Genomic DNA, 52555 nt, shown 5'->3' on the forward strand with positions numbered 1-52555 from the left:
GCGACCGACGTGTTCTTCCTGTTCGAGCAGGACCGGGCAGCGGCCAAGGCAATGCGCGACCGCTTTTTCCCTCGCGCCGCTTCGGAAGGCGCACTCATCGCCGCCACGCACATGCCCTTCCCAGGGCTCGGCCGTGTCGTCGCCGACCGTGGCCAGATGCGCTGGGAGGTGGCCGACTGGGCCCTACAGGATTGAAGTTAGCTACGGCGGTCTAGAAAGTTAGGAACGGAATGAGCAGCAGATATCTCGGTATCGCCACGACGCCCTCCGTAGCGGCCGCACAGGAGCACTATGGCAGCGCGGAGCAGTGGGCGCGGATCGGCGCGCGCGCTCACGCAGACGAAACTGCGCAGAGCCAGCGCCTCGGTTCGGCATAAACGGCCTCATCGGCGCGCGCGACGGTTTTCTGCCACCCGCGTGACCGCCGAAGGTCTGGCCCCATGCCCAACCGGCCATGCGGCCGGCCGGGCATGCGAGCTTACGTGTTGAGCGATCTCACGAATGGCATGACGCGGATCCGCTTGCCGAGCGCCCTGTAGGCGGCGTTGGCGACTGCGGGGCCGATGGGCGGAACGCCGGGCTCGCCTATGCCGGAGGGCGGATTGGCGGAGGCGACGATGTGAACTTCGACCTTTGGCATCGCATCAATTCTGAGGGGCGTGTAAAGGTCGAAATTGCTCTGATCGACCTTGCCGTCCGTCAGCGTGATCTCCTCGCCAAGTATCGCACCCAGCCCAAAGCCGATTCCGCCCTCCACCTGGGCGCGGACCTGGTCCGGATTGATCGCCAGACCGCAGCCGACCGATTTCGACTGGCTCGGGTTTGACGACGCCGGATATATCGGCCGTATCCTCTACAGTGACCGAGTCGCTCTTTCCCTCCTGAGTGCAATCGTGCATTGTGCGCCACCGCGAAGGAAGACGCTGATGTCTGACGATTGGGAAGGGCTCGACGGCGCCGGTACAGGAGTCCGCGGCTCTGAATGGCCGTTTAGCGCTCAGTATGGTGGTATGGTGGGCCCGGCAGGACTCGAACCTGAGAGAACGAATTCGATCGTCCGGGGTTGAATGATTCGGGTCGTAATCGAGCGCATCAACGACGTTGCTCGCCGGGTCGATCGGACTGATGGGGTCGAGCCTAGTCGGAATCCTTAGGCCGCCACTCCGCCGATCAGTGAACCAGCCGGGATGTTCCATTCTTTGCTGAGCTTTCGAATCTGATCCAGATTGATTTCTCGCTTGCCGTTCAGAAGATCGGCCGCCCGTGCTTTCGAGCCAATAACCGCCACGAGATCGGCGCGCGTGTAATTATTCGCAGCCATCACCGATTTCACCACCTCAACCGGGCTCGCCGTCGGGATCGGATAGTGCTTGCCCTCGTACTGTTCGATTAGAAGAACCAGCGCATCAAAGTGCGCAGCTTCCTCAGAGCCTTCATCGGGCTCGTTCTCGAAATACGGCCGAACTTCCTTCAATGCGGCGTTGTACTCAGCCTCACTCTGAAGCGTCCGAAAAGCTTTCAAATCCAACATCTCGACTTCCTTTCACGTCAGAGGTCTTTGACGTCAATCGCATCGTACTGGGCGTGTGCCCCGACAAACAGTACGAAAATGCGCTTTGACCGAAAAGCGACGAGCCCCACGATGCGATACTTGTTGCCGCCGACGTCGAAGATAACCGTGTTACCGGCCACCAGATCAGCTGAGTTAAGTGTCTTCTTTAGCTCGCTGAAATTACTCCAGCTTGCCTTCGATGCGGTGGTGTACCATTCCGTCATTGCGGCTCGCGCGGTCTCTCTGGGAGCTCCTTTGGGTAGGCTATCCCAAGACCGGACCAGCGCAGATTTAGCGATAACGCTCACTTGAACTCCTATTTGACGGATTCCCAATTTGGAAACAAGCGCAAAGTTCCCAATTCGGGAATTTGTTGCGAGTCATTCTTTGATAAGATTCTTGTACGAAGCGGCTGGGGTTATCCTGACCCGAGCCCATGCAGATGGGGCCTGAAGCTGAGGGAAAGGATCGGCTTCAAGCGGGCGGCGATTGCTGTGGCGAGAAAGCTCGCTGTCATCATGCACACGATGCTGAAGACTGGGCAGCTCTTTGAGAGAGCTATCGGCACAACCGCCTGAACTGATGATAAAAAACGTCGGGAGCGCAGTGATGTAAGTCAAGGAGCTATCAGAATTGCGTCATTGCTTCGGATGCATCGAGACGTCCTTGCCGGGACGTGGGTCGGGTTATTCCGCGTATTTGGCTGCAGAAGGGTTTACGTCTTGAACTGCGTTATCAACATTGGAAGACCCATCCAGCGAAACCCCTACTGCGGCGGCCCAGTTTCCGACCGCGAAGACAACCGTGCTCCTGGCAAACGTACTTCAAAGAAGTATTCCTACGTAACGACCATGCTACGCAGTTGTTCATCGAAAATCGGGCGGCCACGTGCGACAAGCCGAGCAAATGGCCATAGTGAAATAATGCCAAAAAGACTTGATTTGCGGGGAGCGATTAGACAACCAAAGACAGCGGTAGCCTTGATACACAAGGGCTACCATGCGATTCTTCGGACCTAATCCGAGGAGATAAGAATGTCGGAAACGATGCTTGCAGCACTTACCAACATTCGGAGGATACTCGAAGATCGCCGGCGTCATCGAGGCGGATCTCTGACGGATGGGACAGGCGCGCATTGAGATGGTCGTGAAGACCTTCATCGCCTCCACGATGCACAGAGCCTGGCCCACCTCCACCTGGCTGCCTTCCGTGACGATTGGAGTGGATCCCGGACCGCTTGACTGATGCACGATGCCCGAGGTCGAAGCGCGAACAAGCTGCCCTTGCGCCTGATCATTCAACCTTGCCGGCTCGGCCGCCGAAGGCTTTGCCCTCACAGGGGCCGAGATTTCCAGACTGACCGCGGCTTGACGGGCCGGATTGCGAATGACGACAGTCGTGTCTGCATCGCTGACTGTCAGCTCCGAGACACACGATCGCCCGACAAAATCGAGAAGCGTCTTGATCTTTTGCAGATCATTGTTTTCCCCACGAAACGAAGGTCACCGGCGCAGGCGTTGGACCCAATCCCCGGTTTCTGGCGATGAAAGCTTCACGAACATGAACGATCAATTCCGGCGGTCCACCGGGAATGTCGATACCTGCCCGCAGCTTAATCAGCGCGTTGACGAACTCGGCATTCGCCGCCAATCCCAGAACAGGAAACGGCAGCCTGTCCACGGCCGCCGTTTCGTGAGAAAATGGAGAACACTGGAAGGACCGCTCAACGGGTAAGCTGGGTCGGGCCCAGTCACGTTTCTGCCTGTCGAATAGATGGCCGCGGATCATGGAACTTCTCGTCGCCCTTGGCCTTATCGCCCTCAAGATCGCATTGCTGATCGCAATGCTTCTACTCCTGCCTTTGCCGCTGACCTGGCTGGAGCGAAAGATTGCCGGCCACATGCAGCAGCGCATGGGTCCGATGCGCGTGGGGTGGCACGGCCTGCTGCAGCCAGTGGCTGACGGTATCAAGCTCCTGACGAAAGAGGATCATATCCCTGCAGAGGCAGATCGCTTCCTATTCAAGCTGGCGCCAATCCTGGCGCTCGCTCCGCCCTTTGTGGTGTTTGTCGCGATCCCCTTCGGCGAGACCGTCTCAGTGCTCAATGCAGAGATCACCCTCTACGTTTCCAATCTGAATGTGGCATTGCTCTTCGTCTTCGCGGTGATCGGTCTGGAGGTCTATGGCGTCATCTTCGGCGGCTGGGCCGCCAACAGCAAATACGCCGTTCTCGGCAGTCTGAGGACCTGCGCACAGATGATCAGCTACGAAATCCCCATGGGTTTCGCAGTCATCGGCGTCGTGATGCTCGCACAGTCGATGAGCCTCGTGGACATCGTGCGCGCCCAGAGCGATCTCTGGAACATCGTCTATCAACCGATCGGGTTCTTCGTCTTCTTCGTTGCGGGATTGGCCGAAGCGCAGCGCATTCCCTTCGACCTGGCCGAAGCGGAAGGGGATCTCGGCGCCGGGTTCCATACCGAGTACAGCGGTATTCGTTTCGCGCTCTTCATGGTCAGCGAATACGTCATCGTGCTCCTGGTATCGGTCCTCTCCGTCATCCTGTTTTTTGGCGGCTGGAACGGTATTCTCATTCCGCTGCCGCCGCTTCTCTGGTTTGCGCTCAAGGTGGCATTCTTCATTTACGTGTTTATGTGGTTCCGTTTCACTTTGCCCCGCTATCGCTATGACCAACTGATGGCGATCGGATGGAAAGTCTTGCTTCCTCTGGCAATGGCGAACATAATTATCACTGGTATTGCTTTCACTTAGGAGCCAAGGCGGCTTGTCCACGCGCCTTCTAGGTTCGGTGTCGATCTGACGAAGATGCGTGTAGCAATCGAAGGGACTACAGCGACCCTCCCGCGTTGGAATAGACGCACGCCGCTGTAGAACGGCGCGACGATGTCACGCGTAGTCGACAGAGCTGGAACATGGATCGGCTGGGCGCTTTTTGCCGACCTGGCGAGCGCCTTTACGCTGACCTTTGGCTATATGTTCTCCAAGCCGGTGACCATGCAGTATCCGGACAAGGAGAAGTGGCTCCCCTATTCGCGCTATCGCGGCCATCACTTCCTCAAACGCGACGAAGAGGGCGAGATCAAGTGTGTCGCGTGCGAGCTTTGCGCTCGCATCTGCCCCTGCGACTGCATCGAAGTCGTTCCCTACGAGGACGAAATCGGCAACCGACACCCAGCAAAATTCGAGATCGACACGGCCCGGTGCCTGTTCTGCGGCCTGTGTGAAGACGCCTGCCCTGCGGACGCCATCGCACTTGGCCAGCAGTACGAATTCTCGAGTTTTTCGTCACGCGACCTCGTGATCGGACGCGACGATCTGCTCGAAAAACCTGGAAAGGCAATGACCGGCGGTGGTGTCGTCGCCGCACGCCTGAATACGGATGAGGACGTGCTGGTCGAAACGAGCGAACCGCGCGGATACAACTGGTGGCGCAATATCCGGCGAACGTGAGGAGCAGCAAACCGGGGCGCGCAGATAGGAGGCTCAGATGCTTGTCGGTGAAATCGTGAAGGATAAGGGTGCTGGAGTGATCGCAGTCGCTCCCGACCAGACGATGGTGGAGATCCTGCGGCTCTTTCGTGACAACAATATCGGCTTCGTGGTCGTCAGCCACGCGCCCGGAAGGTACATGGGCACGGTCTCGGAACGGGATTGCTGCAATGCGCTTGCGGAATATGGGCCTGAGGCAGCGCTGATGCCGGTCGCCGAGATCATGAACCGCAACGTGGCGATCTGTTCGGCTGTCGATGGGCTGCCCCTGGTGATGTCGATCATGACCCAGAGACGGACACGTCATGTGCTGGTCATTGAGGAGGAGGCCATTGTCGGCGTCGTCAGCATCGGCGACGTGGTCAAGCACCGGCTCGACGAGGCGCAGCGCACGGAGCGGCACCTGCACGAATACATTGCCGGGGCCGGCTACCACTGAGAGTGGCTTTGCGCCCACAGGTCGGGACGCGGGCCTTGCAGGGGCCTCGCGCGCACATCCTCATGCTCCTCGCCAGACCCGGTTCGTGCCCTCGATTGCGTGCGCTGTTTCTGCCTTGTGAACCTTAACCGGACACGGGTATTCACCTCGCCTCATCAAGCTGTTGAGGCGAAGAGACCGATAGTTTTCGGGAACAAAGACGAGCCCCTTGGGAAACGGCCTTTCGACCTTGAGCTGCGCTACCAGTTCACCGCGGGTTGAACGAACGACCACCTGATCGCCGTCCGAAAGGCGAAGCTCGGCCGCATTCTCAGCGCTCATCGCCACATAGGGATCGTTGGCGACCGTGTTCAGGATCTCCGAACGCTCGGTCAGATAGCCATTGTGGAACAGACAGTTGCCGGTGACGAGCATGAGCCCGCCGTGCGGTTGCGAAACGGTCGGCGGTGCATGGAAGGCTTCCGCCGGTGGCGTCGGGCCTTCTTTCGTGAAGGCACCGTCGGCACCAAGTCCGGACCAGGTGAGCGCCTGATAGGCCGGTATCAGCCGGGCGATCTCATCGAAAACCGCGACATGCGTCGAAGGCTGCAATATTTGGCCGCGCTCAGCTGCGACAAAATCGAAGATAGCGAGATTGCCCCGTGCCTCAAAGACTGGTTCCCGGAACTTGGCGACCTTTTGGATGCGACCCTCGTTGTTGGTAAAGCTGCCGGGCTCTTCACCGTAGCCCGCCGCTGGCAAGACGACCTCGGCCAGTGCGGCCGTCTCGTTAAGGAAACTGTCCTGGACGATCAAGAGATCAGCAGCACCAAGGGCCCGCGCCATGAGCTCTCTGTCCGGATAAGAGACCAGGGGGTCAGTTCCGACAAGGTAGAGTGCGCCCATTTGCCCAGCCACGCAGAGGTCCAGCATCCCGTCGAGATCAGCACCCGGCCCATGGGGGATTTCGGCGCCCCAGTTCCGGGCAAGAGCGGCGCGCGCCGTCTCGTCGACAACCGGCTGCAGCCCCGGCAAGCCGCCCGCCAGGGCCCCCATATCAAAGGCGCCCAGCTGGTTGGCGCGGTCGAAGAGGAACTGCAATGCTGGGGTCTTGCCGAGGAGGCGAAGCAGTTGCAAGAGATTGGTGAGTTGCTGCAACGCTCCCCGCGCGTCTGACGATCTCAGGAGGTCGACACTGACAAGCACGGTGACAGTGCTGCCTTCGTTGAGTGCTGCGGCCAGACGATCCGGTCCATCGCCGCCATTGCCAGCCACCGGGCCGCCGACTGCCACGCCGATCTCTGCAACAGCGTCACCTGACAGTTTGTCACCGACGGCCGCAGCAAGTCCGGCAACCACGGCTGCAAGGCTCGCGACCTCTCCGCCAGGCGATACACGAACCACAGCCTTAGCATCGGCGTCGAGGCGGGACGGTCGCGTCGAGAGCATGAGTAATCCAGTCCCGCGCCGCCTGGCGGCATCCCGCAGCAGATACTCGGTGACCGGGTTTTCCTCGGTCACGTTGCCGCCGATAACAAGCACGTGATCGACGCCGATCACGTCCGTCAAAGGTGCACGACTGTAGCCTGCCATCAGCGGGGCAAGCGCGTCGAAGGGGGTGGACCAGCGCGACGAGCAGTCGATGTTGTTGGTCGCAAAGACGGTGCGCATGAGCTTCTGGAACTGATAGAGCACTTCATTGGGCAGGCGCGGCGAGACAAGTCCGCCGGAAGCCTTGCTTTCGACCGCTGCTAGCCGCCGGCGCAGATAGTCTCCTGCTTCGTCCCAGGAAACCGGCACAAGAGTGCCGTCGCGGCGGATCATCGGTCGTTTGATCCGATCATGCCCTTCGATGAAGTCAAGGCCGAAACGGCCGCGTGCGCAGAGCGTTTCGCGGTTGACGCCGTGTTCCTCCTTGGACCGGACACGCATGAATTCGCCCTTGCGCGCGCCGACGGTCAGCTGACATCCCGTGCCGCAATGCGGGCAGATCGTGTCGACCTCGGCGAGATCCCAGGGCCGAGCCTTATAGCGATAGGGAAAGCTCATCAGCGCGCCGACCGGACAGACTTCGATGCAGTTGCCACACTGGTCGCAACTGGCAAGACTGCCCTCAAAGCCGGTGACGGCCGTATCCATGCCTTTCTCGACGGTCCCAAGGGCGACCGCGCCGACGACCTCCCCGCACATGCGCACGCAGCGCTGGCACTGGATACAGCGGTTGACGTTCATGATGACGACCGGGCTCAGGCGAATGTCGCGAGAATGGAAGACGCGCTTGGGATCATGAAAGCGGCTTCTCCCCGGGCCATAGGCCATCACCATGTCCTGGAGCTCACACTCGCCGCCCTTGTCGCAGATCGGGCAGTCGAGCGGGTGGTTGGCAAGCAGCATGTCCAGCATGGACGAACGTGTTTCATCAATCAGTGGCGTATCCGTTCGCACGACCATGCCTTCAGTGACGGCTGTGGCGCAGGACGGCTGTAGCCGCCGCAGCCCCTCGATCTCGATGAGACACATGCGGCAGGAGGCAAGCGGCGGCAGGCGCTTTAAGTAGCAGAAGGTCGGAATTTCGATGCCCAAGCGCTGGGCGGCCTGCAACACCGTCGAGCCGGCCGCAACTTCCAGTGTTTGCCCATTGATCGTAACGCTCACCATGACCTACTCGCCCGCGCTAGGCGCTCCTTAGTGGAACGGACACTTCCGCTCCTCGATATGGGCGACAAACTCCTCGCGGAAATGCGCAAGCGAGGCCCGCAACCCCATCGCAGCACCGTCACCCAAAGCACAAAACGTATTGCCGAAAATGCCTTTGCAGAGCATGTCCAGCTGCTCCATGTCGCCGGGGGCGCCCTCGCCCGCCTCGATCCGGCGCAGCACTTTCACAACCCAGTTCAACCCCTCGCGGCAGGGTGTGCACTTGCCGCAGGACTCGTGGTGAAAGAACTCGATGATGCGGGTGGCGACCTTGACCATGCAGGTCGTGTCATCGACGACGATCACGCCTGCCGAACCCAGCATCGTGCCGGCAGCAGCAAGCGAGTCAAAGTCCATTCCGACGTCTAGCCCCTTCTCCGGGATCACCGGTGCGGAAACACCACCTGGTATTACCGCCTTGATCTTGCGACCGGCCGGCGGCCCGCCGGCATGGTCCTCGACCAGTTCTCGAAGCGGGATCCCCATCGGCAGTTCGTAAAGCCCGGGCATGCGCACCTGCCCGCTGACGCAGTAGAGCTTCGGGCCGGGGCTCTTTTCGGGTCCGATACCACGAAACCAGTCAGGGCCCCGCGCCACGATATGCGGCACGCAGACCAGCGTCTCGACATTGTTGATGACGGTCGGGCTGGCATAGAGCCCCGCAACGGCTGGAAATGGCGGCTTCAGGCGCGGCTGCGCCCTCTTGCCCTCGAGCGAGTCGAGCATCGCGGTCTCTTCGCCACAGATATAGGCACCAGCACCGCAATGGACGTGGACGACGAAATTGAAGTCCGAGCCCAGTATCCGCGTTCCGAGATAGCCTTTGGCTTTGGCCGCGGCGATCGCCTGTTCCAGCCGCCTGATCGCCAGCACATACTCGCCGCGAACATAGACATAGGCGACCTCTGCCCCGATCGCATAGGCGCTGATCGCCATACCTTCGACCAACTGGTGCGGGTCGCGCTCCATGACGATCCGGTCCTTGAAGGTGCCAGGCTCCCCTTCGTCGGCGTTACAGCAGAGATACTTCGGCTTGTCGGCCCGCTTGGGGACGAAACTCCACTTCATGCCGGTCGGAAACCCTGCTCCGCCGCGGCCACGCAGGTTCGACCGCTTGATAAGATCGATGATCTCGTCGGGCGTATGTTCCTTGAGGGCTTTGTGAAGCCCTCGGTAGCCGCCGCCGGCCTCATAGGTCGAAAGAAGATGCCCATCCTGCACGTTCACATTCTTCAAAAGAACCGGTTCGTACATGGTTATTCCCCCGGCGGTTCGACGGCAGCGAGATCGGCGCCGGCCGCGTGGGTAACCATGGCGCGCAGCCGGGCAAGGAGTGTGTCGATCCGCTCGATGTCGAGATTGCCGTGATAGTCGTCGCCGACCTGCATGACCGGAGCCATTTCACAGGCGCCGAGGCATTCGACGGTCGAGAGCGTAAACAGACCATCCGCCGTCGTGCCTCCCTTCTTGATCCCGAGCACGTTCTCCAGATGCGTCAGCAGATCCTCGGATCGCCGCAGCATGCAGGATACGTTGTCGCAGAGTTGCAGATGGAACTTGCCCACCGGCTCGGTATGGAAGAGCGTGTAAAAGGTTGCGAGCTCGTAGACCCAGATCCGTTCGACGCCGAGGATTTCGGCGACTTCCTCCAGCACCGGGCCGGGCAGATGGCCATGTTCGCGCTGCGCGATCAAAAGCGCCGGCATGATCGCCGAGCGCTGGTCGGGATACCGCGCCGCCGCCTGTTCGATCTTCTCGCGCATCGCCATCACGTCCAAATCTCCGCTACTTGTCGACCTCCGCCATCACAGGATCGAGGCTGCCGAGCACGGCGATCATGTCCGCCAGATAGCGGGCGTTCGTGACGCCGAAAACGCCTTGAAGGTTGACGAACGAGGGTGCCCTGACCTTCATGCGGAACGGTTTCGGCGACCCGTCGCTGATGATGTAGAACCCAAGCTCCCCCTTGGGCGCTTCGATTGCCGAATAGACCTCGCCCTTCGGCACGCTGAAGCCATAGGCCGACAGGTCGAAATGCTGGATCAGGGCCTCCATCGAGCAATGCACCCGCTCCTTGTCGACGGGGAAGGCAATCGTCGGCATGTCGACCTGGAACGGCCCCTCGGGCATCTGGTCGATGCATTGTTCGATGATGCGCATGCTTTCACGCATCTCATCGACCCGGCAGCGCCAACGCGCATAACAATCGCCTTCGTCGCGCGTGATGACATTGAAATCGAGCCGGTCGTAGATCTCGTAGGGCTCGTCACGACGGATGTCCCAGTCGACGCCGGAAGCACGCAGGTTCGGACCGCTCAGGCCGAGATCGATGGCGTCTTCGGCGGTGATGACGCCGATCCCTTGGGTGCGTTTGAGGAACACCCGGTTGTCTTCGAGCAGCCGCTCATAGTCGCGGATCCGGTTTGGGAAGATGTCGCAGAACTCCCTGATCTTTGGGAAGAACCCGTCAGGCAGATCCTCGCGAACGCCACCGACCCGGCAGAAGGAGGTGTGCATGCGCGCACCGGTGACCATTTCGAGGAGATCCATGATCATTTCACGCTCGCGCATGACGTAAAGCAGCGCGGTCATGGCGCCGAGATCCATCGGCAGCGCGCCGGTGATCAAAAGATGACCGGAGATGCGCGCGAGTTCCGCCATCATCACGCGGATATATTGTGCCCGGATCGGGGCCTCGATGCCGAGCAGCTTCTCCACCGCGAGCGCGAAAGCCAGGTTGTTCGAGGGCGGGCAGAGGTAGTCGAGCCGATCGGTCAGCGGGAAGATCTGCGTATAGGTAAAGCTTTCTGCCAGTTTTTCCGTGCCGCGATGCAGGTAGCCGATATGGGGGTCCACCCGCTTGACATACTCACCGTCCAGTTCGAGCACGAGCCGGAGGACCCCATGGGTGCTGGGGTGTTGGGGTCCGAGATTGAGAAGCACTTCCTTGCTGTTGAGCGCTTCTCCTTCCGGCCTCGTGAGCTCGGTGACTTCGGTCATCTCAACTTTCCGGTATCGATCGGTCTCCGTGGTTCATGTGGTTTCGGGTCGGTCCAAAAGGAAACCGCCCGCACTTCCTCCCCCTATGGAATGTTCCGTGTGGCGAGGTCGGGCTGGGTCGGCGGCGGACCTTCGGCGCCAAACGGGTTCAGCTTGTCCTTGTACCCCTTAAGCGGAAAGTCCTTGCGCTGGGGAAAGCCCTCGAAGCCCTCCCACATATAGATCCGTCGCAAGTCGGGATGCCCCTGGAACCGGATGCCATACATGTCCCAGGCTTCGCGCTCGTGCCAGTTGGCCGTGCGCCAGACCCCGGTGACCGAGGGAACCTCAGGCGGATCGCCAAGTCGACACTTGATGCGGACACGCCAGCGGTTCGGCAGTGAATAGAGATGGTACACCGCCTCGAAGCGCGGCGTTTCGGGATAATGGTCAACCCCGCAGATGTCGGAGAGAAAGTTGAACCTGAGCTCGGGCTGGTCCTTCAGGAACCGGCAGAACTCGACGATCTTTTTGGGCGGAACCACGAAGACATCAATGCCATGCGCAGTGCCGAGATCCTCGATGGTTTCCCCGAAGCGCTCCAGGATCAAAGCGCGATTGAGAGACGGCTCGACACTCATGATGCCGCCACCCGATCGAGAGGCGTTCCGGCAAGCGCGCGGGACTTCTTGATCTTTTCTTGCAATAGCAGGAAGCCATGCATCAGCGCCTCAGGCCGTGGCGGACAGCCGGGCACGTGCACATCGACCGGCACGAAGGTTTCAGACCCTTGCACCACGGCATAGGTGTTGTAGACGCCGCCCGAAATGGCGCAGGTACCCATGGCGATCACCCAGCGCGGCTCCGGCATCTGGTCGTAAAGCCGGCGCACAACGGGGGCGAACTTCCGGGTCACCGTGCCGGCGATGATCATCACGTCGGACTGCCGCGGCGAAGGGCGAAACACCACGCCGAACCGGTCGAGGTCGTAGCGCGCGCAACCCGCCGAGATCATTTCGATGGCACAGCAGGCGATGCCAAAGGTCTCGGGCCACAGGGCCGACCTTCGGCTCCAATTGATGACGCTCTCGGCCGTGGTGAACAGCACGCTGTCCTGAATCGTGTTTCCTACTCCTCCCATTCCAGCGCTCCCTTCAGCCAGGCGTAGGCAAAACCCACGAGAAGCAGCACGATGAAGACGAACATTTCGAGATAAGCGACAAGACCAATCTCTTTGAGGACGATTGCCCAGGGGAAGAGAAACATCGCCTCGACATCAAAGACGACCAGGAGGATCGCAAGGATGAAGAACTGCACCCTGAAGCGTCCCCCGGCTGCCTCGCCTGCCGGGTCCATGCCGCATTCATAGGGCATGTTCTTTTCAGGATAAGGATTGGACGGCCGCAGTAGCGAGGAAACAAAAAGCGTCGCCCCCACCACCAGAACAATTCCGGCGATCATGAAAAGAACCGGCAGGAAATCCGCTGCAGACATATCGCGCAGCCCGGTCACCCATCGGGGCGTTGCTCAAGCCGCGATCGGCTCCTTCGGGCCGGTAACGCGGCCGCCCAGTAGGCGGCTAAGGGCATTCCTTTCCTAAGCTGCTAGTTTATTCTGTCGGATAGGCCAATGCAAATACGATCGCTCAGCCGCCGAAGGCCGACTGCTGGGCGAGCTTCAGAAACCAGGCCGGAAACAGGCCGATGCCAATCGTGCCGGCGGCGGTGACGGCGAGAGCAGCGCCGACCAGGGGCGTCAGCGCCGGCTCGAACGCCCGCTCCGGTTCGCGCATGAACATCACCATGACGATGCGGATGTAAAAATAGGCGGCGACGGCGCTCAGGAGCACCGCGATCACGGCCAGCAGGACGAAACCACGCTCGACGAGCGCGACCAGAACGTAGAACTTGGCGAAGAAGCCTGCCGTCGGCGGAATGCCCGCCAGCGAAAACAGATAGAGCAACATCAACAGCGCCAGCCCCGGATGCAGCTTGGCGAAGCCGGAATAGTCCTCAATGACTTCGCCCGAGAAATTGCCGTTGCGCATCATGATGACGGCGCCAAAGATGCCTAGGTTCATGAAGGTGTAAATCAGAAGGTAGAGCATTACGCTGGCGATCCCATCCGCACCGCCGGCCACGATGCCCAAAATGGCAAAGCCGGCATGGGCGATGCTGGAATAGGCGAGCAGGCGCTTGACGTTATCCTGCACCAGCGCCACGAAGCTGCCGAGCGCCATCGTCACCACCGCGATAACGGCCAGTATGATCCAGACGTTGGAGCTTGCGACCAACGGGTTGAGGAACACCCTGAGGATCACCGCAAACCCTGCCGCCTTGGGCCCGACGGACATGAAGGCGGTAATCGTCGTCGGGGCACCCTCGTAGACATCCGGCACCCACATGTGGAACGGCACCGCGCCGATTTTGAAGACCAGTCCGGCGACGATGAAGACCACCGCAAGCAGCAAACCCGGATCGAGCGGATCATTGCTGACTGCCGCCGCCATCCGGTCCAGTTGCGTCGTACCGGTAAGGCCATAGACCAGCGAAACACCATAAAGAAAAATCCCGGTCGAGACGGCGCCAAGGATGACGTATTTCAGTGCCGCCTCGTTTGAGCGTTGTTCACGCCGAAGGAAGCCGGTCAGCACGTAGGTGCACAGCACCATCAGTTCGAGGCCAACATAGATCGACAGGAGATCGGTCGCAGACGCCATGATCATCATGCCGGCGAGCGCAAGCAGCAGCAGCACATAGTATTCGCTGCCGCCGATCCCTTCGATATCGGCATAGTTTCGCGAGAGCAGGAACGTGAGCAGGATCGACAGGTAGAACAGCGATTTGAAGAAGATGGAGAAGGGGTCGGCGACGAACATGCCCGCATAAGCCGGCTCTGCCCCTCCTGACAGCGTGAATGTCGCCACCGCAGCGACCAGCACCACACCGATCGACGCCCAGACAAGAAGAGCGTCCTTCGGCAAGAGTTGCCCGCCAAGCAATAGGATGCAGGATCCGATAATCACGATGATTTCGGGCAGGCTTACGAGGATCGACGCAAGGAGCGCTGCGGCGGTCATAGGCCGTTCCCCCTGTCGTGGACCTGCTGCAAAAGATGCGTGACCGAGCTGTCGATGATGGCTAGAAAGGGCTTGGGGTAGAACCCGACCCAAAGCACGAAGACGGCAAGCGGCAGGATCGCCACCAGTTCGCGGCCATTGACGTCACGAACCTTGAACCGTGCGCCGACGGTCGGCGGACCGAGCGCCACTTTCCGGTACATGCCAAGCAGATAGGCCGCGCTCAGCAATGCGCCCGATACGGCGACTGCGCCAAGGGTGAGGTTGGCCGCAAACCCGCCCGACAGCACCAGCAATTCGCCCACGAACGCGTTCGTTCCCGGCAACGCCATCGACGACAGCACGAACAACGCCAGAAATCCGGTGTAAACGGGAGCCACCTTCATCAAGCCGCCATAGTCGGCGATGCTGCGGGTATGGGTGCGCTCGTAGATCAGGCCGACGAACAGAAAGAGCGCGCCGGTCGTCACGCCGTGATTGAACATCTGCAGGATGCTGCCTTGAAGCCCGAGCGGGTTGAGGGCAAAAATCCCAAGCGTCACGAAGCCCATATGGCTGATGCTCGAATAGGCCACCAGCTTCTTCAAATCGTCCTGCGCCAAGGCAAGCAGCCCGCCATAAACGATCGCGAGTGCCGATAGAGCCATCATCAAGGTCGAATAATAGACTGAAGCCTCCGGCAGCATCGGCAGCGAGAACCTCAGGAATCCATAGGCCCCCATCTTCAGGAGTACGCCGGCAAGGATGATGCTGCCGGCCGTCGGAGCCTGCACATGGGCGTCCGGCAGCCAGGTATGGAGCGGGACCATCGGCACCTTGACCGCGAATGCGACGAGGAAGGCAAAAAACAGCCAGGATTGAATGTCGAACGGCAGGTCGAGTGCCATCAAGGCGAGGATGTCGAACGTCCTGCCACCTTCGAAGTAAAGAACGATGACGCCGATCAGGAACAGGAGGCTGCCCGCCAGGGTGTAGAGGAAGAACTTGAACGCCGCATAGACCCGGCCATCGCCGCCCCAGACCCCGATGATCAGGTACATCGGGATCAGCATCGCCTCCCAGCAGACATAGAACAGAAAAAGGTCGAGCGCCGTGAATACACCCAACATCAGGGTCTGCATGGCGAGCAGGCAGACCATGAACTGCTTCACTTTGCGGTCGATGGCGATCCATGATGCGAGCACCGAGACAGAGCCCAAAAGCGCGGTCAGGAACACGAAGAGCGCGCTGATCCCGTCGATGCCGAGCGCAAAGGTTATGCCGAGCGCCGGCACCCACGGGTGCTTCTCGACGAACTGCATCTCTGAGCTCCCGGTATTAAAACCGGAAAGCATCGCAATGGCGAGCGCCACGTCGAGCAAGGTGAAGCCGAGCGCTGCCCACCGAACCGTCTCGTCGCTGCGCAGGAGCATCACAACCGCCGCCCCGGCGGCCGGTACGAAGACGATCAGGCTGAGCAGCGGGAACGCCATCACACCCCCTACTGCCACACGACGGCAAAAACAGTGATCGCCGCGATCACGCCGGCGATCATCGCCAGCGCGTAGTGGGTGACCATGCCGGTCTGCAACCGCCGCAACGCGCCGCCGCCAGCAAGGATGGCGCGGGCAAGCCCGTTCACCGCCGCATCGACGCCATTTAGATCCACCCGCAGTCCGGCGCGCGCCGTGACGTGCAGGAGCGGCAGGACCAGAGCGTCGGACACATTGCTCACTGCCTTTTCGTATCGCGCCAGCGGTTTCTCGGCGAGCCACAGGAAGGCTCGCGCGCCCTTGCGGTAGAACCAGTCCGTATCGATGCTGATGGTATTTTCCGGATCGAGCGCTTTCAGGAAGAGCACGAAGCCCAGTGCGGTAAACATCAGCAGACCGAGGCTTTCGGTGACATGCGCGCCCGTATAGGGCTCGAAGGCGACCGGATAGGGAAGGAGCGCATAGAGCGGTCCCGGGAACACGCCAATCGCGATGCAGAGCACTGCCGCCATACCCATGGCAACCAGCATGTTGCTGGGGGGCTCGCGCGCTTCCAGCTTTCGATCAGGCCCGAAAAACATGTAGTACGGCAGCTTGAGGCCCGTGTGCAGGAACGTGCCTGCCGATGCCATCGTGAGTACCAGAACCACGAGTGCCCTGTGATCCTGACCGGCGGCGGCGATCACCATCGACTTGGTGACGAAACCCGAGAAGAACGGAAAGGCTGAGATCGCGAAGGCGCCAACCATATAGAGCGCGACCGTCAGCGGCATGGTTTTGTAGAGCCCGCCGAGCTCGGTCAGTTTCCGCCGTCCGGTGACCTCAATCACCGCCCCTGCCCCCATGAAGAGAAGCGCCTTGTAAAGGATGTGTGCGAAGGCATGGCTGGTGGCTCCATTTACCGCCATTTCAGTGCCGATCCCGATGCCCGCCACCATGTAACCCACCTGGCTGACGATGTGATAGGCGAGAAGCCGCCGACAATCGTTTTCCAACACCGCGTAGATGACGCCATAGAGTGCCATCGCAGCACCGAGCCAGACGAGAAGCTCGGTCCCCGGGAATGCGCGCGCCAGCACGTAGACGGCCGTCTTGGTGGTGAAGGCGCTCATGAACACCGCCCCTGTGACGGTCGCTTCGGGATAGGCGTCCGTCAGCCAGGCGTTTAGCGGCGGCACCGCAGCATTCAGCAAAAAGCCCGCAAGGATCAGATAGCCGCCAATATCCATTGCTCCCGCGGCACCGCCTCCGGCGATCGGACCGAAGAGCAACGAACCGGCGGCGAAACCGTGGAGCACGATGCCACCAAGCAGAGCGACGCCGCCCGTGACGTGCACCATCAGATAGCGGAAGGCCGCACGGATCGCGCGTTCGCCCCCTTGCGCAAAGACCAGATAGGCCGAGGCAAACGCCATGCCCTCCCAGAAGAGGTAGAGGGTCAGATAGTCACCGGCAAACACCACACCCAGCGCACTGCCGACATAGACGAAGGCCGCCACATGCTGACCTGCCCGCGGCAGATGCAGCGCGTAAACCATGCCGATCAGCGCCATGATGGTGAAGACGGTGGCAAAGACGATGCTGAGCTTGTCGACCTTTGCAAACAGGATTTCCTGCCCGAAGACGCGCGCCGCGCCATAACTGCCTGGCTCCATCGTCAACACCGCGACGATGGCGAGAGCAGGAACGAGCACCAGAAAGACCTTGCGGACCGATCCCTTCAGGAACGGGATCGGCACGGCGCCGAGAATGAGCAGGATGCCGGGATGGACGAAGTCAATCATAGTAGTCCTCGCGCCGCATGAGGCCGACTTGGTGGCCGAGGAACTTGGAAACGAAAATGATGAGCACGCAGGAGCCGAAACCATAAGCCGTCGACCAGCCGGGCAAGCGGTCCCACAGATATTCGGCGTGTTCGCGCGGAACCAGGAAATCGGCGACGACGATCAGAACGAGCACGAGATAGAACAACCTGCGGCGAGACCGCGCATAGCGCTCGTCGCCAAAGAAATCGACGATGTGCCTGATCATCTGACCACTCCTTCCGCCAAGGCGATGAAATAGCCGGGGAAGATGCCCATCAGCACCGACAGGGCAGCGGTCGCCACCAGCGGGATCGTTACCAGCGGAATTTCCCGGACGGGTTCTGCTCCTCCCGGAGCCTCTGTTCCGAAAAAGGCGATATAGCTCACCGGCAGGAAGTAGGCGGCGTTGAGGACCGAGCTTGCCAAGAGGACGACGAGGAAAGCCATCTCGCCTGCTTCGACCGAACCGAGCGCAAGATACCACTTGCTGACGAAGCCCGCAGTTGGCGGCACGCCGATCATGCTCAGCGAAGCGACGAAGAAGGCTCCCATCGTCCAGGGCAGCCGGCGGCCGATGCCGGCCATGTCGCTGATGTTGCGTTTTCCCGAGGCGCAGTAGATCGATCCGGCGCAGAAGAAGAGCGTGATCTTGGAGAAGGCGTGCACGGCGATATGAATGATGCCGCCGATCATCGCGACCGGAGACAAAAGCACAGCACCCAGCACCACGTAAGAGAGCTGGCTCACCGTCGAATAGGCAAGCCGCGCCTTCAGGTCGTCGCGGGTCAGAGCATAGATCGACGCCATAAGGATGGTGAAGGAGACGAGATAGGCCGTTGCGATGCCGAGCCCCAGCCTTGCGACCAGATCCACGCCGAAGACATCGAACACCAACCGCAACACGCAAAACACGCCCATCTTAACCACGGCCACTGCATGCAAGAGCGCGCTCACCGGCGTCGGTGCAACCATTGCGGCGGGCAGCCAGGCGTGCATCGGCATCACGGCGGCCTTGGCGAAGCCGAAAAGGTAGCAGAAATAGACAACCGTCAGCAGCGGCGCCGAAGCGTCCACTTTCGCCAGCAGGCCCCCCGGCACAAAGTCGAGCGATCCGGCAATCTGGTAGGTCAGCGCCAGCGCGGCAAGAAGCACGCTTTTCGATGCGCCCATCAGGTAGACGAGATACTTTCGGCTGCCTGCCCAGGCCTCTTCGTCCTCGTGGTGGTAGACGAGCGGATAGGTCACGAGGCTCAGAACCTCGTAGAAGATCACCAGAGTGAACAGATTGGCCGCAAACGCCCCCCCGACGGCGGCGGCGAGACTGGTGGCAAAGCAGGCGAAGAAGCGGGTCTGCGCGTGCTCGTTCAGGTGCCGCATGTAGCCGATGGAATAGACCGCTGCGACGATCCAGAGCAGCGAGGAAACGGTGGCAAACACCATGCCGAGCGCATCGACCCGGAAGGCGAAGGCGATGCCCGGCAGGATCTCGAACAGGCGGAGGTTAAGAGTACCACCCGAAAGCACCGTGGGTGCCATCGAGATGACGATCGCGAACATGACGACCGCGGCAAGCGGCGAGACGGCGTCCCGGATTTTGTCGTGCTTGTTCAATAGCAGAACTGCAAGTGCCGCCAGTCCTGCGACGGCGACGGCAAGTAGCGGCCGGATTGAAAGCAGCGGTTCCAAGCCGCTATCCTTTCATCGTCGTCATGTCGTCGATCTTGAGGGTGGGCTTGTTCCTCACGAGGGCGACCAGAATGCCGAGGGCGACGGCAACTTCCGCCGCGGTGATGGCGATGACGAAGATCGCGAAGATCTGCCCGCGAAAGTCACCGTAGTACCGTCCAAAGGCGATGAAATTGATGTTGACCGAGTTGAGCATAAGCTCCAGCGACATCAACACGACCAGGATATTGCGCCTCAGCAGCACACCCGCGGCTCCGATCACGAAGAGGATCACGGCGAGCGAAATGTACCACCAGAGCGGAACCATCACCCGGTCTCCTTCCGGGCGAGCACGATGGCACCAACGAGTGCCGCCAGAAGGATGATCGAAGCGACTTCGAACGGCAGGAGATAATCGGCGAAAAGCACCGTGCTCAGCTGCCTCACCTGGTCACCGCCGCGCGACGCGACGGGCTCAACCGCCGAAAAGCGGCCACTCCAGAGCACAAGCGCAAGCATCTCGACCCCAAGCAGGACGAGGAGGGTCAGTGCGGGCAGATTTCGCCCGGGCACAAAACGCTGCAGTACCGCTTCGCGCACGTCGATCATCATGATCACGAACAGGAAGAGGACCATGATGGCGCCGACATAGACGAAGATCTGCACCACTGCCAGCAGTGGTGCTTCAAGCAGGACAAAGATTGCCGAGATTTGCAGGAAACATGCCATCAGCGCCAATGCGCTATGAACAGGGTTCCGTGCCAGGACGACTGTAAGGGCGGTAACGACGGCCCCCGCAGCAAACAGAAGGAAGAACCCCTGGCCCATGACGCAGCCTCTCCCGCGCGAACTATTCCGCGGCGCTTGATGGCCGGAATTCAGAGAGCGCCGCAGTTTCAGTTGCGTTTATAAATTGTGCCCCAAGGAACGGTTTTTCACAAGAATATTGTCTGCAACTTAGTTGAATGAGGCTTGATAGGTCGTCAATGCGATCCTCTTGGCGAGCGGCATGCGGGTGCTTGCCCAAACAACATCAATTGCTAATATGCAATATCGGGTGGCAGCCAATTGAAGCGAATACCCCAGTCCGCCAGCTGCGGGGAATATTCAAGCGATAACAAACGTTCGATTCTGTGACGGCCTTGGGGAGAGGCGAGCACGATGCGAATGTGGTTTTCATGGTTATCCCTGCTTGCACTCACTCTGATCGCGTCCACTGATGCGTTTGCAGCCGAAAGCGGTCGACGCCTGGCGCTCGTCATTGGAAACTCGACATACGAAGCCGCCGGTTCGCTTCCAAACGCCTCTCGCGACGCGCGCGCGTTCGGAGCGTTCCTCTCCGCCCAAGGATTTGATGCTGACATCGTTATCGACGTGAACCGCAGCCAGTTGGCCGAAGCGGTCTCGCGCTTTTCGCGCAGAATAGCGGCAAACGACGTAGCGCTTTTTTACTATGCCGGTCACGGCATGCAGCTTCGCGGCGAAAATTATCTCGTCGCCACCAACGCCAAGCTTGCGAACGAATTCGACGTTCATGCCGAGACCCTCGCACTTGCCGATGTGGTGCGTGCGATCGAGACGAAGGCAAAGATCGCGCTCGTCTTTCTGGACGCCTGCCGCAACAATCCGCTTGCCAACCGGCTCAACGAAGAAATCGAAGGTGCAACCCGAAGCCTTGCGACGCGGGGACTGGCCCCGATTGAGACGGAAAGTGCCGGCACCATGGTCGCCTTTGCAGCGGCACCCGGGCAAGTCGCATCTGACGGACGCGGCGAGAATTCGCCATTCACTCAGGCGCTCGTCAGCCACCTGGCGAGCCCAGGCCTTGAGATTGGGACAGCGTTCAAGCGGGTCATCCGCGACGTGAGAGAGGCAACTGCCGGCAAGCAATCGCCGCAGATCCTGTCTTCGCTCTCGCTCGAATTCTACTTCGGGCCTGCCTTGCAACAATCGGAGCAGGCACCAGTTGCCGCCCCGGTGACAGATCCGAAAACTGTGGCGGCCGAGGCAGATTTTCAGAAGGCGCTGCGGATCAACACTGCGCGTATATGGACGTTCTTTCTCGCAAAACATCGCGATGGCGAAAGCGCCGATGTCGCTCGGCAGATGCTGGCGGTGATGCAGCCTGAGGCGGCTTCTTCCCCGTCGTCGTCAACGCCGCAGGAACGCGAGAACGAACTTGTCCCTGACAAGGCCAAGCGAACCGAGATCCAGCTGGCCCTTGCCGCGAAGGGCTACGACACGGGAAGCGCCGACGGAGTGTTCGGTGCGCAGACCCGAAGGGCCATAACCGGCTACCAGAAATCCGCTGGACTTACGGAAACGGGCTATTTTGGTGAATCGACCGCCAAGGCGCTTGGCATCAATGTGGTCAGTGCTGCCGACGGTCTTTATTCTTCGCCCAAAGCGCGGCGGTATCTACCGAAGGATTTTGTCGGCCTCGAGACCGATCAGCGCGTCTGGAAGGCCATTGACTGCGACCCATGGCAGGAGAAGGTCTACGGCTCGTTCAGGGGCCACATATACCTGGTGATACAGGCGCAATGGGGAACGTGGAACTCGGCGAATATGGCTGCCAAGCGCTGTGGTGGTCACCTCGCCACAATCGGCTCGAAGGAGGAGAACGATTTTGTGACTTCGCTCATCAGCAAGGAAGATCGCTTTTTCTTCACCAACTTTAACGACGGATATTCTCACAAGTTCGGTCCCTGGATCGGTTTGATCCAAGATGAAGGCGGTCGCGAACCCAGGGGCGGCTGGCGTTGGGTCACCGGTGAGGCACTGACATTCACAAAGTGGCTGGAAGGTTCACCGAACGAAGACAATCCAGGCGATGACGTCGGCATGTACTTCGTGGGTATTGAAGGAAAGCACGACATGAAGTCGGTTCGGCTGGAGACGTGGGCGGATATGCCGGCGACGGATTCCACCCACAGTTTCGTCATCGAATTCGATTGATTGCAACGCCTCGCATCGTCGCTCTGTGCGCTACGGCGCCGCGTGTCGCTTCAAGAGAGCGTTCACCTGTTTGGGCAACAGAGAAATTCCTTGGAAAAACGATATGTAGCCTCTTGGCCGCACTTGCTCTTAGCCGGGGCGCTCCAGACGATACATCATGCGATTTTACACGCCTGCGATCTCCGTCAAGCGGTCGCATCCTCCTTCACCTGCAAAGAGGCGGCTTGCGGTCAGACCATGGTCGCGCCCGTTCAAGTTGGCTAGCGAGTTGGAACAATGTTGCCTCATCGCCGAAGCGGCCGACGAAATGCGTGCCGATCGGCAAACCGCCGTCCGTCCAGAAAAGCGGGACCGACATTGCAGGCTGTCCGGTCACGTTGAACACCGGCGTCCAAGGCATGAAGGCGAACGTGTCTGCGGCAAGTCGTTCGGCAATCCCAAGCTTTCGAAGCAACCAACCGGCCTTGGCGCGGCCGATCGCACGGATGATCGTCTTCTCATGACGGGAAGGCTGGAGCGCCCCGATCGGCGGGGGCAAGCGTGAAAGCACTGGCGTCATGAGTGCGTCATGGGTCTCGAAGAAGGAACTGACGCCGCGCGCTGCCAACTTGAGATAGCGCAGGGCCTTTGCAAGATCGCTTGCGGAGAAAGCCTGTCCAAGCAGGCCCATGCCAATCGTGGAAGCGTCGAAGTCCTCGACCCTGATCGGGACACCGGCCGCTTTGGCCGCGTCCTCCATCTCCACGCGCAGTTCCGCGGCAAGCACGGTGAGAAATGATAGTGAGAATGCCTCCGCATCGACTTGGGGTGCTACCTCGACGATCTCGTGACCAAGTTCGGAGAGCAGCTTCGTCGCGTCAGCAAATGCGGCAAGGACCTCCGGTTCGACTTTACCACCGAGCATCGGCGCTGAGGAAACCGCGATACGTAGTTTTCGGGGCGGCCCTCTGACGGCATCGAGGAATGAGCCCGAGGAGGGCGACAGATAGTGCGGCGCACCCACGTCGGCTCCCTGCACATAGTCGAGCAAAGCGGCCGAGTCGCGCACCGACCGGGTCAGTACATGCTCGACGGCAAAACCCGCCCAAGGCTCTCCGATATAGGGGCCAGACGGGGTGCGGCCGCGCGTTGGTTTCATCCCAAACACCCCACAGGCCGATGCCGGGATCCGGATCGAGCCGCCACCGTCACCCCCAGAGGCGAGCGGCACGATGCGAGCTGCGACTGCCGCTCCTGAACCGCCGCTGGAGCCGCCCGGCGTGCGCTCGAGGTCCCATGGGTTCCGAGCCGGGCCGAAGGTTTCGGATTCTGTATAAGGCGTCAGCCCGAACTCAGGGGTGTTGGTCTTGCCGAGGATGATCAACCCTGCCTTCTTCCAGCGCTTCACGATTTCGGAATCGCCGCCGGCGGCAAGCTTCGCCCAATGGCGGTTGCCATGAGATGTGGGCACACCCTCTACCGCGGACAGAAGGTCTTTCATCAGAAATGGAACGCCTGCGAAAGGCGCACTGACATCCACAGTGGATGCTGCGCTCCGGGCCTGTTCGAGCAAGGTGAGAACAACGGCGTTGAGAGCCGGATTTCGAGTTTCGATCCTTGCGATTGCTGTCTCTACCAGCTCAAGAGCTGACACGCCCCCGGCCTTCACCAGTTCCGCCAATCCGAAACCATCCAGATCGTCGTACTCAACCAGCATGGACTTCCCCTCGAGTTCCGCTTGAGATTCTATTCTGAAAAGCCCGGTTCGAGAAAGCCCGGGTTTCTCTCGCCAACCAAGCAGTCTATCGAGCATGCCGAAGCGCCTGGGCGGAGGAAAGATCGGAACCGTCTATCCAGCGACAATAAGGGTGTTGCCAGCGTTTCTATCGCGTATCGGCCGTAAGTTTCCCGATGTGGTGCTTCATGTGACGCGCGGCTCGACCAGCGACATCATTCGCGGACTGGAGAACGGCCAGATAAATCTCGGCTTCATCCGTCCGGTCGAAAACATCGGGTCCTTGCGCTTCTTTTCGATCGCGCACGAGCGCTATCTGCTGGCGGTCGAAAAGACGAGCGCACTTGCGGTTCGAAGCGAGATCGACATCGAGGACCTTCGCTCCGAGAAGATCATCGCCTTTTCCCGTCAGAACCTCTCCTATTCGGAGCGCTATTTCTCCCAGATGTTCGAGACCCATGGCCTTCCTCAGTGCGGAGCAGCACAAAATGTAGTTGCATGCGGGGAATTCCCGCCTCGACAAGTTGCGTGTTTTAACGCATGCTCATGGAAAATTTCAACTGGCATTGGGGACACAGATGCGGTTGATTGTTTTATCAGCGTTATTCGGAGCCACGTTTTCGGTTTCATACGCAACCGATTTTTCGGAAGACTTTGCCGCTGGCAGTCTCGGTAAGAGTTGGTGTGGTTGCCAGATTGACCAAAACCAGCCGGTGACCTTCGGTTCTGACCCCCAAGAGGTTGGCGACAAGCACGCACAGATTACGGTTGATCCGTCGATAGCGGACAATGAATGCGAAAAAAGCGAGCAAATTAAGTGTAATGCTGCAACCAGTGGCGCCAAGACCGCAATAAGCGGGTCAACCTTTCAACACGACGAAGATTTCCCGGATGACCTCGGGCCGTCCTTCATCGAGGGGTTATTGGATTACACCATCCTCAAATCCGGCACCCCGGCCATTCAACGCCAGGAATTGCGTCTCGTAAAAAATCTGGAACATGACAGTGCGGACGCACATGAGTATGTGATTACTTTCCGCATTTCGAAGCCCGATACCACCATCAGGACGCGCTAGATTACGGCTCAGTGGAAACAGGAGCCGCTCCCATCATATGGCGTCGGCTGGAGCCCCAGTCCGTTTCTCGCCCAGCGTTATGACGGCGGCGTGCTCTATGTCACTGTTCAGGATGAAAACTGCAGGTGTCTGATCGCATCCGCCAAGGCTCCCAATCAAACTTTCAAATGGGAGAAAGGAGCACTGTCCAAATGCAAGGTGACCTACCCTAAGAAGAATGAGGGTCATGCGTGTACCAGTGCGCTCGTCGCCCGTTATGGAAAGAACCCGTGGCTGGACGCGCCTTCATCCGGGTGGACGGAGATGCGCTATCTCATCAAAGCAGGAAGAGAGAAGCGCGACTTCATTGAAGTCTATCAGGACGGTCGGTTCATCGTGCGGGTATCCGGGAAGATTGGCTACGTGCCGAAGCCGGGCACGAAGATCAAGACGAAATTCAAGATCGGACACTACCGGGACTACATGCCCAGCACGGACGTACTTGAGGTCGATTCGGTGAGGGTGTCGCCCAGATGAGAGGACTTACTTCGCGCCGCGCATGTTCGCTTGCGCTGTCAGCAGCCTTACTCCTATGCGCTATCCTTGTAAGCGGCACTCGATCTGCAGCAGCCACTGAGAACGACAAAATACATCGTCCAATGTCAGCTTCCTCCTTTGCGCGCGGAGCGGAAATCAAACAGGTCTCATTCGAGTGCGACGTCACGCCATCTAAGCGATGTGATCTAAACACGTTTGTGCAGTACGCACGCGTGTGCGCTTTGCTAGTGGTGCAGAAAGGCAGCCTCCTCCTGGAATACTTCAATCGCGACGATGGCTTCTGCCCCGAAAGGGGGGCGATCAATGAGCCGACCCGACGCTACGGCATCGCTTCGGTAACAAAGGCGATTACCTCAACCTTGATCGGACATGCGATCGCCACTCGCTACGGGGCAAGAACGCGCGACGATTTCAGGCGGATCTTGAAGATGCCTGTAGGTAGGTTTGTGGAACGAATGCACGTTCCTCCCCCAAGCGCGTACGCAAACGTGCCATTGCAAGACGTTTTACGCATGCGCTCCGGAGTCCGTTGGAATGAGTTGGGCTGGCACGGGCTGTTCTCCGATGCGAACCAGTTCAGTCTAGATGTGCGAAACCTCAAGATGAACGTTCGGGACTTCGCGAGGCGCTATCGAGCGCGAAATGAGGACGGCGACGAGAGCTTCAACTACTCGGCTCTGGATGCGGCGGTCGTCGCCCTCGTTGCGGAGCGCATGGTGGCCCCATCCTCCCTCACTGATTTCCTCGCGAAAGGCATCTGGTCCGCCATAGGCGCACAAGGCGACGCGTCGTGGGGCGTTGACGGGGACGGAACTGCGATCGGACCATGCTGCTTCAAAGCCGAAGCCGGCGATCTCGCACGATTTGGCGTGTTCGTTCTGAACAAAGGAAGAGTGGGCCGTAGTCAAATTGTTCCGGAGGCATGGTTCGATATAGCAACCAGAACAAACACAGTCGACGACGACGCGATCGACCTCGAGAACCGCTATCAGAACATCGGGTGCCCTTTGGAGTACCGATACTTCTGGTGGCGACGACGCGGACACTCGGACTTCACTGCGATCGGTCGGGACGGCCAGTTCGTCCACGTCTACCCGGACAGCGGGACCGTTGTCGTCCAAATTAGCGATTGGAGGGCTTGGAGCAATGGATCAGCAAGAGAGTGCCTGACCTTCAGGGCACACGACGCTTTGGTGCGCGCTGCTGTGAAGGCGCAAGAAGTGCCTCACACCGCTTCTACTTCGCCGAACTAGTTATCGTTCAATCACGTGCAACGTTTGGGAAAGGGCATCCGCATGTCTCAAGCGCTCAGGAAATCCAAAAGAGCTCCGACGACGCCGGCAACCGCCACCGCGAAAACCAAGGCCACAAACACGAATGTATCTTCCCCCGCGCCCACCGGAACGGTGGGCTCGTGGGAGGACGATCCTGAAACGGCTGTAGGTCTGACGGTACCAACACCGGATCTTTCCAAGCTTCCCCTTGCGTTCTCGTTCCCAACGGGGGGGCCGCCGCCTGCCGTATACGCACACGGAACGTACGAGTTCCGTTACTGGGCGACCGCGGCCGCGTTGAGGCGAGGCGCCGATTATTGGGCGCAACGGGTACCGCTGACGCAATGGCAAGGGGGACCGAGCCTCAACGTCGTGCTCGACAATGGATTCGAGCTAGACGCCAACTACAATCGTACTGGGTTGAACTTCTTCCACGGTCCGGGTGTGACTGGAACGGTCTTCACCTGCGAAAGCCCCGACGTAAGCTGTCACGAGGTAGGCCACGCTGTGCTTGACGCTTTCATGCCCGAGCTATGGGGCGTCGCCAGCACGGAGATCGCGGCCTTTCATGAGTCCTTCGGCGACATCAGCGCCTTGATGTCGGCCATCCAGATTCCATCGCTGCGGACCGCTGTCCTCGCCGTCAGTGACGGAAACCTGTACACGACGTCGCGTCTCTCAAGGCTCGCGGAGCAGCTCGGAAGCGCTCTCCGCGCGCAGGATCCAGGCCTGGCTGAGGCGGACTGCCTGCGCAGTGCGGTCAACTCGTTCAATTATCAGGACCCTATGACGCTCCCGAGTGCAGCGCCCCTGTCGCAGCTTTCGTCGAAGCCGCACTCCTTCTCGCGTATATTCACGGGCGCCTTCTTCGAGATTCTCGGGGTTTCGCTCGCTGCGAAGGCGGCCAATCCGGGGGCACCAACCGAGACAGAGTTTCTTGCCGTTGCCGACGACCTCGCCGGATTTCTCGTTCAAGGTTTGAAGTGGTCGTCACCAGTTGTCACCAACTACTACGCCCAAGTCGCTGCAAATATGGTGATCGCGGCTCAGGCAGACCCGACCTATTCGTCGATCGCCAGGGGCGTGTTCGTGGGAAGAAGCATCCTTTCCCTGCAATCCGCGTCCTCGCTGCCAATGATGGCTAAGGTCAAATCGCTCACCGCCCCTGCGAAATCGGCTATGGCCGAGCGAGTGCCCCTACCGATGGTCGGGCTACCGGCATCCCAGTATGGCATCGACGGCGTGCTCTTCGTGGAGGCCGCGGCCGAGCCGCGCGAATTTGACGTGACGTCCGCCGGCTTCAATGCCGAGCCAATCGCACCCCAGAGCGGAACTGCGGCGGCGAAGGCCTTCGTCGACGACCTCTTCATGAGTGGCCAGATCGACTACGGCACGGTCGTCGACCCGGAGCGCCGTCTGGTGCGCAACCACAAGACAAAAACCCACGCACTCGTCAAGATCGACGGGGGCGCGCGCCTTGAGCGCCGACTTTTCAACTGCGGCCTCTGCGCGCGCGGCACCTGCCACTAGAAAGAAACAATCGGGTGGTGCAGTAGGAAACCCGCGAGACCAAACGGTCGTCGTGCCCATGACGAGCCATCCAACGCATTCGCCCAAGGGCGCGTCGATTGGGGAAATGGCACCGCTCACACCCGACGGAAAGATTGCGCAGCGCGCCGCCACATCATCGTCGCCAGGACCCACGAGGCGCTGCCAATTGGCAAGTGGTCAGTCAGCGGCGGTACGGGCACACCGTACCCCAATTCTGCGTCTTCTATCTTGGCGGGTCAGACGAAAGCAAATCAAGTGACTGCTTGGCTCTCGCCTCCCATGCCTTGGCCCCCTGATCGCTTGCGAAAGAAATCGCCTCCTCAAACAATCTCTTGGCGTCCGCGGTCCGACCCGTTTGCCTCAGCAATTCTCCTCTTAAACGAAGCAGCTCAGGCATGTAGTAGTGCTCGCCGGTACGTCCTGCGAGATCCAATCCCTGGTCAAGCGCAGCCGCTGCCTCGCCAATCCGTCCCATTCGAAGATAGCTATCTGTAAGTACGCCCAGATAGCATGTCTTATCGACCTCCTGATCACCCATGTTGTCGCAAATGTGCTTCATCTGTGCGAGGCCGGAAGCGTCCTGGCTGCTTGCGGCCTTGACCCACCCGGAAAAAAACGAAGCGAAGTTGAGCCAAAGCTGGAACCCGTTGCGTGTCGCGAGTGGCACGAGTTCGTCCACCAGCCGCGCGAGCGTCGCAACGTCCTGGCGAAGAGACATCAGTATGCAACCGTTTCCCAGATACGCAGCGAGCCGGTAGTCAGCTTGTCCGCGGGTCTCCATTTCAGCCGCTTGGAACAATTCCATGGCCGCGTCGGCCTCCCCAAGTATTTGCAGCGTCCACGAGAGATAGAGCATCGACATGCTTGGAAAGTCACTTCCGACCTCATGGGCATGTTCGCGGTACTCGAGAGCCTCCAGCAACACCTCTCGCGCCTGTGGAAACCTGCCGCGTGCGAAAGCGCACATTCCCCCGAACTGCAGCCCGAGTACAAGGGCCTTGATATTGGTATCCCTACGGCCAATCTCCTTGAGCTGGTTGCTCGCCCATTCCGCGTCAGAGAACCGGGCGGAGTTGAACGAAGTTCCAAACAGGCCATCCAGTGCCCGGATAGCCGCCTCCGAATCCCCTGTAGCCTCGCTCAGTCGCATAACGTTCCGGTACGCGTCGCTGCCGTCCCCGGTCATGTATCCGTATGCAGCGTAAAGGACGTCGCCCCTTTCGAGTTCGAGGGTCAGTTCCTTGCAGTCGCGTACCCTCGACGGCGGCATTTTTCCGACACATTCGATCCCCTTCGAGAACATGTTCGCAGCCTCGACCTTCGCCCACGTCGCCCCAAGCTTCCTACCCGCCCTAAGCCAGTATTCGGCAGCGCGCTCAAACTGCGTTGCCGCATGGTAATGCTGGGCGAGGATCTCGGGATGTTCCACGACCGTCCTCGGTTGGACTACCTCGATCGCCTCGGCGACAAGGGCATGAAGCTCCCGCCGCCGATCCCGGAGCAAGGCCCCCTGGGCGGCCTCCTGTAACAAGCTGTGAGAGAAGGAGTAACGGGGCCAGTTGCCGAAGGGCTGCGGTGCGACGAGCCCTACCGCGACAAGGCGTTCAATCTGCGGCCGCAACACCTCGCTCGAGAGACCGACAACATGAGCGAGCGTCTTCAGGTCGAATTCCCGGCCGATCACAGCCGCAGTCTGCGCGACTGCCTTGACCGCGCCGAGCTTATCCAGACGAGACATGAGCGCGGACTGGAGCGAGATGGGGACGGCTACGTCGCTCTCCGACTTCGTCTCGGACGGTTCGGACGAATGGGCAGCAAGCATAAGGGCCGACCGGGCGAGTTCCTCCAGATAGAGGGGAACCCCTTCGGCTTTGCTGAGAAGCGTCGAGATGACGCCGGAAGACAGATGGTCCCCTTCCACGACATGCTGGACGAACTCGCCAGCCTCCTCCCGGGAGAACCGCTCTAGAGCAAGGTGCACAGTGACTACTTTGTCGAACTCGGCCCTCGTCCGGCTTTCTCGCGAGGTCACCAGCAGGAACACCGGAAACTGCTCAACGCCGTAGGCGAGCGTCTGGAGGAACTTGCCGGAGGAAGGATCGATCCATTGTTCATCTTCCACAAAGAGCATCAAGGGGCCGGCGCTCGCCAATTGCCGAAGCCAGTCCAAAAACACTTGGCTGATCGCGGTCTCCTGTTCGGACGCGGCAAGCCTAGACGGCTCGTAATCCGGTTCAACCGCCAGAAGCCGTGTGAAGATCGGGTACGAGATCGACAAGGGGACGGTACTAGCCGACAGAGCGGACCGCAGCCTCTCAGATGGCATCGGCGTGTCCTCTGTAATGCCAACCTCCTGCTTCAGCAGTCTCAAGAACGGAAAAAGCGCGCTGTTGGTGAAGGCAGGGCCGCACTGCGCAACGAGCGCCTTCGATCCGGGAAAGCTTCTGCCAACCTCATAGAGCAGGCGCGATTTACCGATCCCCGGCTCTCCGCTTATAAATGCGATCCGCCCGTTGCCGTCAGCTCGCACGGCGTCCCAAAGGGTCCCGACTGCCTGCAACTCACTCTTTCTCCCCACCAGCGGCGTCGCTCGGAGTCCCCCCGCAAAGCGGTATTGCCTCGCAATCGGCTTGAGGGCGCGCCGGATGTGAATGGGACCACTAAAGCCCTTCAGGGTTTTCCCGCCGACATCGGCGTACTCCACGGCGCCAGCCGTTGTTTGGTAGGTGTTCTCATCGACATAGATGCCGTTCGGTTCGGCAATCGCCTGAAGGCGGTGCGCGAGATTCGGGACATGCCCGAACGCCACCGTTGAAATCCCGGCAGGCGCACCCTCAATATCGCCGACGACGACCAGACCGCTTGCAACCCCTATCCTCACGCTCAGTCGCGAACCGTCCGGCGTCTCCATCTGTGGCACGGTTGTCACGATGTCGAGCGCCAACTGTATCGCGCGCTCGGCATCGTTCTCCTCCGCCGCAGGGAAGCCGAACAGGACCTGCAGCGCGTCACCGACATAGTTGGCAACGAACCCCCCGTGCGACCTTGCAAGCCCGCTGCAACGCGAAAGGAATGTCTGTGTGAGCTGGCTGAAGTCCTCAGGGTCGAGCCTGGAGGCATACTCGGTCGAGCCGACCATATCGCCCACCAGGATCGTCAGCTGCCGCCGTTCGACTGGAGTCCGATACCCCCCGGACTGCCGCGCAGAATTGCCGAGCGCAGCGATCGCTGCAAGCAGCTTGCGGCGGGGCCCCAAGGGGACGCCGAGTTCGCGCAAATCCTGATCAGAAAGCAGCGCAAGCGTGTCAAAGTCGATTTGTGCGTCGACGAATTTGTCCGCCAAATGCGGCAACCCGATCTCGGCCAGCCATGTGGTGACGTCGTTCATCGCGGGCCCACCCAGTTGAAATAGAGGAGTAACTCAACTTGCGCATTTCTTACGTTCAAGCTACTCTCCTAACCAATGCCATTCAACAATTTGAGTTTATTCTAGGCGCGTCCACATGGTGTGGCCGCGTATACTTGCAGTGCTGCGAGAGCGATTGGTGCGGTCCGTTCGTAGTGCATGGTATGGAATGGCGTAGTGAACGGCCCGGACCCCTCGACGGCAGCACAGGAGGGGTCAACGTGAAAGAATGTAAGTTTTACGGGGCTGTAGCCCTTCTCTCGTTACTTGCGGCCTCGCCTGCATTCGCGGCCAACGAATGCCCCGGGGCAAGTCAGATGCCTTGGAGGGATTACCGCGGCGGGTCATTGGTCGCGCCCACGCCGGAGGAGCGGCGCGACGTGATAGACCTGCTCTCCCAGTATGCGTGGACGATGGACAACCGCGATTTCAACGGGCTGGCCGCTTTGTTTGTCGACACGGGACAGTACTTCCACTGCGACCCGGGCAATGTGAATGCCGTGCTTGCCGTTTCGGCAGGGTCGCTGGCCAAGCAATTCCAAACAATGTTCGCGAACCTTGCCGCCACGAACTCCAGCGCCACCCGAGTGCTTAGCAGCATCCTGATTGGGAAGAGAGACGACGGTACCTTCGAGGTTGCCTTGACGATCCAGGTGACCATTGAGACGATCGGGGTCAGCGCGGCGCAACTTGACTACACGGCCAGGCTATACGCGACGATCAAGAAGGACGGCGATTTGATGAAGTTCGTTATCCTCAAGGTCGCCCCCTCCCAGTCCGGGATTCAGGCCAGCGCACGTTGATCATCTGTGAAGGCCGCAAATGAGGGAAGGAAACGTGAGGCGCCTCGTCCATCTTGCCGCGGCGATTGCGGTGGCTGTCTTTCTGGTGGTTGCCTGGGAGATCGACGCTCTTCGAGAACTGCGCGCTAGGCCGATCCAGGAAGCAGGCCCCTTCTCAGCTCCTGACGCAAAAGCCGCAACAGTCGTTGCGCAGACCGTGTCGTCGTACGACCTTCTTCTTCGGTGGAACGGCGACGTGTTGTGGGCCCCGGCGACGGCGAGCACCGATCCGGTGACCAAATTCGGCGACGAGGCCAGATCGGTGTTCGGCCCCATACCGGACGGCGTCTGCACGGGGCCGAACTCCAGATCGGTCGGTGTCGAGGTTGACGGAAACGCTGTAAGGCTGGAACCGAACCTCTCCAAGGCAGGCGCTCCGCTCGAATTTGTGCACCGTGACGTCGAAGGACGACTAGTGAAGTGGACGACTGTCGTCGACCGCTGTGACAAGCCTTCGCTCGCCGGGGACGTGACTTTCTGTGCAATGAACTCGCGGGTCGGGCGGATCACGCGCAACCATGTGCAGTGGCTGTTCCTCTGCCGGAAATCGTCCGAGAGCCTGGAAATCGAGGCGGATTCCTACTGGACGGAGACGGATCCACGGTTCTCCCGCTACAGCGCGATCGGGTTCAACGATGTCACGGGTGAAATCGCATTCCTCGACGGCCGGAAGGACCGCTCCGTGTTCAACTGGAGGGACCGCTTCCCCCCACCCGGAGGGACGTCGTACGGCGACGTTGGCGGGCGGCGAGCTGCTGAAGAACTATACGACGGCAGTGCGAAGGTCGATTGCGTAGTCTGTCATGACAACAAGAAACCCACCGTCATCGATCCGCACATGCAACAGGCGAGGGTCGGCTATTTCGAGAGCAGGCACGATCGGCGGGCCGTGTTCGGCATGGGTAACTTCCTTCCTGGCCGCGTTTCGAGGCAGGAGCTGCCGTTTCGCGTGATTGGTTCAGGATACGCGGCCGCCCATGCCGGCACGCTGCTTGGCGCCAAGTCCTTCTTGATAGACGGCCATCCGTGCTCGGACTGCCACAGCCTTACGACGCTGGAGTCGGGGCGCCGCTTTGCCGCCGACGCCACTGGGAAGACGCCTGTCATCACGAGCGCGACGGTGATGCAGAACGCGGCCCTCTTCGCGCAGAAGATAGCTCTCGGGCTCGTGCAGAACCACAGGACCGAATGGGCCTCCGCCTCTGGAGCGGGCCGGATCAGCCCCTGGATGGTACCCGAACATGGTGGCAATCTGTGGAGAGGCGTCCGCACACTCAATGAAGAAGACTGGTTGCGCCTTAGCCAATGCGCATGGGGCCTCGGAGAAGCAGAATGTGGATACAAGCCGCTGTTCACGCAGTGCCCGCCCCCCGGCGGCGGCGGGGATACCTTCGTGCCGGTGGACTTTTCGGCCGATGTCCACTCCCAACCCGCCGCTGCGAGTGGTGCGCGAATGATCTTGCGCCTTTCATGGAAGTACCTGAACGGCTACGGCTACGTACCGGCCCGCGACGACGTACGTTTCAACGTGGCATTCGAGACGACCGACGTGCCTTTGGTCCGCGGACCACCGACTCAGCACGAATACCCAACGATCGACGAGGGGAAAGGAAAGGACTTTGTCGCAGAAGCAGGAGGCGTCGGCCGCTCTGGATCTGCGACGCTCCTCAAAGACGTTTCCTTCGTCGGGCATAAAAAATGGACAGATCCCCTGCCCTCCAACGTCGCTCGATTGTATTCGGTGGATATCCCGGCGGCATGCGGGAAGCGGTATCTGTTCAGGATCCTGCCCAAGCGTTTCTGCTTCGACAATTCGGGTGAACGGTTCAGTGAAACTGAACACCTTTTCTATAAGGATATGTATTGCGGAAAATAGACCAGAAAAGGAGATAGCCGCGTTGTTTCCTCCGCCCTGGAAATCACACGAAGGATCGTTCACTCCGTTTGGCAGCGACGGCTTACAGTTATATTCTACGATACACTCTCAATCATAGCCGGCCATTATATAGCATCGATATCGTTGGCGTACGACAATATGGGTCTGACCAAAATAACCCTTGCTGAATACTTATATGAACCTCCATTATAGAAAGCGAAATTATCAGGCGGACGGTTCGAAAGATCGCTTATTGCGTCAACAGAAAACGTGACTTGGGTCCTGACGATATGGTCAAGTATTTCATTCTTTCGCTCTCAATGCTCGGCATTTCATCTGTTTGTTCGTCATGCATCAAAACACTCTCGGACGACTTTTCCCAACTGGAACCGTCATCAATCTGGTTTGTCTGCCATCGGGACGAAAATAGTTTCTCTTTCGGGAAAGTCCCTGGTGAGGCAAGAACAGCTATGACTGCGACGGTGAGGCCGAGAGTCGGCATTCAAGCCTTTGCTCCGGCAGCAACCCATTCCGGTTGCCGTGATGCCGACGGCAATTACGAGCCTGACGGCCGGAACGAGCGGGCTGAACTCTGGGAAGAGGACAGCGTTTGGCTGCCTTTGGGAACAGATATTTGGTACCGCTTCGACATGTATGTGGATGACAGTGTCGTCCCGGGAGCGGACCGAACGGTGATTGGTCAGTGGAAACAAACAAGCGGTCCACTGGATGCCAGTCCTGTGCTGGCTTAGCGTTTTACCAATCGCACGTTTACGATCACCATTGAGCAGGACAATGATCGACCTGGCCGAAATCCAGCTGATGCTCAATGCCGTATTCTCGTAGCGACCGAAGCATCGTCATCAGATGAGATTGGACATGGCGGTGAACACGACGTGCTTGCACCACCGTCGTCCGTCCCGGAAAAATCGACCGTCTTATCGATAGGACACGCTTCAGACTCGATACGCTACGACCCGATCAGAGGATTCAGCAAGGCAGTGGATTGCACGATCGACGATATATCCATTACGACCTTTCATCCTCTCCCCGAGGTTTTCGGAACATGGACCACGATGGTGTATCACGTGCGCTTTCTTCCTGACCACAACGGGCTCGTGGAAGTGTGGGCAAATGGAAAAGCGATTGCGCGCGCGGCTGGCAGAATCGGTTTCCGTCCAACCACTCCGCGCAGCAGACAATACTTCAAATTTGGCCCTTACCGAAATCATGCCTCCTATGAGACCACCTCCCGTTTAGCACACTACATCAGGAGCACGCGCCGGGAAGACGTCGACCCGCAAGGTCTGTTGACCCCCACTATGGCCGCCAAGGATGCCAGAAGAGATCGCGGCGTCGAACGATTACCCAAACCGTTGCGACGGCGCGAAATGCAAGATGCGATCCGATAGCTGCCGGTATCATCGGCCAGGCTGCGAACATCCGACCTAGGTTGAGCTGATCAACGCTTACGCTTGCCAGTTCGCGACCTATCAGAGCCCCAGGACACCTTGCCGCACGCGAATTTGGAGATAGCCGTCCTGCAGGCCGTAGAGTTCAAGAAGGAGATAAACACGGTCTGGATCTACCCACCCGCCGCCGATCGCGTGGCTGCCTATAAGAATATCCTCGTCGCGCGCACCGTCGATTTCTAGCGCGATCGACCGCGACGGGTGATCCCTCGCCTTGAACGGAATCGAACCGCACATGCCGCTGTCTATTTGAAAAAGCCAATTTCATTTGATCGAGAAGGGACACGTTCCAAAGCCATGAATTCCTCGAGATTCCGTCCAGTTTAGCCACATCCCTCGACCACCTTGACTCGTGCAACCCACGATATAAACTTATTTAAGTAAATAGTAACATGATTGAGTGGACGCATGTCGCCATCGGTCACACTATTCACGATCCACGGTATCAATGCGGGGCCTTGGCAGGATAAGCTAGCCTCCGTGTTCGAACCGCATGTTTCAAGCTATGTGGCTTTGAAATACGATGGATATAACGGCTACCTGCAAATGCAGGGCCCCATACGCTTGGCTCTCGGAAGAGGTCTGCGGCAGACTGTCGAACGCGTGAATGCTACGATTGTCGAGGAGGGGCGAAAGTCGATCAGCTCATACATTATTGCGCACAGCTTTGGCACCGTACTTGTGACGTCGCTTCTCCAGCGTTTCCCTGCGAAGAAGTTCGATCGGATGATGTTTCTTGGAAGCGCTGTGCGGCGCGACTTCGATTGGGGAGCGCCAGGCTTTCGTGGGCATCATCTTCATCTCACGAACATGCACGGCGGGAAGGACGAAGCAGTCCCTTGGGCTAGGGCCGCGAACCGAGCCAGAAAAATGCCGGTTGTCGGCCGGGTCTTCTGCGATCTGGTCGGCGATGCAGGGCGTGTCGGTTTTGACGGCCCTGCCGACGTCGTTCACAATGTTGTCGTCCCGCTTTCGGACTGTCCCATATGCGAGATAAGAAACCAACAGGACAGGGTGAGCGTTCACAACATCGCTTTCGCTGGCGGGTTGCATTCTGACTACTTTGTTGATCCTGAGAATGTTCATGCGCTGATCATTCCCTATCTTTTTGGCATCAGCCCCGAACGTTACGTTGCATTTACAACAGCCTGTCGAGCGGCTCGCGAACATGAGCGGACGTATGGGATCAATGCCAAAAATGACCACGATGCCGCGATCTTGCACCTCCCGATAGAATACCAACACGGGAAACTGATGACGGCCGGAATGCAGCTGAAGGAAATGCTGGAGGTTCATCTCGACCAATACAGGATCTCAACGCGCGCACGCCAACGGGAGATCTCTATGCCATTCTTTACGCGAATGATGCGCGAGCTCGTTTGCGAAGCCTACGACCATCCCGAAGACCGGCGCAAAGCCGGAGCCTTGCTTCCCCGCATCGCAATGCAGCGCGCGATCATGAGCATGATGAAAAAGGAAGCGTGGCGAGATGGCGGCCAATTCAAATGATGATCCGCAATCCGAGTTTTTTCTAGCGGCGCAGGAATTTGCTCGGGCGCTCGGTGTCGATGTCGAGGTGCTTCTCGCGCAGTATCTGCAGGAAGCGACCGACACGGCGGCCGCTGACCCGGACTGTCTGAAATCTACCGAGATCCAGCTGTTTCTTCAGGACGGTGTTTTGGCGGCCGACAGGATCGCGCACATTGAAAACTGCATGGCCTGCACTGCCATGGCCGAGACGATCGTTCCGGAAGGCTCCAATCTTGCGGACTACCTTTCCAGCGCCAAGCTTCAGGCCGAAGAGAGGCTGCAGCGGAACAAGAGCACCTGGCTGCAGTCCCGCTTGTCGATCGACGGGCGCATTGTTCTTCAGGGCGTCACGAGACGGGTTTCGAATGTCGCTGTCGTCGACGACCTCAACCTGTCGGTCGAAAGCGGTGAAATTTGCGCATTGCTCGGGCCAAAAGGTTCGGGCACGTCGATCGTCTTGCGCATGATAGCCGGACTTGAGCCCGTCGATGCCGGCTCGGTCATACTGGACGGCACAGATGTCACACACATCCCAGCGGGCAGGCGTCGCGTGGCTTCTGTTCTCGACAGCGCGTCGCTTCAATCTCACCTGAGCGTTGGTGAGAACATTGCGTCGGCATTCGAATTCAAACGGACGTACGGCGCACGGGCACTTGCCGACGAGATCGTAGTATTGCTCGACCTGGAAGGCGTCATGGGACAGACGCCAGCGAGCTTGTCGGACGCGCAGCGCGCGCGTGTCGTTCTTGCCCGCGCACTCGTCAGTGACCCAAGGCTTCTTCTGTTCGACAGCATGCCTCTCAAGGGTGATATTTCGTCGTTGTGGTTGGAAATAGCCGAACTCCATCGCGAACTTGGTCCGACGATGGTGATCAGCACCCACGACCAGGCGGAAGCCATGCGCCTGGCGGATCGGATCTGTGTGCTGCTGAATGGGCGTGTCCTGCAAACGGGAAGGCCGGAGGACCTGTATAAACGTCCCGACAATCGCGCGGTTGCCGGCCTGATCGGCTACCCGCAAATGAACTTTCTGCCAGTAACGACGCTTGGCAATACGGGCAACACATTTTCTTTATCGATCGCCGGAGTGGAAGACATAACGGTATCTTCCCGATTTCCGATCGACGCCGCCACCCCGGCGCCCCATGCCGTCGGCATTCGGCCAGAGCATGTTCTGCTAACCGACCTAAATAGTTCGGGCGTCGAACTGGCCGGTACAGTTGTTGCGATTGCTCGAGCCGGAGACACCGCAACGGTGACAGTTGCCACCGACGCCGGCCAGGTCATTGCGGGAGGAACTGCAGCAGAGATGGGCAAGATTGGAGAGCGAATTGGGCTTATTCTCCTCCGCGAACAGTTGCATGTCTTCGCAGAAGACGGCCGGGCTATTTAGCAACAGCATACCTGATCCGAACGGTCTAGTCGTATCCCGAGCTTCGATGTCAAAGATGGCGGCCCGTGAAGCCCACCAGACTAGCCAACGATCCAATTGATACATTATGCGATCCTGGGCGCACAAATCGGAAACAAACACGAAACCGTATGCGGTAATCTGGGGCACGATCGGCTCGACGTTCATTCTGATGCAGCTCGGCGCCCCGAAGGAATTGACCGCGTCGTCTCCGCCATGACTAGATGCTGAGATGGACTAGGACGGTGGCTTGCGATCATGTCGAGGGTAGGCGGCGAAGCGCCCGAAGACAGTGAATGACCTGGGAGGCGAACTCGCGGGCCCTATCAGCATCCTCCTCATTGGCCGCGCGATCTCCGATGTCGAGGTAGCACTCTGCCAGGAATTCACAGAGCGGCAGCGCACTTTCGACTGCCTTTTGTGTCGCCCTCTCCGGACGCGAAGTGGTCAAAAACGGGTGTTCCAGCATCGTTTTTGACCTCAGGTCGGCTTCATTTGAACGAGCCAGTAGGTCGTCGCGCCCGCCCACCGTCGATAGTTCTGCCATCGATTTAAGGAGGTTCGACAACTTCCGCTCGAGGAGCGGCAAATCGCCTTTGTCGACCGAGAGTACCTGGCTTCGTTCCTGATGAAATGCACGCCGCCGCTCGCGTCTCAACGTGGCAACGTGACCGAGTTCCTCCCGGGCCATTCGTTCGGCCGCGTCTCTAATGTCTTGCGACCGGGCATGGGCCGAGACGTAAGACCAGAACACGAACGCGCGTTCCTCGTTGCGAACGGCAATCGAGAACGCGCGGTAGGCGCTCAGCATCTCGGGAGCCACTTTCCCCGCTGCCTCGTCGTCGAACAAATGCTCGGGAGGATGTGTGGAGACCGAGCGCGTTTTGTGTCGAAGCGCGTTCTCCCATTCGCCCACTTTTCTCAAGTGCGCCCGCTCCTCGGCGACCAGCGCGTCGAACACTGCCGCAAGCTCGGGACGTCCCATGGCCTTCATCCTGAGACCGAGGGCGACGTATCCGTCTATCGCTTCCTGTTCCATCGCACCAGCAAGCGCCAACAGCTCGTCCAATGAGGCCAGTTTCCAAGGATCAGAGGTGTTTGACGACATACCAGCTCACTCCTGTCAGGTCTTCCCCTTGCCCGAATATCCACTGTCAGAGAATCGTAAGTTTTTCCAACGAGGAGTTGTCTTTGATCAAGGTTAGGATACATTCTGATCTTGGGACGCAAAGAAATCCTACGGTCAGCGCAATGAACTTTTCACAAAGAGTTCGGTTGTCATTGTTTGCAAACATGCTCGTGCTTGCAGTGGCGTTCGTCGGACTTTTGTTCGGAACCGCAGCATTGGCAGGACAGCTTCCCACTTTTCTTGAAAGAGTCCAGCCGGGTGAGCTTTTTGAAGGGGCCGACCGCTTCGGAGACACCGTGGGTGAACCACCCATCGCGCCGGTCTATCGGGGTGATGACCTGCTCGGGTACGTTTATCTCAATTCCGATTTTACCAGTTCGGTCGGCTATTCCGGCAAGCCTATCCGCATCGCGGTTGGCATCGATCAATCCGGCATTATCAAGGGCTTCAAGCTCCTCGAACACCACGAGCCGATCGTCCTGATCGGGATCCCTGAAGCCAAAGTCGTCGCCGCGTTGAATTCGATCATCGGCAAAGATCTTGGACGGGTCGCGGCCGGGGCTGAGCGCCCACCGGAGGTGGATATCGTCAGTGGAGCGACCGTGACGGTTCTCGTCATGGGCGACAGTATCGTCCGCTCGGCCGTCAGCCTCATTAGGAGCAACCGCTTGGCTGGCGGCCACTCGGTCGGCGTTCAACAGGCAACTGCCGTCAAAAAACTCGACCTTTCCAAGGATCAGGCGAGCGACTGGCAAACCCTCCTTGGCGACGGCTCCGTCCGGAGCCTTCGGTTGACGATTGGGGAGGTTTCGAAGGCCTTTCAAGAGGCCGGGCATGCGGAAGCGGCTTCCCATCCGGAGTCCGCAAACCCCGAAAACCGTTTCATCGATCTGTACATCGCGCCGGTGAGCGTGCCCGCGATTGGCAAGACGCTCCTGGGCGACGTCGCATATCAGCGCCTCGCCGGCAAACTCAAGCCGGGACAGTCCGCAATCCTTGTGGCGGGAGACGGAGCATACTCCTTCAAAGGTTCCGGCTACGTCCGAGGCGGCATTTTCGACCGCATCGAGTTGCTGCAGGACGGACAAGGGCTGCGGTTTCGCGATCGCGACCATACCAGGATCGCAGCGCTCGTGCCGTCGGACGCTCCCCGCCTGCGGGAGATCGCTTTGTTCGAAGTGCCGCTGGAATTCGCCTTTGACGCGACTGAGCCGTGGGAACTGGAACTGCTCGTGCAGCGTAGCAGCACGGGTGCTCGAGACAAATCGGTTATCCCGTTTACGATCGGATACTCGCTTCCCCCCAGTTACTACACCGTCACCAAGGCCGAGGTACCGACGACGCCGGCCCAGACACCGCAGGTGGCGCCCTCCCAGGCTAGCGATCCGAAGTTGACGCCTGACGAAATACCGTTGTGGCAACGCATGTGGGAGATGAACAGCATCTCAATCGCAGTCACAGTCGCAGCTCTCCTTGTCCTGACCGCCATCTTCTTCTTCCAAGACTGGCTCGTCAAAAGGCCGAAATTTTTCGGCTGGCTTCGTACCGGATATCTGGTATTTACGCTCGTCTGGCTCGGTTGGTATGCCAATGCGCAGCTGTCGGTCGTCAACGTCCTCACGTTCACGAACGCGCTGGTCACCAATTTCAGCTGGGAGTTCTTCCTGGCTGCACCGTTGATTTTCATTCTTTGGGCCGCCGTCGCAGCCGGCCTCCTGTTTTGGGGGCGCGGCCCGTTCTGTGGCTGGCTCTGCCCGTTCGGCGCTTTGCAGGAACTGCTGAGCATCGTCGCCAAGCGCCTGAAGGTGCCGCAGGTCACCATCCCCTGGGGACTGCACGAGCGCCTTTGGCCTATCAAATACATCGTCTTCCTCGGGCTTTTCGGCATGTCGTTCTATTCGATGGCCTATGCGGAAATGCTCTCCGAGGTCGAGCCGTTCAAGACCGCGATTATCCTCAAATTCATCCGTGACTGGCCGTTCGTGGTCTTCGCCTTGGCGCTTCTTGCGGCTAGCCTCTTCATCGAGCGATTTTACTGCCGTTACCTCTGCCCGCTGGGGGCGGCACTTGCCATCCCTGGGCGCATCCGCACCTTCGAGTGGTTGAAGCGATGGCCAGAATGCGGCTCTCCCTGCCAGCGTTGCGCGAAAGAGTGCCCGGTACAGGCAATTCATCCGGAAGGCCCGATCAACGTCAACGAGTGCATCTACTGCATGCACTGCCAGGAACTCTACCATGACGACCAGCGCTGTCCGCACATGATCCAGGTGCGGCTCAAGCGCGAAAAATTCATGGCGCTGTCAACGCCCGGATCGAGAGGCGAAAAGACACCGCCGAAGACGCTTGTCACGCATAACGGAGAGCCCGTCACCAACTCGAAATAGGCACGCGGCAAATGTGAGCCGCATCTCAGGAGGCAATACCATGTCGAATGAAGATAAAAACCTGCCCCTTTTCAACCGACGCCAACTACTGGGTACCACCGCCGTGGCCGCGGCCGCAGGAGCGGCTACGGCCACCGGTGCGCTGGGCCTTGCAGGCGGGGCGTCTCCGGCCATGGCCCAGGAGCCGGCGAAGTGGGAGGTCCGCCCCGGCGAGCTCGACGAATACTACACCTTCTTCTCAAGTGGCCAGTCGGGTGAAGTCCGCATCGTCGGCGTTCCCTCGATGCGAGAAATCATGCGCATTCCGGTGTTCAACCGCTGCAGCGCGACGGGATGGGGGCAAACGAATGAGAGCCTGAAGGTCCTCACGGAAAACATGCGACCGGAGACGGTCGAGTTTCTCAAAGATCGCGGCGGCGTCTACCAGAACGGCGACCTTCACCACCCACACCCGTCCTTCACGGACGGCACCTACGACGGCCGTTACCTCTTTGCCAACGACAAATCCAACACACGCGTCTGCCGTATCCGTCTCGACGTCATGAAGTGCGACAAGATCATCGAGCTTCCAAACCAACATACCGTGCACGGGCTGCGCGTCCAGAAGTTCCCCAAGACAGGCTACGTGTTCTGCAACGGCGAAGACGGTGTGCCGATCCCCAATGACGGCAAGGTCCTGGACGATCCAAAGCAGTACCAATCCATTTTCACCGCGGTCGACGGCGAGACAATGAAAGTCGCATGGCAGGTCATGGTCGACGGCAACCTCGACAACGTCGACGCGGACTACCAGGGCAAGTACTGCTATTCGACCTGCTACAACTCGGAGGAGGGAGTAACTCTCGAAGAGATGATGAGCAAGGACATGGACTGGGTCGTCGTGTTCAATCTCAAACGCATCGAAGAAGCGGTCGCCAAGGGCGACTACAAGGAGATCGGCGGCGTTCCCGTCATCGATGGCTCCCACGGCTCGAAGTACACCCGCTACATTCCGGTGCCCAACAGTCCTCACGGTATAAATACGGCCCCGGATGGCATCCACTTCGTCGCCAATGGCAAGCTGTCACCGACGGTCACGGTATTCGACGTGCGCAAGTTCGACGACCTCTTCGACGACAAGATCCAGCCGCGCGACACCGTCGTCGCCGAAACAGAACTTGGGCTTGGTCCGTTGCACACGGCCTACGACGGGAGGGGAAACGCCTATACGACGCTCTTCCTCGACAGCCAGGTGTGCAAGTGGAACATCGAGGATGCCATACGGGCGTTTAAGGGCGAGAAGGTCAATCCGATCCGCCAGAAGCTGGATGTCCATTATCAGCCCGGGCACAACCACTCCTCGATGGGCCAGACCAAGGAGGCCGACGGCAAGTGGCTCATCTCGCTTAACAAGTTCTCGAAAGATCGCTACCTCAACGCCGGCCCGCTGAAGCCGGAGAGCGATCAGCTGATCGACATCTCAGGGGATGAAATGGTGCTCGTCCACGACAACCCGACCTTCGCCGAGCCCCACGACGCAACAATCGTGCACGCGTCCAAGATCAACCCGGTTCACGTGTGGAACCGTGAGGACCCCTTCTTCGCAGACGCCGTCGCTCAAGCCAAAAAAGACAATATCGACCTCATGGTGGACTCCGAGGTGAAGCGCGATGGCGACAAGGTGCGCGTCTATATGACGTCGGCGGCTCCCGCGTTCGGGCTTGAGTCCTTCACCGTCAAGGAGGGCGACGAGGTGACCGTTTACGTCACCAACATCGACGAGGTCGAGGACCTGACTCACGGCTTCTGCATCGTCAATTACGGTATCAACATGGAGATCGGGCCGCAGGCGACGGCGTCAGTGACCTTCAAGGCCTCCAAGCCCGGGGTCTACTGGTACTATTGCACATGGTTCTGCCATGCGATGCACATGGAAATGAAGGGACGCATGATGGTCGAACCGAAGTCGGTATGATGAGGCGCGTGATGATCACAGCGATGGTGGCCTTCTGGGTCGCCATCGCCACCCCCGCCGAGGCCGCGGAGCGGACGGTCACGCCCGTCGATGACCTGGCATCGATCATCGAGGCGGCATCACCGGGGGACCGCATCATATTGCGTCCGGGCAAGTACAAGGGTCCCGTGAAAATCACCAAGTCCGTGACGCTGGAAGGCGAACCCGGCGCTGCGATCATGGGCGACGGAAAAGGCACCGTCGTCACCATCGACGCGGCCGGCGTAACACTCCGTGGTCTTGAAATCAGCGGTTCGGGCACGAACCTCGAAGGCATGGACTCAGGCGTGTTTGCCACCGAGAACGCAACAGGCGCGCTTATCGAACGCAACAGCGTTACCGGGAACCTCTACGGGATCTACGTCCACGGGGCCGCCGATTCCTTGGTCCGCAAAAACACGGTCATCGGCCTGAAGAAGGGCCACATGAGCGAGTTGGGCAACGGGATCGCGGTTTGGAACGCGCCGGGCGCCAAGATCATCGATAACGACGTCAGCTTCGGCCGCGACGGCATCTTCACGATCGCAAGCAAACGCAATGTGTTCAGTGGCAATAAATTCCACGACGTGCGTTTCGCGATCCATTACATGTACACCAACAACAGCGAGATCCGCGGCAACACGTCTATAGGAAACGCCGTCGGCTACGCGCTGATGTTCTCCAACAAGCTGAAAGTCGTCGGCAACGTGTCTGACGGCGACCGCGATCATGGCCTCGTGCTGAATTTCGCCAACGGATCGCAAATAGAGGGGAACACCGTCATTGGGCGGATGCAGCCCCAGAGCCGATGGACAACCGCCGGAAATCGCGACCCCGCTGACAAAATGCCTTCCGATGACAGTCCAACGAGCCCCAACGCCAACCTTTCGGGCGAGCGCTTGGGTCCCGAGAAGTGCGTTTTCATCTACAACGCCAACAAGAACCGGCTGAAGGGCAACAGGTTTGACGGCTGTTCGATCGGCATTCACTTTACGGCCGGCTCGGAGGGTAATTCGATAAGCGGAAACGCCTTCATCAACAACCGCAATCAGGTCAAATACGTGGGAACTCGGTATCTCGATTGGTCGGTGGACGGCCACGGCAATTACTGGAGCGACAATCCGGCGTTTGATCTCGATGGCGACGGGCTCGGTGACAACGCCTATCGTCCAAACGATGTCATGGACAAGGTGATGTGGACCGCTCCCCAGGCCAAGGTGCTGGCCACCAGCCCCGCAGTCCAGGTCATCCGCTGGGCTCAGGCTCAATTCCCGGCCCTTCTACCGGGCGGCGTCGTAGACAGCCATCCCCTGATGGCACCCCCCACCCAAGGGAGGCCGGCGCAATGAATGTCACGACGGTGGCAGTATCCGGGGTCGCCAAGCGCTATGGCAGCGTCGAAGCCGTCAGGGATGTTACGTTCGAGCTCACAGAAGGGGAAACGGTCGCGCTTGTCGGCCACAACGGGGCTGGCAAGACGACACTGATCAAACTCATGCTTGGGCTCATTCGCCCCTCGACGGGCAGCGTGCTCGTTCTCGGCGAGGATCCGGCCAAGGGCGACTTCGAGGTCCGCAGGCGGCTTGGCTACCTGCCGGAAAGCGTTTCCTTCCACATGGCCCTGACGGGGCGCGAAACGCTGGCCTTCTACGCCCGCCTCAAGCGCGTCGAGGTCTCCTCGGTGCCTGAGCTTCTGGAGCAGGTTGGTCTGGCTCCGGATGCCGCCGACCGTCCGGTTCGGACCTATTCAAAGGGGATGCGGCAGAGACTGGGACTGGCGCAGGCACTGCTTGGCCACCCGCGGGTCCTGCTTCTGGACGAACCTACGAGCGGTCTCGATCCGGCTCTTCGTCGGCGATTCTACGACATCCTGGACGGATTGCGCTCCGCTGGAACCACAATCCTTCTTTCGTCACACGCATTGACCGAACTCGAAGGCCGTGCCGATCGCGTGGTGATCGTCAACGAAGGCGTCAAGGTCGCTGATGGATCGCTGGACACATTGCGCGGTTTGGCTCAGCTACCCACGCGCGTGAGTGTCAGGCTTGCCAACGGCAAATCGACCGCTGACTGGAATGCAGGAGGTGGATGGAGGATCACGGGCGTCGATACCGTCGAGACCGAGGTGGCAATGGACGAAAAAGTCGCACTCCTTCGGGAGGTCACAGCCAACCCTGCGGAGGTTGCCGGGCTGCAACTCGTCGAGCCGACATTGGACGACCTCTATGCCCATTTTCTTGGCGGGCGGAAGGCGGCCGAATGAAGAACATTCTTATTATGGCCCGCAAGGAGATCCGGGAAGGCTTGCGCAATCGATGGGTGCTCGGAGCTACCCTTCTCCTTGCAGCATTGGCGCTCACCCTCACCGCACTGGGGAGCGCGCCGACCGGGAATGTCGGGGTCAACCAACTCGACGTTGTCATCGTCAGTCTTTCCAGCCTGACCATCTTTCTCGTGCCGTTGATCGCGCTCCTGCTCTCGCACGACGCGATCGTAGGCGAGATGGAGCGCGGCACCATGCTGCTGCTTCTAAGCTATCCGATTGGACGCAATCAGGTCATTCTCGGCAAGTTCCTCGGCCACATTGCCATCCTCTCGTTTGCGACGCTCTGCGGCTATGGTGCCGCCGCCCTGGCGCTCGCTATCACGGGAGGCAACATCGACACGGGCAGTTGGTGGGCCTTCCTCAACATGCTCGGATCGTCGGTGCTCCTAGGGGCGGTATTCGTCGCGATCGGATACCTCGCCAGTGCGATCGTCAGCGAGCGGAGCACGGCGGGCGGGATAGCTATCGGCATCTGGCTGCTTTTTGTCCTGATTTACGACATGGCGTTGCTCGGCGCACTGGTCGCGGCGGGAGGGCATGCTATCCCGTCAGGCCTGCTGGATGCGGTTTTGCTATTCAATCCAACCGACGCTTACCGGATGCTCAACCTCGGTTCGGGAGAGGCGAGCGCCTTTTCGGGTCTGGGCGGTGTCGCCGAGCATTCCGGGCTTAATGCCGCGATGATGGTCGGCGCACTGGCTGCGTGGACCATCGTGCCGCTAGCGCTCGCCGCGGCAGTATTTTCGAGGAGGGAGCTATGAGACGCGCTTTGGTGGCCGCGGCACTCCTGTCGGCCTTTCTGCTCGCAAGCTGCAAGGAAGAGCAAAAGGCTCCTCCGCCCGCACCGTATGCGCTGACGTCCGAAGCGACAGGCAGATACTGCGGAATGAACGTGCTCGAACACCCAGGACCCAAGGGGCAGATCATTTTGGATGCGCAAGTTCCCGAACCCATCTGGTTTTCGTCCGCTCGCGACGCCTTGGCGTTCACCATGCTGCCGGAGGAGCCGAAGGACATCGCGGCGATCTACGTCTCCGACATGAGCAAGGCGCCAAGCTGGGAGAAGCCCGGAGAAAACAACTGGATTGACGCCCGCAAGGCTTTCTACGTCATCGGCAGCTCTTTGCGGGGCGGCATGGGCGCGGAAGAGGCTGTGCCGTTCGGCACAGAGGAAGCGGCGCAACAATTTTCCGTCAAGAACGGCGGGCGCGTCGTCCCGTTCGGCGAGGTCCCGCAGGACTACGTGCTGGGTGCAGGCGGTGTCGACGCCACGACAACCAGCCCCGACGCCGAGGAAAGTGTGGAAGGGCACAACCATGGCTAAAGGATATACTCGACGCCGCGCAATCGCGATTTTCGCCGCAGCTGCCGGTTTGCCCCTCCTGACTGCCGCAAAGGCAGCATCAAGCACCGTCACCTGGAAGGGACAGGCTCTCGGCGCGCCAGCGACACTGATCCTCAATCATGAAGACCGCGCGCGAGCCGAACGATTGATCGACACAGTCGTCGCCGAGGTCACAAGACTGGAACGCGCGTTCAGCCTCTATCGTGACGATACCGCGCTTTCCGAGTTGAACCGCGTCGGCGCTCTGGTCGCTCCCCCGCAAGACCTTGTGGCGCTGCTTGGCTCCTGCCAAGAATTTTGGAACATGAGTGACGGCGGGTTCGATCCCACTATACAGCCGCTGTGGTCGCTATACCGAGACCACTTCACGCGGCCCGAGGCGGACCCATCCGGCCCTTCAGCCGAAAAGATCAGGGACACGCTCGACGCCGTTGGCTTCGAAGGGATCAGGTTCGATCGGGATCGCATCGTCCTGACTCGACCGAAGATGGCACTGACCTTGAATGGCATCGCCCAAGGCTACGTCACGGACAGGATCGTGGACTTGCTGCGAGACGCCGGGGTAACTAGCAGTCTCGTGAACATGGGGGAAAATCGCGCTGTAGGCTCGAGGTTGGATGGAACGCCCTGGCGGATCGGCCTAGCAGAGCGACAGGACGACGCGTTTCCCGACGTCGTTCTCGACGTGATCGACAAGGCTGTCGCGACCTCCAGTGGCATGGGTTTCCACTTCGACAAGGCACAGCGTTTCAGCCATATCCTTGATCCGCGCACCGGAGGAGCAGCTGCATTGTACAGGCGTGTGACCGTCATCGCCGATGATGCGACCACCGCCGATGCTCTGTCGACGGCATTTAGCTTGATGGATGAGACCAGTATCCGATCCACGTTAGACCGCAGATCAGGCGTACTGGTTGATCTTGTCCGGGCGGACGGCGGCCATCGCCGTTTCGAAACACGAGCCTGAGGACGCACAACGCGGATGCTCGCATTTTCCATAGCGCAATCACACCAATCTCAACGGAGTACTTGACCATGCACCTTCTGAAAAATCTGGCTGTGGCAACTTTGCTCACAATGATCGCAGTTCCGGCCGCAGCTGCGGACTTCGAGGTTCATATGATGAACAAGGGCCCTGACGGGGTGATGGTATTCGAGCCTGCGCTGACGAAGGTGCAGCCAGGTGACACGATCACCTTCCTTCCCACCGACAAGGGTCACAACGCTGAAACGATGAAGGGTTTGATCCCGGAAGGAGCCGAAGCCTTCAAGAGCAAGATCAACGACACTTTGAAACAGGCGTTCACGGTGCCAGGAGCCTATGTGATCAAGTGCACGCCGCATTTTTCGATGGGCATGGTTGCCGTCGTCGTGGTTGGGGACTCTCCGGCGAACCTCGATTCGATCAAGTCTGCGAAACTCCCGAAGAAGGCCCGCGAACGGGTCGACAAGGCGCTTTCGCAACTCTAGGCTTGCTCCAAGAGAAAACCGGCGGGCGACGAGATCACAAAGCTCGCCGGCTTCTCCCGCACGATCGGCCGCATTGGCGTCTTGGCTTCGCCGCCCCACCGGCTCGCTCTTGCTTTTGAAGCCCGGCGATCAACAGTCGCCAAGTTTCCTCCATTGCCTGCCGCCGCGAGACCTGAACAATGACGACCGGCGTATCGACTATTTCAGAACTCGATGGGGTGCCTCACGTTCGGCTGCCACCGGCCGTTCAGTTTGCCGAGTCTGTCTGTGGCCGCCGCGCCCTCCTGGCTTTCCACTGGCCACAAGCAACCAGGGTGCAATAGCCCCGTCAGACCACTCTAATCAACGCCTCTATCGCATCCTTCCAAGATAGGGCCGCCGTTCCAGTTCAGCGGATTTATGGGACTGCCTGAGGCGAAGCAGGTCCTTGCGGGTGACAAGGCCGACCAAAGTCCCGGTTATCGGATCGGAGATGGGGATTCTCGCAGCATCGGTCGCAATCATGATGTCCGCGATGTGACCAACGGTGTCGTCGGGATGCCCGATCGGGATCGAGGTGTCCGATACCTTGTCAGCCAGGATGTCGGCCCCGACGTTCGGACCTCGCTGCCACCGAAGCGCATCTGAACGCGAAACCATACCGACAAGCGCGCCGGCCCCGTCAACGACCGGATAGGTCCGGTGTGCCTCATCCGCCGCGGCGAAATGCGCACACACCTCCGCCAGGGGCCGTTCAGGCGGCGTAGGTGATGGCCTGGGGTCTGATAGCTCGCTCGACAATGTTGGAGTCGAGCTCGACACGGCCGTCGGTCAGGAAGCGCTCGAATATGTCGCGACGCGATATGGCATACCGGAGAGCTTCGGCGAGTTTGGATTTTCCCGACACCCGCGGCAAAGTTGCCTGCCAGAGTGTAAAGAGGTCACGGACTGGAGTTGCGGTCTCCAAAGTCCCCGATCATTGTACTCTCCGGTTGGCCGACTTTTTTACTCTTCCGCGGCCGGCAAACAACAGATGACGCTAACACTAGCGTTGGCAGATGGTTAAATGCAAGTGCTTGTTATTCCTGTATAAAACTGGCGCACCGAACAGGATGAAATTGGGAGCAGATACAGCATTGTAGTAGCTATATAATTTTCTGATGCAGTCAAAAACCAAGATGCGCAAATTCCTACGTCCTGATCGGGACAATGCCGCCTGCCGCCATCTCGGCGGCCTTAATCGGCTTCAGTCGTTCGATATGCGGCTGCATTCGCTTCATGACCCGTACCAACGGATCGCCTTCAAGCCACATAGGTCCAGGAGCAACGCCCGCTGTCTTACTGTGATGGTCAAACCACGCGATCAACTCGGGTGTCGGGTTCGAATGAAACATGATACGGATGAGTGTGTCGCGGTCAGCGGAGTAGCCACCAAGCGCGTATATATCGCTGCTGCTGAGACTATCGATCTCCAATACGACCTCGGATGTGTTCCGCCGTAGCGCCCGGCTCCATCGGCACACCCCGTGATGAAGCCCCTCTCGCGATCTAAGGCGATTAAAAAATGGTCGGACCGATACAAGGTGTCGAGGTTTAGGATGATGCTGCCGGCGGGCGGTTTGAGCGCAACGATGACGCCCTGCCATCCTTCAGGTGGCACGCCACCTTTGAATGTTTTGGCAATTGCCGGAGAGAGGGTCCAAGCTGACATCATTTCAGGAAGGTTGCGCTCGGCGATTAGATCCCAGACGGATTCCTTTTCCAGTGCGATCTGGCGATAAGTTACCAGGTTACACTGACGAAACCGCTCGTCGATCTCCGCGGACAACTCTTTCAGACGCTGTCGTTTTGCATTTAATCGGGGTCTTCCTCACTTTGTGTGGAGATCGGCTGATTTGATTGGCATCATCCGCGCTCTTAGAAGTTCTGAGCCCGCTCGGCCATACATTGCGCGCTTGATCGTCTTCAGTCGGTTAATCTGACCTTCCGCCTGACCATTGCTCCAGGGCAGATCGATGGCGTTACAGACGGCGTCGATATCGCGGCGAAGAACCCGGGCAAAACGGGCCAGGAAAACGAGGCCGGAATGAATGGCATCATCGATCCATTCTTCGAGCTTCGCCGAAGTCCGGCCACGAAATATTCCGCGAAATCGCATGGAGAAACTGCGCAAAACAGCAAACGTCTGTGATCCGTGTTTGAGGGCATCCACTTTCCGTGCTTGATTGATGGTCAGCGCGCCGCGCGGCTTGATGCAAAGAGTAGCGGCGACAACCGGTGAGATCAAATGACCGCTTTGCGGATCACGCACAGGCGCATTGTCAAATGTTCTGGTGGCGCGCCCAATCCGAGCCGGCGCCGCGTCATCCTTATCCACTTCCGGCCTCTCGGCGCGGCGCCAGGTCGCCAGGAGGCGTTCAAGATTGGAAAAGCTGCCGATGTATCCGCGGCTCTTGATGTCATGAAACAGATGCCGTCCAAGGCGGTTGCCGTCCTTCCAACACTTGGTGAGAAAGGCTTCGAAGTATAGAGGAGATGTCGGCTGTAGCGCACCCCTGCGTCGGTCGGGTGGGGTTTCGAACGTCAACCACTTCGCGATGCTGCGGCGGCCATATCCGGTGCGACGCGCAATTTCCGAGCAGGTCAGGCCTTCTTTGCTCAAGGCGTGCACCGTCTCGAACACCTCCTTCCGGGACTGCCGATGTGCCCGGCGAAGCTGATTGCGCCACGGCGTTTCAGGGGCCTGCTCATACAACGCTCGATCGTCATGATCAATCTGGATGTCGTCGTCTGGCAGCAGTGCCCTGCCTGTAGCTCGGCCGGAGAGGCTCATCTGTTCCTCGATAGCAAGACGCAGATTTTGGATGAGATGAAAGCGGTCCGCCACCTGAGACGCTTGCGGGGCACCTTCACGAGCGGCCTGCGCATAAAGCCCGCATCGGTCTCGGCTGACGACCTCAATGGAGGGGTGCCGCTTCAACCATTGTGCAACGCTCGCTATAGCGCGGCGATCAGGATGAGACGGCGGCGACAATCTGGATGAGACTCTTATGTCGCGGTCGGCATGAAGGTATCATGCTGATTGTCGCTGGCAAGGGTCTCATCGTGTTCTGATTGCCGCTCCG

General features: G+C 59.4%; 46 protein-coding genes and 5 pseudogenes (1 of these 51 running past the window's edge). 25 read left to right on the forward strand and 26 right to left on the reverse strand.

The window, feature by feature from the left end; translation table 11 throughout:
- Both IB262_RS28795 and IB262_RS28800 read left to right on the forward strand, forming a co-directional pair.
- Nucleotides 1-195 carry the 3' portion of an MBL fold metallo-hydrolase gene (locus tag IB262_RS28795; protein WP_029742569.1) on the forward strand. 777 nt of this gene lie to the left of the window's left edge, so the window shows 195 of its 972 coding nt (coding positions 778-972); the start codon falls outside the window, past its left edge; the stop codon is at nucleotides 193-195.
- A gap of 35 nt (nucleotides 196-230) precedes the next feature.
- Nucleotides 231-377 (forward strand): hypothetical protein, encoded by a 147-nt coding sequence (locus IB262_RS28800; protein WP_246713249.1) that lies wholly within the window; start codon nucleotides 231-233, stop codon nucleotides 375-377.
- A 101-nt stretch (nucleotides 378-478) separates the two neighbouring features.
- Here IB262_RS28800 and IB262_RS28805 read toward each other — a convergent pair.
- The 3 genes and pseudogenes from IB262_RS28805 to IB262_RS28815 all read right to left on the reverse strand — a co-directional run.
- Nucleotides 479-805, reverse strand: a pseudogene (locus tag IB262_RS28805) (molybdopterin cofactor-binding domain-containing protein); the annotation flags it as partial.
- Nucleotides 806-1150: 345 nt separating this feature from the next.
- Nucleotides 1151-1531: a transcriptional regulator gene (locus IB262_RS28810; protein ID WP_110819586.1), complete on the reverse strand. Its 381-nt coding sequence runs from the start codon at nucleotides 1529-1531 to the stop codon at nucleotides 1151-1153.
- A gap of 17 nt (nucleotides 1532-1548) precedes the next feature.
- Entirely contained in the window at nucleotides 1549-1776 is a 228-nt protein-coding gene (locus IB262_RS28815) for a type II toxin-antitoxin system HigB family toxin (RefSeq protein ID WP_246802735.1), read from the reverse strand.
- Between the two features lie 175 nt (nucleotides 1777-1951).
- Between IB262_RS28815 and IB262_RS28820 the strand changes: the two are divergent.
- Nucleotides 1952-2130: pseudogene (locus IB262_RS28820) on the forward strand (IS110 family transposase); the annotation flags it as partial.
- Nucleotides 2131-3028: 898 nt separating this feature from the next.
- Here the strand turns inward: IB262_RS28820 and IB262_RS28830 are convergent.
- Entirely contained in the window at nucleotides 3029-3340 is a 312-nt protein-coding gene (locus IB262_RS28830; RefSeq protein ID WP_110819588.1) for a hypothetical protein, read from the reverse strand.
- Between IB262_RS28830 and nuoH the strand changes: the two genes are divergently transcribed.
- From nuoH to IB262_RS28845, 3 genes are all read left to right on the forward strand, one after another.
- Nucleotides 3339-4325 (forward strand): NADH-quinone oxidoreductase subunit NuoH, encoded by a 987-nt coding sequence (gene nuoH, locus IB262_RS28835; RefSeq protein ID WP_060607611.1) that lies wholly within the window; start codon nucleotides 3339-3341, stop codon nucleotides 4323-4325. The genes IB262_RS28830 and nuoH overlap by 2 nt on opposite strands.
- 132 nt (nucleotides 4326-4457) lie before the next feature.
- Nucleotides 4458-5024 (forward strand): NADH-quinone oxidoreductase subunit I, encoded by a 567-nt coding sequence (locus tag IB262_RS28840; protein WP_192494028.1) that lies wholly within the window; start codon nucleotides 4458-4460, stop codon nucleotides 5022-5024.
- Nucleotides 5025-5061: 37 nt separating this feature from the next.
- Nucleotides 5062-5502, forward strand: a complete 441-nt coding sequence (locus IB262_RS28845; protein ID WP_192494029.1) for a CBS domain-containing protein — start codon at nucleotides 5062-5064, stop codon at nucleotides 5500-5502.
- A 60-nt stretch (nucleotides 5503-5562) separates the two neighbouring features.
- Here IB262_RS28845 and nuoG read toward each other — a convergent pair whose 3' ends face one another.
- The 14 genes from nuoG to IB262_RS28915 all read right to left on the reverse strand — a co-directional run bounded on the left by nuoG (nucleotide 5563) and on the right by IB262_RS28915 (nucleotide 20006).
- Nucleotides 5563-8139, reverse strand: coding sequence for an NADH-quinone oxidoreductase subunit NuoG (gene nuoG, locus IB262_RS28850; protein WP_192494030.1), 2577 nt, complete (start codon nucleotides 8137-8139; stop codon nucleotides 5563-5565).
- A 27-nt stretch (nucleotides 8140-8166) separates the two neighbouring features.
- Complete coding sequence (gene nuoF, locus IB262_RS28855) at nucleotides 8167-9432, reverse strand: NADH-quinone oxidoreductase subunit NuoF (RefSeq protein ID WP_112983471.1); 1266 nt, start codon at nucleotides 9430-9432, stop codon at nucleotides 8167-8169.
- Nucleotides 9433-9434: 2 nt separating this feature from the next.
- The gene (gene nuoE / locus IB262_RS28860) at nucleotides 9435-9947 is read right to left on the reverse strand and encodes an NADH-quinone oxidoreductase subunit NuoE (RefSeq protein WP_112983472.1); all 513 of its coding nucleotides are present in this window, start codon (nucleotides 9945-9947) and stop codon (nucleotides 9435-9437) included.
- 16 nt (nucleotides 9948-9963) lie between these two features.
- Nucleotides 9964-11178 carry an NADH dehydrogenase (quinone) subunit D gene (nuoD, locus tag IB262_RS28865; protein WP_192358001.1) on the reverse strand — a complete coding sequence of 405 codons (1215 nt, stop codon included), beginning with the start codon at nucleotides 11176-11178 and terminating at the stop codon, nucleotides 9964-9966.
- Nucleotides 11179-11261: 83 nt separating this feature from the next.
- Entirely contained in the window at nucleotides 11262-11798 is a 537-nt protein-coding gene (locus IB262_RS28870) for an NADH-quinone oxidoreductase subunit C (protein ID WP_192358002.1), read from the reverse strand.
- Nucleotides 11795-12298 carry an NADH-quinone oxidoreductase subunit B gene (locus IB262_RS28875; protein WP_060517302.1) on the reverse strand — a complete coding sequence of 168 codons (504 nt, stop codon included), beginning with the start codon at nucleotides 12296-12298 and terminating at the stop codon, nucleotides 11795-11797. Before IB262_RS28875 ends, IB262_RS28870 begins: the two co-directional genes overlap by 4 nt.
- Nucleotides 12286-12651, reverse strand: a complete 366-nt coding sequence (locus tag IB262_RS28880; protein ID WP_134887305.1) for an NADH-quinone oxidoreductase subunit A — start codon at nucleotides 12649-12651, stop codon at nucleotides 12286-12288. The genes IB262_RS28875 and IB262_RS28880 overlap by 13 nt, the downstream gene beginning before the upstream one ends.
- A gap of 151 nt (nucleotides 12652-12802) precedes the next feature.
- Nucleotides 12803-14236: an NADH-quinone oxidoreductase subunit N gene (locus IB262_RS28885; protein ID WP_192494031.1), complete on the reverse strand. Its 1434-nt coding sequence runs from the start codon at nucleotides 14234-14236 to the stop codon at nucleotides 12803-12805.
- Nucleotides 14233-15708, reverse strand: a complete 1476-nt coding sequence (locus tag IB262_RS28890) for an NADH-quinone oxidoreductase subunit M (protein ID WP_192494032.1) — start codon at nucleotides 15706-15708, stop codon at nucleotides 14233-14235. Before IB262_RS28890 ends, IB262_RS28885 begins: the two co-directional genes overlap by 4 nt.
- 8 nt (nucleotides 15709-15716) lie before the next feature.
- The gene (locus IB262_RS28895; RefSeq protein WP_192494033.1) at nucleotides 15717-17492 is read right to left on the reverse strand and encodes a Na(+)/H(+) antiporter subunit D; all 1776 of its coding nucleotides are present in this window, start codon (nucleotides 17490-17492) and stop codon (nucleotides 15717-15719) included.
- Entirely contained in the window at nucleotides 17485-17739 is a 255-nt protein-coding gene (locus IB262_RS28900; RefSeq protein ID WP_192494034.1) for a hypothetical protein, read from the reverse strand. Before IB262_RS28900 ends, IB262_RS28895 begins: the two co-directional genes overlap by 8 nt.
- Nucleotides 17736-19199 carry a monovalent cation/H+ antiporter subunit D family protein gene (locus tag IB262_RS28905; protein ID WP_192358010.1) on the reverse strand — a complete coding sequence of 488 codons (1464 nt, stop codon included), beginning with the start codon at nucleotides 19197-19199 and terminating at the stop codon, nucleotides 17736-17738. Before IB262_RS28905 ends, IB262_RS28900 begins: the two co-directional genes overlap by 4 nt.
- A gap of 4 nt (nucleotides 19200-19203) precedes the next feature.
- The gene (gene nuoK / locus IB262_RS28910; RefSeq protein ID WP_034796789.1) at nucleotides 19204-19506 is read right to left on the reverse strand and encodes an NADH-quinone oxidoreductase subunit NuoK; all 303 of its coding nucleotides are present in this window, start codon (nucleotides 19504-19506) and stop codon (nucleotides 19204-19206) included.
- Nucleotides 19506-20006, reverse strand: coding sequence for an NADH-quinone oxidoreductase subunit J (locus IB262_RS28915; RefSeq protein ID WP_034796791.1), 501 nt, complete (start codon nucleotides 20004-20006; stop codon nucleotides 19506-19508). The genes nuoK and IB262_RS28915 overlap by 1 nt, the downstream gene beginning before the upstream one ends.
- A gap of 339 nt (nucleotides 20007-20345) precedes the next feature.
- On the opposite strand from IB262_RS28915, the gene IB262_RS28925 reads away from it, so the two are divergent.
- Nucleotides 20346-22136, forward strand: coding sequence for a caspase family protein (locus tag IB262_RS28925; protein ID WP_246802740.1), 1791 nt, complete (start codon nucleotides 20346-20348; stop codon nucleotides 22134-22136).
- Between the two features lie 205 nt (nucleotides 22137-22341).
- Here the strand turns inward: IB262_RS28925 and IB262_RS28930 are convergent, their stop codons facing one another.
- Nucleotides 22342-23928, reverse strand: a complete 1587-nt coding sequence (locus tag IB262_RS28930) for an amidase (protein WP_246802736.1) — start codon at nucleotides 23926-23928, stop codon at nucleotides 22342-22344.
- A gap of 22 nt (nucleotides 23929-23950) precedes the next feature.
- On the opposite strand from IB262_RS28930, the pseudogene IB262_RS36070 reads away from it, so the two are divergent.
- The 5 genes and pseudogenes from IB262_RS36070 to IB262_RS28955 all read left to right on the forward strand — a co-directional run.
- Nucleotides 23951-24316: pseudogene (locus IB262_RS36070) on the forward strand (LysR family substrate-binding domain-containing protein); the annotation flags it as partial.
- A gap of 247 nt (nucleotides 24317-24563) precedes the next feature.
- Nucleotides 24564-24926 carry a hypothetical protein gene (locus tag IB262_RS28940; RefSeq protein ID WP_192494037.1) on the forward strand — a complete coding sequence of 121 codons (363 nt, stop codon included), beginning with the start codon at nucleotides 24564-24566 and terminating at the stop codon, nucleotides 24924-24926.
- A gap of 90 nt (nucleotides 24927-25016) precedes the next feature.
- On the forward strand, nucleotides 25017-25442 hold the full coding sequence (locus IB262_RS28945; RefSeq protein ID WP_192494038.1) for a hypothetical protein: 426 nt from the start codon (nucleotides 25017-25019) through the stop codon (nucleotides 25440-25442).
- 122 nt (nucleotides 25443-25564) lie between these two features.
- A complete protein-coding gene (locus tag IB262_RS28950) occupies nucleotides 25565-26716 on the forward strand; it encodes a serine hydrolase (protein ID WP_029742531.1) in 1152 nt (383 codons plus the stop codon).
- Between the two features lie 42 nt (nucleotides 26717-26758).
- Complete coding sequence (locus tag IB262_RS28955) at nucleotides 26759-28267, forward strand: hypothetical protein (RefSeq protein ID WP_192494039.1); 1509 nt, start codon at nucleotides 26759-26761, stop codon at nucleotides 28265-28267.
- A gap of 244 nt (nucleotides 28268-28511) precedes the next feature.
- On the opposite strand, the gene IB262_RS28960 is transcribed toward IB262_RS28955, so the two are convergent.
- Complete coding sequence (locus tag IB262_RS28960) at nucleotides 28512-31676, reverse strand: adenylate/guanylate cyclase domain-containing protein (RefSeq protein ID WP_034796799.1); 3165 nt, start codon at nucleotides 31674-31676, stop codon at nucleotides 28512-28514.
- A 398-nt stretch (nucleotides 31677-32074) separates the two neighbouring features.
- On the opposite strand from IB262_RS28960, the gene IB262_RS28965 reads away from it, so the two are divergent.
- The 3 genes from IB262_RS28965 to IB262_RS28975 all read left to right on the forward strand — a co-directional run bounded on the left by IB262_RS28965 (nucleotide 32075) and on the right by IB262_RS28975 (nucleotide 35164).
- Nucleotides 32075-32497 (forward strand): hypothetical protein, encoded by a 423-nt coding sequence (locus IB262_RS28965; RefSeq protein WP_234798847.1) that lies wholly within the window; start codon nucleotides 32075-32077, stop codon nucleotides 32495-32497.
- A 34-nt stretch (nucleotides 32498-32531) separates the two neighbouring features.
- Complete coding sequence (locus IB262_RS28970; RefSeq protein ID WP_192494040.1) at nucleotides 32532-34412, forward strand: hypothetical protein; 1881 nt, start codon at nucleotides 32532-32534, stop codon at nucleotides 34410-34412.
- A gap of 275 nt (nucleotides 34413-34687) precedes the next feature.
- Nucleotides 34688-35164: a heparin lyase I family protein gene (locus IB262_RS28975; protein ID WP_192358020.1), complete on the forward strand. Its 477-nt coding sequence runs from the start codon at nucleotides 34688-34690 to the stop codon at nucleotides 35162-35164.
- Between the two features lie 741 nt (nucleotides 35165-35905).
- Here the strand turns inward: IB262_RS28975 and IB262_RS28985 are convergent.
- Complete coding sequence (locus IB262_RS28985) at nucleotides 35906-36121, reverse strand: hypothetical protein (protein ID WP_162732985.1); 216 nt, start codon at nucleotides 36119-36121, stop codon at nucleotides 35906-35908.
- Nucleotides 36122-36292: 171 nt separating this feature from the next.
- Here IB262_RS28985 and IB262_RS28990 point away from each other — a divergent pair, with 171 nt between their 5' ends.
- Both IB262_RS28990 and IB262_RS28995 read left to right on the forward strand, forming a co-directional pair.
- Nucleotides 36293-37393: a hypothetical protein gene (locus tag IB262_RS28990; protein WP_029742892.1), complete on the forward strand. Its 1101-nt coding sequence runs from the start codon at nucleotides 36293-36295 to the stop codon at nucleotides 37391-37393.
- Nucleotides 37374-38807, forward strand: coding sequence for an ABC transporter ATP-binding protein (locus IB262_RS28995; RefSeq protein ID WP_051659354.1), 1434 nt, complete (start codon nucleotides 37374-37376; stop codon nucleotides 38805-38807). The genes IB262_RS28990 and IB262_RS28995 overlap by 20 nt, the downstream gene beginning before the upstream one ends.
- A gap of 274 nt (nucleotides 38808-39081) precedes the next feature.
- Here the strand turns inward: IB262_RS28995 and IB262_RS29000 are convergent, their stop codons facing one another.
- Nucleotides 39082-39933: a ferritin family protein gene (locus IB262_RS29000; protein ID WP_192494041.1), complete on the reverse strand. Its 852-nt coding sequence runs from the start codon at nucleotides 39931-39933 to the stop codon at nucleotides 39082-39084.
- 143 nt (nucleotides 39934-40076) lie between these two features.
- Here IB262_RS29000 and IB262_RS29005 point away from each other — a divergent pair, with 143 nt between their 5' ends.
- The 8 genes from IB262_RS29005 to IB262_RS29040 all read left to right on the forward strand — a co-directional run bounded on the left by IB262_RS29005 (nucleotide 40077) and on the right by IB262_RS29040 (nucleotide 49451).
- Nucleotides 40077-42338, forward strand: a complete 2262-nt coding sequence (locus IB262_RS29005) for a NosR/NirI family protein (RefSeq protein ID WP_112597230.1) — start codon at nucleotides 40077-40079, stop codon at nucleotides 42336-42338.
- Nucleotides 42339-42378: 40 nt separating this feature from the next.
- Nucleotides 42379-44292, forward strand: a complete 1914-nt coding sequence (gene nosZ / locus IB262_RS29010) for a TAT-dependent nitrous-oxide reductase (RefSeq protein ID WP_060586041.1) — start codon at nucleotides 42379-42381, stop codon at nucleotides 44290-44292.
- 11 nt (nucleotides 44293-44303) lie between these two features.
- Nucleotides 44304-45659 (forward strand): nitrous oxide reductase family maturation protein NosD, encoded by a 1356-nt coding sequence (locus IB262_RS29015; RefSeq protein ID WP_162732984.1) that lies wholly within the window; start codon nucleotides 44304-44306, stop codon nucleotides 45657-45659.
- On the forward strand, nucleotides 45656-46573 hold the full coding sequence (locus IB262_RS29020) for an ABC transporter ATP-binding protein (protein WP_192494042.1): 918 nt from the start codon (nucleotides 45656-45658) through the stop codon (nucleotides 46571-46573). Before IB262_RS29015 ends, IB262_RS29020 begins: the two co-directional genes overlap by 4 nt.
- A complete protein-coding gene (locus IB262_RS29025; protein WP_060586044.1) occupies nucleotides 46570-47397 on the forward strand; it encodes an ABC transporter permease in 828 nt (275 codons plus the stop codon). The genes IB262_RS29020 and IB262_RS29025 overlap by 4 nt, the downstream gene beginning before the upstream one ends.
- A complete protein-coding gene (locus tag IB262_RS29030) occupies nucleotides 47394-47960 on the forward strand; it encodes a nitrous oxide reductase accessory protein NosL (RefSeq protein ID WP_060586046.1) in 567 nt (188 codons plus the stop codon). Before IB262_RS29025 ends, IB262_RS29030 begins: the two co-directional genes overlap by 4 nt.
- Nucleotides 47953-48948, forward strand: a complete 996-nt coding sequence (locus tag IB262_RS29035) for an FAD:protein FMN transferase (protein WP_192358028.1) — start codon at nucleotides 47953-47955, stop codon at nucleotides 48946-48948. The genes IB262_RS29030 and IB262_RS29035 overlap by 8 nt, the downstream gene beginning before the upstream one ends.
- A gap of 68 nt (nucleotides 48949-49016) precedes the next feature.
- Nucleotides 49017-49451 carry a pseudoazurin gene (locus IB262_RS29040; protein ID WP_192494043.1) on the forward strand — a complete coding sequence of 145 codons (435 nt, stop codon included), beginning with the start codon at nucleotides 49017-49019 and terminating at the stop codon, nucleotides 49449-49451.
- Nucleotides 49452-49802: 351 nt separating this feature from the next.
- Here the strand turns inward: IB262_RS29040 and IB262_RS29045 are convergent, their stop codons facing one another.
- The 4 genes and pseudogenes from IB262_RS29045 to IB262_RS29060 all read right to left on the reverse strand — a co-directional run.
- Nucleotides 49803-50252, reverse strand: a complete 450-nt coding sequence (locus IB262_RS29045) for a CBS domain-containing protein (RefSeq protein WP_348646940.1) — start codon at nucleotides 50250-50252, stop codon at nucleotides 49803-49805.
- Nucleotides 50185-50373 (reverse strand): annotated as a pseudogene (locus IB262_RS29050) (transposase); the annotation flags it as partial. The pseudogene IB262_RS29050 and the gene IB262_RS29045, both read right to left, overlap by 68 nt.
- A 247-nt stretch (nucleotides 50374-50620) precedes the next feature.
- On the reverse strand, nucleotides 50621-50905 hold the full coding sequence (locus tag IB262_RS29055) for a hypothetical protein (protein ID WP_113135598.1): 285 nt from the start codon (nucleotides 50903-50905) through the stop codon (nucleotides 50621-50623).
- Nucleotides 50906-51300: 395 nt separating this feature from the next.
- Nucleotides 51301-52437: pseudogene (locus IB262_RS29060) on the reverse strand (transposase); the annotation flags it as partial.
- Nucleotides 52438-52555 lie beyond the last annotated feature (118 nt).

Source organism: Ensifer sp. ENS02 (genome assembly GCF_014851885.1).
Taxonomy (GTDB): domain Bacteria; phylum Pseudomonadota; class Alphaproteobacteria; order Rhizobiales; family Rhizobiaceae; genus Ensifer; species Ensifer adhaerens.

Excerpts from the sequence above, each read along its gene's own strand:
- IB262_RS29020 (WP_192494042.1), top strand. The coding sequence starts at position 45,656 with ATGAATGTCACGACGGTGGCAGTATCCGGGGTCGCCAAGCGCTATGGC.
- IB262_RS28960 (WP_034796799.1), bottom strand. The coding sequence starts at position 31,676 with ATGAACGACGTCACCACATGGCTGGCCGAGATCGGGTTGCCGCATTTG.
- nosZ (WP_060586041.1), top strand. The coding sequence starts at position 42,379 with ATGTCGAATGAAGATAAAAACCTGCCCCTTTTCAACCGACGCCAACTA.
- IB262_RS28815 (WP_246802735.1), bottom strand. The coding sequence starts at position 1,776 with ATGACGGAATGGTACACCACCGCATCGAAGGCAAGCTGGAGTAATTTC.
- IB262_RS29030 (WP_060586046.1), top strand. The coding sequence starts at position 47,394 with ATGAGACGCGCTTTGGTGGCCGCGGCACTCCTGTCGGCCTTTCTGCTC.
- IB262_RS28925 (WP_246802740.1), top strand. The coding sequence starts at position 20,346 with ATGTGGTTTTCATGGTTATCCCTGCTTGCACTCACTCTGATCGCGTCC.
- nuoE (WP_112983472.1), bottom strand. The coding sequence starts at position 9,947 with ATGGCGATGCGCGAGAAGATCGAACAGGCGGCGGCGCGGTATCCCGAC.
- IB262_RS28890 (WP_192494032.1), bottom strand. The coding sequence starts at position 15,708 with ATGGCGTTCCCGCTGCTCAGCCTGATCGTCTTCGTACCGGCCGCCGGG.
- IB262_RS28990 (WP_029742892.1), top strand. The coding sequence starts at position 36,293 with ATGTCGCCATCGGTCACACTATTCACGATCCACGGTATCAATGCGGGG.
- IB262_RS28830 (WP_110819588.1), bottom strand. The coding sequence starts at position 3,340 with ATGATCCGCGGCCATCTATTCGACAGGCAGAAACGTGACTGGGCCCGA.
- IB262_RS28895 (WP_192494033.1), bottom strand. The coding sequence starts at position 17,492 with ATGATTGACTTCGTCCATCCCGGCATCCTGCTCATTCTCGGCGCCGTG.
- IB262_RS28840 (WP_192494028.1), top strand. The coding sequence starts at position 4,458 with ATGTCACGCGTAGTCGACAGAGCTGGAACATGGATCGGCTGGGCGCTT.
- IB262_RS29000 (WP_192494041.1), bottom strand. The coding sequence starts at position 39,933 with ATGTCGTCAAACACCTCTGATCCTTGGAAACTGGCCTCATTGGACGAG.
- IB262_RS28950 (WP_029742531.1), top strand. The coding sequence starts at position 25,565 with ATGTCAGCTTCCTCCTTTGCGCGCGGAGCGGAAATCAAACAGGTCTCA.
- IB262_RS28800 (WP_246713249.1), top strand. The coding sequence starts at position 231 with ATGAGCAGCAGATATCTCGGTATCGCCACGACGCCCTCCGTAGCGGCC.
- IB262_RS29025 (WP_060586044.1), top strand. The coding sequence starts at position 46,570 with ATGAAGAACATTCTTATTATGGCCCGCAAGGAGATCCGGGAAGGCTTG.
- nuoG (WP_192494030.1), bottom strand. The coding sequence starts at position 8,139 with ATGGTGAGCGTTACGATCAATGGGCAAACACTGGAAGTTGCGGCCGGC.
- IB262_RS28885 (WP_192494031.1), bottom strand. The coding sequence starts at position 14,236 with ATGACCGCCGCAGCGCTCCTTGCGTCGATCCTCGTAAGCCTGCCCGAA.
- IB262_RS28985 (WP_162732985.1), bottom strand. The coding sequence starts at position 36,121 with ATGTGCGGTTCGATTCCGTTCAAGGCGAGGGATCACCCGTCGCGGTCG.
- IB262_RS28915 (WP_034796791.1), bottom strand. The coding sequence starts at position 20,006 with ATGGGCCAGGGGTTCTTCCTTCTGTTTGCTGCGGGGGCCGTCGTTACC.
- IB262_RS28995 (WP_051659354.1), top strand. The coding sequence starts at position 37,374 with ATGGCGGCCAATTCAAATGATGATCCGCAATCCGAGTTTTTTCTAGCG.
- nuoD (WP_192358001.1), bottom strand. The coding sequence starts at position 11,178 with ATGACCGAAGTCACCGAGCTCACGAGGCCGGAAGGAGAAGCGCTCAAC.
- IB262_RS28930 (WP_246802736.1), bottom strand. The coding sequence starts at position 23,928 with ATGCTCGATAGACTGCTTGGTTGGCGAGAGAAACCCGGGCTTTCTCGA.
- IB262_RS28880 (WP_134887305.1), bottom strand. The coding sequence starts at position 12,651 with ATGTCTGCAGCGGATTTCCTGCCGGTTCTTTTCATGATCGCCGGAATT.
- IB262_RS28955 (WP_192494039.1), top strand. The coding sequence starts at position 26,759 with ATGTCTCAAGCGCTCAGGAAATCCAAAAGAGCTCCGACGACGCCGGCA.
- nuoH (WP_060607611.1), top strand. The coding sequence starts at position 3,339 with ATGGAACTTCTCGTCGCCCTTGGCCTTATCGCCCTCAAGATCGCATTG.
- IB262_RS28845 (WP_192494029.1), top strand. The coding sequence starts at position 5,062 with ATGCTTGTCGGTGAAATCGTGAAGGATAAGGGTGCTGGAGTGATCGCA.
- IB262_RS28875 (WP_060517302.1), bottom strand. The coding sequence starts at position 12,298 with ATGGGAGGAGTAGGAAACACGATTCAGGACAGCGTGCTGTTCACCACG.
- IB262_RS28900 (WP_192494034.1), bottom strand. The coding sequence starts at position 17,739 with ATGATCAGGCACATCGTCGATTTCTTTGGCGACGAGCGCTATGCGCGG.
- nuoK (WP_034796789.1), bottom strand. The coding sequence starts at position 19,506 with ATGGTTCCGCTCTGGTGGTACATTTCGCTCGCCGTGATCCTCTTCGTG.
- nuoF (WP_112983471.1), bottom strand. The coding sequence starts at position 9,432 with ATGTACGAACCGGTTCTTTTGAAGAATGTGAACGTGCAGGATGGGCAT.
- IB262_RS29040 (WP_192494043.1), top strand. The coding sequence starts at position 49,017 with ATGCACCTTCTGAAAAATCTGGCTGTGGCAACTTTGCTCACAATGATC.
- IB262_RS29015 (WP_162732984.1), top strand. The coding sequence starts at position 44,304 with ATGATCACAGCGATGGTGGCCTTCTGGGTCGCCATCGCCACCCCCGCC.
- IB262_RS28810 (WP_110819586.1), bottom strand. The coding sequence starts at position 1,531 with ATGTTGGATTTGAAAGCTTTTCGGACGCTTCAGAGTGAGGCTGAGTAC.
- IB262_RS29035 (WP_192358028.1), top strand. The coding sequence starts at position 47,953 with ATGGCTAAAGGATATACTCGACGCCGCGCAATCGCGATTTTCGCCGCA.
- IB262_RS28870 (WP_192358002.1), bottom strand. The coding sequence starts at position 11,798 with ATGAGTGTCGAGCCGTCTCTCAATCGCGCTTTGATCCTGGAGCGCTTC.
- IB262_RS29005 (WP_112597230.1), top strand. The coding sequence starts at position 40,077 with ATGAACTTTTCACAAAGAGTTCGGTTGTCATTGTTTGCAAACATGCTC.